Genomic DNA, 57671 nt, shown 5'->3' on the forward strand with positions numbered 1-57671 from the left:
TGCCCTTCGCTGCCTTGCCCGGCGCTGCCTTGCCCTTCGCTGCCTTGCCCGGCGCTGCCTTGCCCGGCGCTGCCTTGCCCTTCGCTGCCTTGCCCTGCGGCGCCTTGCCCTTCGCTGCCTTGCCCGGCGGCGCCTTGCCCCCTCGCTGCCTTGCCCGGCGGGCCTTACCCCTCGCTGCTTGCCGCGTCGGTGCCTTGCCGCGTCGGTGTCTTGCCCGGCGGTGCCTTGCCCGGCGGTGTCTTGCCCGGCGGTGCCTTGCCCGCCACGAGCACTCTGCCCGCAGCCTGCGACCGCCGCAGCTTGCTGCCCTTGCGCTTCGCTGCCCACCCACATCCGTGCCCGGAGGCTTCGGCCCACGTGTTCGCTCGGCCCACTTGCTTCCACTGGCCGCCCGCGCTGAGTGCTCCGCTTAGGCGCCCCGGGGTTGAGGCCGTTCGCGCGGCGTGCTTTGGGCGTGCCGGGGTGAGGGCCGTTCGCGCGGCGGGCTGCTGCTTGGGTGTGCCGGGGTGAGGGCCGTTCGCGCGGCGTGGCGCTGCTTGGGCGTGCTGGGGTGGGGCCGTTCGCGTGGCGGGCTGCTGCTTGGGTGTGCCGGGGTGAGGGCCGTTCGCGCGGCGTGGCGCTGCTTGGGCGTGCTGGGGTGGGGCCGTTCGCGCGGCGGGCTGCTGCTTGGGCGTGCTGGGGTGAGGGCCGCTCGCGCTGAGGGATGCCTGTGCTGGGAGCCGTGGCACGATCGTGGCGTGATTGCGGCTGTGTTGTTCGATCTCGATGACACGTTGGTCGATCAAGGGGCGGCGGAGCGGGCGGCTGTTGTTCAGTGGGCCGCTCGGCTCGGGGTTGACGGGGGCGACGTTCCCGGTCGTTGGGCTCGGGTGTCGGAGCGGCACTACGAGCGGTATCAGCGGCGGGAGATCGGGTTTTCCGCGCAGCGGCGGGAGCGGGTTCGGGAATTTCTCGGTGCGGCTCTCAGCGACGCGGAGGCGGATGGGCTTTTCGCCGGCTATCTGGAGCTGTACGAGGCCGGCTGGGCTCTGTTTCCCGATGCTGTTCCGGCTCTTCGGCGGGCTCGGGATGCGGGGCTGGTCGCTGCCGTCTTCACCAATGGGGAGGAGGGGCAGCAGCGGCGGAAGCTGGAGTTGCTGGGGCTGCTGCCCGAAGTTGATCTGATGGTGGCCTCGTCGACGCTTCCGGCGGGGAAGCCTGATCCGCGGGCGTTCCGGCGGGCGGTCGAGTTGGTGGGAGTTGAGGCGCCGGCGGCCCTGATGGTGGGGGATTCGCTGGGTAAGGATGTGCTCGGGGCGCGGGCGGCCGGTCTGGAGGCGGTTCTGCTTGACCGGGGTGGTGTTCACGCCGAGGTGGAGGTGCCGCGGGTTCGGTCGTTGGACGAACTGGACTTTGCGGCACTGAGGACGAAAGTGCCGCCGCCCGTGGTGGGCGGCGGCACCTTTGTCAGCGACCGCGGTTGGCCAGCAGGCGGCGTGGGCTGAAGCGGGACAGGAAGTCGCGGACGCGGCTTCCGGCGCCGACCAGTTTGGCTGAGGAGTCGGCCAGGCCCAGGCGCCAGCGCATCAGGACCGACGGTGGGAGCAGGGTCGCGGTCAGGCGGGTGCGCCTGGTCGCGGAGCGGGCCAGGCCACGGCGTACGTGGTTGAGGGCCGCGGTCAGCTCGCCGCCCTGCAGCGGCTTGCGGGCGTACCTTGCCCGTTCCTCGGCCGTGCCGAGCAGGGTGGCCGAGGTGGCCGACTCGTCGATCAGCACGGCGTCGGTGATGAGGCGCTGGGCGGTGACCCGGGGGGTCTCCGACGGGTCCAGGGGGACGCGATAGTCGACCATCGTGTCCAGCAGTTCGTCCCAGGCCGCGTGCGCGTCCTCTCTGGCCTTCGTGGTCTCGGACGTCACCACCACGTCGGGGCGGCCCGACTGGGCCTCAGTCAACGCTGTCACCCGGGGGACCGTCGCCGCGTAGCGGTGGCGGCGGACCAGGACGCGGCGCAGGGCCGGCACCAGCAGCAGGGCCAGGACCAGGGCGATCAGCGCGACGATCAGCAGCGTGGTGCCCAGGTTGCTGTTGTCGCTGGTGGTCGTCGTGCCGGACGCGCCCGAATCGCTGAAGTCGGGGCGGTCGGGGCGCTCGACGCCGCCGGCCGGGCCCGACGCCTCGGCGCCGGGCGCCACCGTCGTCGCCGTGGACGGCGCCGTGGACGGCGGGAGCTCGGTGTCGGGTGCCCAGTCGGAGCGGGCGGCGCCGCGGACGCCGGCCGACGGGGTCGCGTCGAACGGGATCCAGCCGAAGCCCTGCAGGTAGACCTCGGTCCAGGCGTGGGCGTTCTTGTTCGTGATGACGTACGTGTTGCCGTCCCGGCCGTCGCCGCGGGTGAAGCCGAACGCCACCCGGGCCGGAATGCCGGCCTGGCGGGCCATCCAGGCCAGTGCCGCCGCGTACTGCTGGCAGTATCCGACCTTGTTCTGCAGGAACGACGCGATCTCGGTGCTGTTGTTCGCCGGCTGCGTCGACAGGCTGTACACGAAGCCGTTCTTGGACGAGAAGTAGTCGTACAGCGCCCGGATCTTGTCATATTGGTTGGTTTTGCCGGCGGTGAGCCGGGTGACCAGCGCCGCCACCGTCGGGTCGTCCGGGTGGGCCGTGTTCAGCCGGACGATCGGGTCGTCCGGCGCGAGCGGCTCGGCCTGGCGCAGGTCGGCCGGCTGGTAGCGGGCCCGCACGTAGTTGAACTTGTACTCCAGCTCCTTGGTGGAGTTGCGGTTGGAGTACACGACCTGCTGGTTGTTGTCGTAGAACCAGCCGCGTGCGAGGCCGTCGACCGCCACCGTGTTCTGGTAGACCGGCAGCATGCCCTGGCTGAGCTTGTTGCTGATCTTCACGTCGGCCGTGAACTGCTGGTAGCTGCCGCCCGCCGTGCCCGTGCGCGGGTCGGGCATGCCGGCCGCGACCGCCTGGCCGCTGGGGGAGCGGCTGCCGAAGCCCAGGTTGGTGAGCTGGTCGGCGACGCCGAAGCGCAGATAGAACGGCGTGGTCTCGTTGGTGGTCAGCCGTACCAGCTCGACCGTCTCGCTCTGGGTGAGGTTGCCGCTGAGCGAGGCGAACAGGTTGATCCGCCCGCCGGTGCCACCGCCGCCCGTGCCCGTCCCGGTACCGGTGCCGCTCTGGGTGAGCTGGGAGAGCAGGCCGCCGGTGATCGTCGGCACGGCCAGCGGCAGCAGCACCGCCGCGGCCACGCCGATCACGCCGAGGCGGCGGCCGGCCGCGGCCAGCGGGGACGGCTCCCACACGTCGACGTCGCGGCCGTCGCCGGTGAAGCGGCGCCCGAACCGGCGTACCCGGTCGATGTTGTCGGAGACCAGCAGCCAGAGGAAGCCGACGGCGCCGACGATGAACGGGAGGACCGGGACGCTGTCGATGTAGACCGCGACCGGCACCGAGTAGATCGCCAGCATGGGCAGGCCGGCCAGGGCCGGGCGGCGCACCACCACGGTCAGCAGGTCGACCGCGATCGCCACCGATCCGATGCCGAGCACCGTGACGAAGAGCAGGCCGTCGCGGTCGGGTACCGGCACCGCGTACGACCGGGTGTCCTGACCGGCCTGGGTGAACAGGTCGGCGAAGTGGCCGAAGGTGGACGGCGTCGGCACCAGGAACTCGTGCCCGCTGGGGAACATCCAGGTCAGCATGAGCAGCAGTACGACGATCATGCTGAGCGCCTGGGCCCAGGTGGGGAACCGCAGCGACCGCGCGGCGAACGCCGCACCGGCGATGAAGCCCACCACGAGCAGGCACATCATCAGCCATTTCCAGCTGTCGAAGATCGACGAGATCGGCGCGGCGGCGAGCAGCGTCGCCCCGGCCGCGACGAGCCCCAGTCGGCGGGGGCCGGTCATCGGATGACTCCTCCCACTGTCTCGGCCATCGCGGCCCGCCAGGCGAAGCCGCTGGAGCCGCGCGCGGCGGCCGGCCAGAGCTGCGGCAGCGTCGACCCGTGCACGACCGGCACGGAACGCCAGCCGTTCTGCACCAGGGCCAGCGCCGCGGCCGCGTGCTCGCTGTCGGACTCCTGTCGCTCGCCCGGGCTCAGGTTGACCCAGGTCGAACTGTCGATGGCGAAGCCGATGCAGGTCGCGCCGTTGCCGCGCAGACCGGCCAGCAACTCGGCCTCGGGCACGGTGAGCGAGCCGAAGATGCCGATCACCAGCCCGCCGTCGGAGCGGCGGCGGACCTGCTCGACCAGGATCGAGATGTCACCGTTCTGCGCGGTCGTGACGTCGGCCAGGGTGTCCAGGATCACGCCCTCGCCGGCCGCCTCGGCCGCGTCGATGTCGATCCCCGAGCCGGTCACCAGGCGCAGCTTGTAGCCCTGCTGGCGCAGGTGCATGGCGATGCTGGCGGCGGCCGACACGGCCCACTCGAAGCTGGCCGTCGGGCCCTCGCCGCGGTGGGCGAAGACCCGGGTGTCGAGCACGACCGTGGCCCGGCTCTCCCAGGGCTGCTCCTCACGGCGGACCATCAATTCGCCGGTACGGGCCGTGGAGCGCCAGTGCACGCGGCGCAGGTCGTCGCCGCGGCGGTACTCGCGGGTGGCCGCGTCGTCCTCGCCGTGCACGGCGACCGAGCGGGCCCGGCTGTCGCCCGTGCCCGCGTACTCACCGGCCAGCCGGACCGTCGGAAGAGTGACCACCTGGGGGATCACGACGAGCTTGTCGACGCTGGGGAACGAGCGGGTCAGCTCGCACAGGCCGAACGGATCGGTGAGCCGGATGACCAGCGGGCCGATCGGGTAGCGGCCGCGCACGTCGGCCCGGACCGTGTACGCCACCGAGCTGGCCTGGTGGGCGCCGAGGCGTTCCAGGACCACGCGCGGGCGGCTGCCCAGCGCGTACGGCAACCGGTCCTCCAGCAGCAGCGTGCCGGTGGGCAGGCGGGACATGTTCTGCAGGCGCAGGATCACCCGGGCGCTGGAGCCGACCGGGGCGCGGCCCGGGTCGAGCGACCGGGTGCAGGCCAGCTTGTAGCGGCTGCGGCCCACGTACGCGGCGGCGAGCAACGGCAGGGCCGCGAGCAGCACGGCCACCCGCAGCAGGTCACGCTCGCCGAGAATGATCGCGGAGATGCCCGCCGCGGCTGCCGCGGCGAGGAACGATCGGCCGCGGGTGGTGAGCCCGCGGAGGGCCTCCCTCATGGTCAGCGCCCCCGCGGCTCGTACTGCTGCTGCGCGCCACCGGTGTTGCGGGTGTCGTACGGCGAGCGGCTGCGGTCGTGCGGCAACGGCAGCCGGTGCACGATCTCGGCCACGATGGCGTCGGTGGTACGCCGGTTGAGCTGCGCGTCCGCGGTCGGGATGAGCCGGTGCGCGAGAACCGGCACGGCCAGCGCCTGCAGGTCGTCGGGCAGCACGTAGTCGCGGCCCTCGAGCGCGGCGAACGCCTTGGCCGTGCGCAGCAGTTGCAGCGTCGACCGGGGAGAGGCGCCGAGGCGGATCTCGGGGGCCTCGCGGGTCGCAGTGACCAGGGCGATCGCGTACTGCTGGACGGCGTCGGCCGCGTGCACGTCGCGCACGGTGGCGATCAGCCGGCGGACCAGCGCGGCGTCGGCGACGGCCCGCAGGTCGCTCAGCGGGTCGTGCGCGCCGTGGCCGCCGAGCATGGCCAGCTCGGCCCGCGGGTCGGGGTAGCCCATCGCGATCCGGGCGGTGAACCGGTCACGCTGCGCCTCGGGAAGGGGGTAGGTGCCCTCCATCTCGATCGGGTTCTGCGTGGCGATCACCATGAACGGCGACTGCAGCTCGTACGTCGTGCCGTCGACCGTGACCTGCCGCTCCTCCATGCACTCGAGCAGGGCGGACTGGGTCTTGGGCGAGGCGCGGTTGATCTCGTCGCCGACCACCAGGTTGGCGAAGACGGCGCCCGGCTTGAACTCGAAGTCGCGCGTCTCCTGGTTGTAGACGCTGACGCCGGTCACGTCGCTGGGCAGCAGGTCGGGAGTGAACTGGATACGGCGAACCGAACAGTCGATGGAGCGGGCGAGCGCCTTGGCAAGCTTGGTCTTGCCGACGCCCGGCACGTCCTCGATCAACAGGTGGCCCTCGGCCAGCAGAACCGCCAGCGCGAGCCGCACCGTCGCGCTCTTGCCCTCGATGACCTGCTCGATGTTGGCCATGATGGCAGTCGTCGCGGCGCGGAAGTCCTCGCTCGGCAGCGGTCCACCGGGCTCGTCCCAGGTCGGGGTTGTCACGGGCCTCCTCCATGATGTCCTCGCCCAGTTCCGGCATCGGGCCGCAAAGGGCAGCGCGGGCGGCCGTGCCGCCCATCCCCACAGGTTAGCCCGATCACAGCAACACGCCGACCCGTCGTCCGGCCGGACCTGACCGGCCCGACGTCATCCGGGCGCAACGGAGAGGAGTCGCAGCGTAAAGCCGCTGCCGGTAACCCTGCTCACACCCAGGCTGAGGTGGCCGTCCGCGCAGCCCTGGGGCGACAGGAGCACGTCGTCCGGGGTGCTGTCACCGAGCTGGTCGGCGGCGTAGACATCCTGTACGTCCGATCCGGGCCGCCACCGGACGAGGCGACTCGGACGATCCACGTCATTCACCAGCCAGTAGGCGTAGGGACCACAGACGATCAGGTTCTGCGGGCGCATCGGGCCGAGGTCCCGTGTCGTCGTGCCGTCCGACGCCGTCAGGGGAACCTTCGTGTCGAAGCTCTCCACGCTCTGAGCACTCCACATCCGCCAGGTGCCGAGAACGGCGTTGTCGAAGGTGCCGCACGAGCCGGCCGGCCCGATAGACCGAACCGTGTCCCCGTCGAACCAGCGGCTCGTCCGGCACGGTTTGCCGTTCACCGAACGCGTTTCGGTCCAGGTGACACCCGTGCTCGCCGAGCCCGGCCAGAAGATGACCGAGGGCGAGGCCACGCACGCGACCGGGCGGCCGCGCAGAGTCGTCAGGTCGATCTCACCCACGCAGTTGCTGAAGCCGCCATGGTTCTGGGCGAGGTAGTAGTAGCGGCCTCGCTCATCCACGTGACTCTGCGCGGCGTACGGCGACGGCTGGGGCGCTCCGGCGACCTGACTGGCCGACTTCCGGCGGCCGGTGCTCAGGTCATAGATCCACACAGTGTCCGGCTGTTTGCTCGTATCAGCCGACATGCTGTCGATGCCATCGATGTCTTCTTCGAGAATTACCGCCCGTTGGTGATACAGCGCGGTAAATGTGACGGATAGCCGCTGACGAGCGGTTCGGTGCCGGAGAACCGTTTCTCCCGTACGGCGGTCGACGATCGCCACGGCACGTCCGCTCGTGTCGGCGGGCCGGACGAGATACCGGTCGTCGGCCACCGCCGGCGCGCCGAGTTCTCCGGCCGGCACGGTGCCCAGATCGGTGATCGTCGGAGGCTCGGAAACCGGCGTCGCGATCCAAGGTGTCATCCGCACCGCCGGCGGGCCATGCGAGGCGGTGCAGGAGGCCGTCGCGACCAACGTCAGCGCCAGGGCGGCGTGGACGAGGCCACGCACTCGGATATCTCGGATAGGTAAAGAATCAGACATCGCTCTAGTTATATGTGGCGATCGGCAAGAGCATCACCCATCGATGGGTCAGTATCTGGCCCGGTCGAGAGGGGCTGAATTGAGAGCGTTATCCGTGCCATCCGCAACCAAGCGGGTGGGAGCGGCCGCCGCCGGAGTCGCCCTGCTGGCAGCACTGCTGCCGGCACAGGCACAAGCCGCGCCGCTACCCGGCGCCGTCTCCGGGGCCACCGACAGCAAGCAGCAGCGGCGAGCCGACTACGACAGCCGCGCCAACCTGGCCGCCGCGGCGGCCGCCGCGCCCAGCGCCGCCCTGAGCCGCGCGCTCGTCGCGACGCCGTCCGCCACCGCGGTGAACACCCTGCGGAACTCCCTGGGTGTCCAGGGCATCGTCGACATCGACCGCGCGACCGGCACCCCGCGCCGGGTCGCCAAGCTCGACGGGTTCCTGACCGGCCCGAGCAAGCAGAAGCCGGCCAAGATCGCGCTGGACTACATCGCCGCGCACCCCGACGTGTTCGGGCTGACCGCGGCCGACCTGGCCACCCTCGAGCTGCGCCAGGACTACGTCGACATCGAGGGCACCCACCACCTGAGCTGGATCCAGGTCGCCGACGGGGTGCCGGTGTTCGGCAACGGGCTCAAGGCGCACGTGACCAAGGACGGCCGCCTCGTGCAGGTCGACGGCTCGCCGCTCAAGGCGCTGCCGCCGTCCGCCGGCGCGGCCAAGCTGACCCCGGCCGGCGCCCGCGCCGCCGCCGTCAAGGACGTGTTCGGCAAGTCGACCGCCAAGGCCACCAAGACGGCCGCCGGCGTCACCACGTTCAGCGACAACGGCAACGCCAAGCTGGTCTGGTTCCAGACCGCCAGCGGCGTCCGCCTGGCGTACCAGACGATCGTCGTCGACGAGGGCTACGTGCACGTCGTCGACGCGGCCAGCGGCGAGGTCCTCTACCGCCACAGCACGGTCGCCAACGACACCGCCGACGCCTGGAAGAACTACCCGGGCGCGCCCAAGGGCGGCAAGCAGGAGAAGGTCGACCTCACGGCCAAGGGCTGGCTGCCGAACAACGCCCGGCAGCTGTCCGGCAACGTCGCCCACGTCTGGTCCGACGTGAACGACAACGACCTGCCCGACGCCAGCGAGGAGGTCGGCCCGTCCGGCCTCAAGACCTGGAACTACCCGTTCGTCGACTTCAACGACGAGGTGGGCGGGCTCTGCTCCGACGCGTACCCCTGCTCGTGGGACCCGGAGACGCCGAACTCGTGGCAGGTCAACCGCAAGCAGAACGCGGTGCAGCTGTTCACCTTCCTCGGCACCTTCCACGACCACCTCAAGTCGGCGCCGATCGGCTTCACCCGGGCCGCCGGCAACTTCGAGGCGCAGGACGGCGACGCGGTGCAGGGCCAGGCCATGGACGGCGCGAACACCGCGAACGGCCTGCCCGACGGCGACCACACCGACAACGCCAACATGAACACCCCGCCGGACGGCATCCCGCCGGTCATGCAGATGTACCTGCTGACCCCGGGACCGGGCTCGGTCGCCGCCAACACCGGTGACGAGTCGGACGTGGTGTTCCACGAGTACACGCACGGCCTGTCCAACCGCCTCGTGGTCGACGCGGCCGGCAACTCGACGCTCAGCCAGGTGCAGGGCGGCTCGATGGGTGAGGCCTGGAGCGACTGGTACGCCTCGGACTACATCTTCAGCAAGGGCCTGGAGAAGGACGTCCCGAACAAGCCGGGCGACGTGCTGATCGGCAAGTACTGGACGGCCGGCGACACCATCCGCACCGAGGCGCTGGACTGCACGGTCGGCGCGTCCGCCACCGTCTGCCCGGGCACTCCCGGCGCGGGCCCCGGCGGCTACACCTACGGCGACTTCGGCAAGATCTACGCCGGTGGCCCCGAGGTGCACGCGGACGGCGAGATCTGGGCGCAGACCCTGTGGGACCTGCGGACCGCGATCGGCAGCAAGGCCTCGCAGTCGATCGTGACGCGGGCCATGGAGCTCAGCCCGTCGAACCCGTCCTTCCTGGACATGCGCAACTCGATCCTCGCCGCCGACCTGGTCGTCAACAAGGGCAAGAACGCCAAGACGATCTGGAAGACCTTCGCCAAGCGGGGCATGGGCTACTTCGCCGCCGCCATCGACGGCGACGACGCGCAGCCGGTCGAGGACTTCTCGATGCCGCCGTCGGCGAACACCCCGCGGGGCACGCTGACCGGCAAGGTGACCGACCAGGACACCAAGGCGGCGGTGAGCGGCCTGACCGTCGCCTTCGGCGGTCACGCCTCCGGCTTCGCCGGTGACTACCGGGCCACCACGGCCGCGGACGGCACCTACAAGATCTCCGGCATCATTCCGGGCACGTACGCCAAGGTGTACGCGCGCGGCGCCGGCTACGACATCGTGGTGAAGACGCTGTCGATCAACTCGGGCACCAAGACCGAGAACTGGTCGGTCCGCAAGGACTGGGCGGCCTCCTCGGGCGGCGGCTCGATCGTCAGCTTCACCGGGCCGGACTACACGCCGTACGGCTGTGGCCCCGGTCAGCTGATCGACCAGTCGCAGATCTCCGGCTGGGGATCGGACGTCGCGGCCGGCGGCCAGAACGCCGTCATCCGCCTCTCCGGCGCCGTCGACATCTCCGAGTTGGTGATCAACCCGTCGGCCACCTGTGGTGACGACGAGACCGCCTCGACCGGTGACTACCGCGTCGAGACCTCGAAGGACGGCACCACCTGGGCGGTCGCCGCGAGCGGCGCCTTCCCGGCCGGCACCGTCACGCCCACCACGGTCGCGCTGGCCGCGGGCACGGGTGACGACGTCGCGTTCATCCGGTACACGATGCTGACCACGCAGGGCCAGAACGCCGGCCTCTGCCCGGCCGGCCAGCCGCCCGCGTACAGCGGCTGCGTGTTCCAGGACTCGACCGAGCTGGCCGTCTACGGCCCGGCCGCGTAGTCAGAAGCGCTGAAACCCGGTTGCTGCCCGCTTTCCCGGCGGGCGGCAGCCGGGTTTCGTCGTGTTCACCGACTTCTTCCACGACAGCGGGACGCAGTTGGTACGTCTTGCCTACCTGCTCCTGGGCGAGCGGGGCGACGCCGAGGATGTGGCGCAGGACGTCTTGGAGCAGTTGTACCGCCGGTGGGCCGACGTGCGGCCGGACACCGCCATGTCGTACGCGCGGACCGCGGTGGTGAACCGGTCGCGCAGCCTCCTTCGCCGTCGTGCGGTGGCCCGCCGGTTCGCGCCGCGTCTGGCCCGGCCCGAGCAGGCCGATCTGGTGCCCGTCGAGGACGGGTGGCTCTGGAACCTGGTGCAGGACCTGCCCCGCCGGCAGCGTGAGGTGGTGGTGCTGCGGTACTGGTGCGATCTGGGCGAGGCGGAGATCGCGCGGGTGCTGAACATCAGCGCCGGAACGGTCAAGTCCAGCGCGCACCGCGCTCACGCCCGGCTCGAGGCCGCACTGAAGGGGGGAGCAGTGATGGACGAGCTCGATCGGCGCCTGACGAACGTGCTGACCAAGGCGGGCGAGCGGATCGACCCGGCGACCGTACGTCTGCGGAACCCGGCCACCGAGCCGGAACCGGGCCGCCGTAGTAGGCCCTGGCTGGTGGCGATGACGTCGGCCGCGGCGGTCGTGGTCGTGGTGGCGGGCCTGACCCTGGGGATCCGGTCGAACGGCGGTGGCGGGCAGCCGGTCGCGACGGCCGCGCCGTCCGTGACCACACAAGGCACGGCGGACGGCGCGCATCCGTTGTGGACTCTCGGCGTCTCGGAGACGTACTCCCAGACGTTCGACAAGCTGGTTCCGGGCGGCCGGATCACCGCGCCGGTGCCGCGCACGGTGGATCCCGAGCTGGCGCCGGAGCTGGCGAAGCAGCCGACGCTGGTGACCGGGGCCGGTCCGGTCCGGTTTCCCGGAGCGGCGGCGGTGCACCTCCTGGAACGCCGCGACAACGGCGTCTTTGTCGCGGTGACCGGCGCCAAGGGCGGCGACGGACTGTTCGACGTCGATTTCGTGCTGGTCGGCGCCGGCAATTCCCGCCGCACGATCCTGCACGCCGCTCAGGCGGGCAGCGTGGCGATCTCCCCGAACGGAACGATGCTCGCCTTCACCAGCGGCGGGGCAGGCGAGCCAACGGTCAAACTGGTGGACGTTTCGTCCGGCCGGGTCGTCCACCAGCTTGCGGGTCGCTTCACCCAGGCGGCGTGGGCCTCCGACACCGCCCTTCTGCTCAGTGGAAAAAGTGCCGTGGCCTGGCGGGCTCCCTGGACCGGCGGCGGCGAGCGAACCCCGGTTCCCATGGGACAGGCGATGAGCGTCCCCGGAGGGATGGTGGCTCTGGACGACACCTCCGGCTGCCTGTTCAAGCTGGACGGCAATGCGACCATCACCATGGCCGACTGCAACGGCTGGAAGCTCGGCGGGCAGGTCTCCCCGGACGGCCGGCTCGTACCGCTCGAGTGGGCCAACGGGAGCACGACGCAGCACGGCGTTCTCGACCTCGACCGGAACCAGGTCCGGTCGTGGCCCGTGCCCGGCCTCAACCCGTCCTGGCTGGGGCCCACCGAGGTGCTGCTGACCGAGGACACCGTGCAGGACGCCCCGCGTACGGCCCGCTGCGATGTGACCGCCGGCACCTGCGTGCTGGCGGAGGACGACAGCGTCCTGAACGGCGCCGACTGGATCGGCCGGTAGCCCGCAGATACCGGTCGCCGCTCCCGGGTGGCGACCGGTATTATGCAAGGCATGGCTCGGCACTTCCTGCTTCTTAGCCAGCCGTGCTGCCGCCGCTAGAGCGGCCACAGCACGGCGACCCCTCCTGCGTGAGGGGTTTTTTTGTGCCCTGCTTCATACACGACGAAGAAGACGGATGCCGACGATGAGCGAGCCCGAGACCCCGCCGTTCCGCTACACGGCCGCGCTGGCCAACGAGATCGAGCCGCGCTGGCAGGCCTACTGGGCCGAGAACGGGACCTTCTACGCGCCGAACCCGGCCGGCGAGCTGGCCGACCCGAGTCACCCCCGGCACGGCGCGCCGAAGCTGCACGTCCAGGACATGTTCCCGTACCCGTCGGGTGCGGGCCTGCACGTCGGTCACCCGCTCGGGTACATCGGCACCGACAGCTACACCCGGTACAAGCGGCAGGCCGGCTTCAACGTGCTGCACCCGATGGGCTTCGACGCGTTCGGCCTGCCCGCCGAGCAGTACGCGGTGCAGACCGGCACCCACCCGGCGGTGACGACCGCGGCCAACATCGAGCGGTACCGCGGCCAGCTGCGCCGCCTGGGCCTGGCCTACGACGACCGGCGCAGCTTCGCCACCACCGACCCCGAGTACTACCGGTGGACCCAGTGGATCTTCCTGCAGGTCTTCAACTCGTGGTTCGACCCCGAGCTGCGCAAGGCGCGCCCGATCGACACGCTGATCGCCGCGTTCGAGTCGGGGGAGAAGACCGCGCCGGGCACACCGTGGTCGGAGCTGTCGCCGATCGAGCGGCGCAAGCTGATCGACGACCACCGCCTGGCCTACGTCAGTGAGGCCCCGGTCAACTGGTGCCCGGGCCTGGGCACGGTGCTGGCCAACGAGGAGGTCACGCCGGACGGGCGCAGTGAGCGCGGCAACTTCCCGGTCTTCCAGCGCAGCCTGAAGCAGTGGATGATGCGGATCACCGCGTACGGCGACCGGCTGGTCGAGGACCTGGACACGCTGGACTGGCCCGAGCCGGTCAAGCTGATGCAGCGCAACTGGATCGGCCGGAGCCGCGGCGCCCACGTCGACTTCACGGTGAACGACGACACGATCACCGTCTTCACCACGCGCCCCGACACGCTGTTCGGCGCCACCTACATGGTCCTGGCCCCGGAGCACGAGCTGGTCGACAAGATCACGCCCGAAAGCTGGCCGAATTCGACAAATCCGAAATGGACCGGGCAGGCGGCGTCGCCGAGGGAAGCCGTCGCCGCATATCGGGCACAAGCCGCAGCGAAGACCGAAGAAGAGCGCACCGAGTCCAAGGACAAAACGGGCGTCTTTACGGGAGCATTCGCGACAAATCCGGTCAACAACCAGAAAATCCCGGTCTTCATCGCCGACTACGTCCTGGCCGGCTACGGAACCGGCGCGATCATGGCGGTCCCGGCCCAGGACGAGCGCGACTGGCAGTTCGCCGAGGTCTATGAGCTGCCCATCATCCGTACGGTGCAAGCTCCTGAAGGTTTCGAGGGCGCCTTCACCGGCGACGGCCCCGCGATCAACAGTGACTGGCTGGACGGCAAGGGCGTCGCCGAGGCCAAGGCCGAGATGATCGCCTGGCTGGAGCAGCACGGGCACGGCCGCGGCGCCACCACGTACCGCCTGCGCGACTGGCTGTTCAGCCGGCAGCGCTACTGGGGCGAGCCGTTCCCCATCGTCTACGACGAGACCGGCCTGCCGATCGCGCTGCCCGAGTCGATGCTGCCGGTCGTGCTGCCCGACGTCGACGACTTCTCCCCGCGCACCTTCGACCCGGACGACGCCGACAGTGAGCCCGAGACCCCGCTGTCGCGCAAGAAGGACTGGGTGAACGTCGAGCTGGACCTGGGCGACGGCCTGAAGACGTACACCCGCGAGACCAACACCATGCCGCAGTGGGCCGGCTCCTGCTGGTACGAGCTGCGCTACCTGGACCCGGACAACGAGAAGGCCCTGGTCGACCCCGAGAACGAGGCCTACTGGATGGGCCCGCGCCGCGACGGCGACTCGGGCGGCGTCGACCTGTACGTCGGCGGCGTCGAGCACGCCGTGCTGCACCTGCTGTACGCCCGCTTCTGGCACAAGGTGCTGTACGACCTGGGCCACGTCTCGTCGTTCGAGCCGTTCCGCAAGCTGTTCAACCAGGGCTACATCCAGGCGTACGCGTTCCAGGACGAGCGCGGCTTCTACGTGCCCGCCGAGGAGGTCGTCGAGCGCGACGGCAAGTACTTCTACGGCGAGCAGGAGGTGACGCGCAGCTACGGCAAGATGGGCAAGTCGCTGAAGAACGTCGTCACCCCCGACGAGATGTGCGACCAGTACGGCGCCGACACGTTCCGGGTCTACGAGATGGCGATGGGCCCGCTGGATGTCTCCCGTCCGTGGGAGACGAGGGCGGTGGTAGGTTCCCAGCGCTTCCTGCAGCGAGTGTGGCGCCTGGTCGTCGACGAGGAGACCGGCGCCGTCCGCAGCAGCGACACCCCGCTGGACGCCAAGACCCGCAAGCACCTGCACCGCACGATCGCCGGCGTCCGCGAGGACATGGACGAGCTGCGCTTCAACACCGCGATCGCCAAGCTGATCGAGCTGACGAACGCGCTGACCCCGCTGCCCGTCGCCTCCCGCGAGGCGGTGGAGCCGCTGGTGCTGATGCTGTCCCCGTTCGCCCCGCACCTGGCCGAGGAGCTGTGGGCCAAGCTGGGCCACGAGGGCACCCTGGCCTACACCGCGTTCCCGGTGGCCGACCCGGCCCAGCTGGTAGCCGAGTCGATCACCTACCCGGTCCAGGTGAACGGCAAGGTCAAGGCCCGCATCTCGGTCACCCCCGGCACGCCGGAGGCCGACATCCGAGCCGAAGCCCTGTCCGCCGTCACCGAGTTCCTGTCCGGCCGCGACCCCAAGAAGGTCATCGTCGTCAACGGCCGCCTGGTCAGCGTCGTCGTCTGACGGTCAAGCCAGACGGCGGAGAATCGTCTGACGGTCAACACCACACAGCGGAGAGTGGCCGACGGTCAACACCACACAGCGGAGAGTGGCCGACGGTCAACACCACACAGCGGAGATACGCGTTCCCGGGCTCCCCAACCGCAGAATCGCCCGGCCGGGGAGCTCGGACGCGACCTCCACGGCGCTCAAGGCCGCAGCGCGCCTCTCGCGCGTAGCCGTGGTCACCCGAAGGCCCACCGCCCACGCGGTGGGCTATCGCCGTGCTCAATCCCGTGGCCCCGGGGCGGGCGCCTGCCCGCAGTGGCCCTGGCCGTGCTGAATCGTGTGGCCCGGGGACGGAACGCCTGTCCGCGGCGGCTCTGGTTGTGCTGAATCCTGTGATCCGGGAGCGGAACGCTCGCCTGTGGGGGCCCGGACTGTGCTGAAACCTGTGACCCGGGAGCGGAACGCCCGCCCTGCGGTGGGCCTTGGCCGTGCTCAATCCCGTGGGCCCGGGGCGGGGCGCCTGGTTTTGCGTGACCACCGCTTTTGAGGCCGGGACGCGCTATGGCCTGGAGAAGCGCGAAGGCCGCGCCCGTCGAGCGGGAGCGGCCTTCATGCGGCTGTATAAGTCCGAGAATTCGTACTATATCCGTTTGTCGAGGTTGACGCCGTATATCCGTTTGTTGAGGTTGATGCCGTGAAGGGGTTCAGGCGGTCTGGGCGTTCGCCTTCTTCGCGGAGCGCTTCCACCACAGGACGATGCCGGTGGTGAGGAGGAAGCCGATGGCGGCGGGGGCGAAGGAGAGGACGCTCATCTCGCCCGGCTTGGTGACGGCGGCGCCGATCGTCGCGTAGGAGATCGCGGACGGGATGGCGGCCAGGGTGGTGCCGAGCAGGTAGCGCTTGCGGCAGACGCTGGTGGTGCCGTAGGCGTAGCCGACCAGGCCGAACGGGGCCAGGGGCAGGAAGCGGACCAGCAGCACCGCGGAGAGGCCGCGCTTGTTGAGCCAGCCGTCGAGGCGGTGGAGCTTGGCGCCGAGCTTGCCGCCGGCGCGGGCCTGGAGGGCGCCCCGGCCGACCCAGCGGCCCGCGTAGTAGGTGACCGCGGCGGCGATCACGGCGGCGGCCAGGGCGGTCGCCGCTCCGGTGGCGGCGCCCAGCAGGGCGCCGCAGGCCACCGTGATCGCGGTGCGGGGGACGAGGACCGAGAGGAGCAGGCCGCCGACCACGGCGATGATGGCCGCGGCGGCCGGGCCGAGCTTGGCGATGCCGTCGGCGATGTCCTGGATCGGGAGCACGGCCGCGGCGACCGCGATGGCGGCGATGACGACGCCGAGGATGCCGAACCGGATGAGCCGGCGCCGCCATCCCAGAGACTGAGGAGCAGCAGCAACCTGAGGGTCCGCGAGGGTGGCGCCCCGCGGGGCGATCAGGAGGTCAGTCATGCAGTCGTCCGTCCCAGTGTCTCGTCGTCGTTAACGTCGTCAGGCTCCGGCTGCGGCCAGTCGTTCGGCCCTGAGCTTGTCGGCCCAGGTGTCGTCGACCGGGGCAAGACTATCCGCGCCGGTCGCCCAGCGCAGTAGCAGATCGGCTATAGCTGGGTTGCGAGCCAGAGCCGGTCCGTGCGAGTAGGTGCCCAGAATCTTCCCTGCCCAGGCTCCCTCGGTTTGGCCGTCATTGCCAATGCCGGCGGTGACGCGGGCCAGCGGGAAGGCGTTCGGCCCCAGGTGGGTGCGGCCGCCGTGATTTTCGAAACCACTCAGTGGGGGCAGTCCCAACCGGGGGTCGACGTCGCCGCGGATCTCGCCGACGGCCCGCGTCTCGCCCCGGTCGGAGTGCAGGTCGAGCAGCCCGAGGCCCGGGCATTTCGCACCCTTCGCGAAGAACGAGTGACCGAACAGCTGGTAACCGGCGCAGATGGCCAGGACCGCGGCGCCCTGGTTGACGGCCCGGTGGACGCCGCCGTCGTTGATCAGCCGCTGGGCCGCCAGGGCCTGCGGGCCGTCCTCGCCGCCGCCGATCAGGTAGATGTCGGCCGAGGTGGGCATCGGCTGGTCGGAGCGGACCGAGTAGGTCTCCACCGGGATGCCGCGCATCGCGGCCCGGCGAGCCAGGATCAGCAGGTTGCCCCGGTCGCCGTACGTCGAGAGCAGGTCCGGATAGATCCAGACGATGCGCAGGGCCTCAGTTGACACGGTCTAGCTCCGCTCGGATGTCCTGGAACGCGGTGTAGTTGGCGATCACTTCGAGGCGGCCGGGGGGCACGATCCGTACCGCCTCCTCGAAGGTCTTAACGTGCTGGAACGGGATTCCGTTCACCTCGAGGCGTACCGCGAGGTCGTAGGCCCGCTCGCCGGTGATCAGCACCGGCCGGCCGTACAGCGGCGCGAAGTCGACGTCGTACAGCCAGGAGGTGTCGAAACCGTCGGGGTCGCGGGCGTTGATGGAGAGCAGTGTCGGCGCCTGCTCGGCCATGTCGAACGCCTCGAGCCAGCTGGCCGGGTTCTTCGCCAGCAGCAGCCGGATGTTGCGGCCGTCGCGTTCGACCTGCGCGTACCGGCCGGCGATCGAGGTGACGGTAGAGAGCCGGGGGAGGGCTTCGATCGGGCGCACCCCGAACTCGGCCGCCACGGCCAGCGCGGTCGCCGCGTTGCCCAGGTTGACGGTGCCCGGCAGCTGCAGCTTGACCAGGTGCCAGTCGCCGCGCGGGTCGATCACGCCGTCGTCCTCGACGCGCCACTGCGGTATCGGCCGGCGCAGCGGGCAGCCGGTGCACCACCAGTCGCCGTTCTCCCGCTCGATCGGGTCGCCGCTCTCCGGGCACACCCACGAGTCGTCCTGCCAGCGCTGGCCGGCGCTGAACCAGGTCACCTTCTGTGAACCGTAGGCGGCCCACACGACCATCGGGTCGTCGGCGTTGGCGACCACGTTCACGTCCGGGTGGCCGGCGAGGGCGGTGCGCCACAGCTGCGCCATCATCGCCACCTCCTTGGCCCGGTCGAGCTGGTCGCGGGAGAGGTTGAGCAGGGCCACTACCCTCGGCTTGGTCTCGTCGATGACCCGGGGGAGATAGTGCTCGTCGACCTCCAGTACCGCGAACGGCGTCTGGCCGGCCTTGGCCAGCGCCGACGTGTGCCCGGTGGGCATGTTGGCGCCGAAGGAGTTGGTGGCGACCGGCCCCAGGACGCCGAGCGCGGCCGCCGCCAGCCTGGTCGTCGTGGTCTTGCCGTTGGTACCGGAGACGAGCGCGATCGCGCGTCCGGTCGCCAAGTGGCTCAGCAGCTCAGGATCGATCTTCAGACCGATCCAGCCGCCGATGACCGAGCCGTCGCCGCGTCCCGCGGCCCTGGAGAGCGCCGCCGCGGTCTTCGACACGGAGGTCGCGACCTTGGCGCGCAGGGGCATCTTCCCGTCCGTCACGGCGACGAGGGTACCGGAACGCGATGTCACGTCGAGTTGTCGACGCTGCCGGCTGTTCGGGGGAGCGGGTTTCGCCCGGTAGGGACGATTACGACGGCGGAAGAGTGAATATCGGGTGGCCGTCACCCGGCCGGTGACGAGCAATTATGTGTTCTGATTCACCCGTAACCTTCGACGAACTGTATTTGGCTGATCACGAGCGGTGCTGGCAAAAGTTATGGGCTGGTCACAAATCGGACAGCCCTTCATGTGCCAACTACTCTCGGTTACTGAACCGATTCTGCCGCTCGGGCCGAATCTCGGGTACCAAGGTTGGGCCGACAGCAACCCGCTGGAAGCTTGCGCCGCCCGGTTCACGCCGAGCCCTGCCCCGGGCCAGGCAGCGCGACCACGAGCACCATGTACGACCACAAAGGCATACGGGGGCAGGGACGGGGGACCCAAATAGCGGTCTCCTCCGCGCCACCCGCTCCGGTGGCGGCCACGGAGAGACCTTGGGGTGAAGCCGCCTCCCAGCGGCCGGGCAAGCCTTCCCGCCCGAACCCGACAGCTAACCTCGCAGGCGTGCCGGAGGGATATCTCTACCGTGCACGAACACAGTTCGAGCCGTGGCCGCCGCATGTCCGCCGGTGCCGGCAAACTCGCGCTGTCTCTGGGTCTCTGCCTCTGCGCCGGCCAGCTGGTCTCCACGCCGGCCGCGCACGCCGCAACCCCCGCCCCCGTCGTGGCGCAGGTCGCCACCGCGAAGGCCGCGGCGAAGGTCAAGCCCATGGTCCGCACCAGCGTCAGCACGCGAACGCTCGCGTGGGGCGCCAAGGTCAAGGTGACCGCCCGCTACATCAACCCCACGAACGGCAAGGCCGTCACCTCCGGAACGGTCCGCCTTCAGGCGCTCCGCAACGGCAAGTGGCAGAACTGGGCCGCCGGCAAGGTGAACAAGAACGGCTCGGTCGCCCTGTGGGCCCAGCCCAAGGTCACCGGCACGCTCCGCATGGTCTACCTGGGCACCTCGACGTTCGCCCCGCAGGTCGGCGGCCGTCAGTCGATCAAGGTCGTCGCCAGCGGCGCCAAGATCCTCGCCGAGGCCCAGGCCCACACCGGCGCGCTGTACAAGTTCGGCGCCTCCGGTCCGAGCCGTTTCGACTGCTCGGGCTTCACGAAGTACGTGTACAAGAAGGCCGCCGGCAAGAACCTGGCCCACAAGGCCAACTCGCAGCAGGCGGTCGGCCGCTCGGTCTCGAAGGGCGCCAAGAAGGCGGGCGACCTGATCGTCTTCCGTAACGGCTCCTACGGCTACCACGCGGCCATCTACGCCGGCAACGGCTACATGTACGACTCGCCGCACACCGGCGCCCGCGTCTCGAAGCGCAAGATGTTCAGCACGAACTACGTGGTGCGCCGCCTCGTCTGACGGCACACGACAGTCCCTCAGCGGGGCGCGACCGGTTTCGGTCGCGCCCCTCTGTCGTTTCCCGGGCGCATTCCGGGCGGTTCTCCCGCGCTTCCTTCAGAGATACGGAACTGACGAAGAGCCCCCGCCGCAGGGACGGCCCAGGCCTGCCCTCACGCCCTCTGCCCCAGTTCCGGCCGGTGCGTTCCCTCACGCAGGCCGCTCCGCGGCCCTCCACCCAGGGCGGATCCGAAGTCGCTCCCCTCCGGCCCCTGACAATCCCGCCCACCTGAGCCGCCCTCCCGTACTCCCGCGATGAGGCACCGACCCCCTTCGCCGCCTTCACCAGCACCGCCTGGGCCTCGTGGCGACCTCCTCGCCCCGCCTCGGCCCCGCCACCCCGCGCCTGTCTCGCCCGTGTCGTCCAGCGCCTCCGTGCCGCCCATCGGTCCCGTGCCGCTTCGGGTTTCCGTGCCGCTTCGGGTTTCCGCGCCGCTCCGGACTTCCGCGCCGCTCCGCGGTCCCGTGCGGCCCCCCGCTTCCGGCCCGCGCCGCCCTCGGGCCGTCATTGCTTCCGCGCCGCCTCGCGTTCCCCTCCGCCTTGCGTTCTCCCTCCGCCTCGCCCTTCTCCGCGTGGCCCAGTCGCGGTTGGGTGGGCGGCTGCTTAGGAGCGGGCTCTGTATGGCCATGCGGGCGCGTGAATGAACGGGAGTCGGGGTTGACAGCGGGTCATCTTGTTGGTCCTCCACTTTCCTCCCCGGAGGGGGTTGACAACGTCGTCTCGTGCGAGGTTTGGGCGTGTTTGTCGTGGTTCTTGACGGGCGTCCGGCGAGGATGTCGGAAACCGGACGGGGTTGATCATGCGGTGGCCCTCCACTCTGCGTGCACGCCTTTGAGCTGGGCTTTCTTGTGCGAACAAGCTTCGCGAGCGCGCTCATTCGGCTTGCGGGTGGAGGGAAGTGGAGTAGAGTGGAGCGCAGTGGCAAGGCCAAAAGGGAGCTGATTCCGGAGGGCCTGCCGGCCCGAGTTGACAGGCGGACCGCGAACCGCCGGGGGCAGGGGGTTGGAGCCGATGTTTCTCGGCACTCACACCCCGCGCCTCGACGACAAGGGGCGGCTGATCCTCCCGGCGAAGTTCCGCGACGAGCTGGCGGGAGGTGTCGTGATCACTAAGGGGCAGGAGCGCTGTCTTTACGTGTTCCCGATGCCGGAGTTCCAGCGCATCGCGGGTCAGCTTCGCGAGGCCCCGGTCACGAACAAGGCGGCCCGGGCTTACAGCCGGGTGTTCTTCGCCAGCGCGCACGACGAGGTTCCCGACAAGCAGGGGCGGGTCACGATCCCGGCCCACTTGCGGGAGTACGCGGCACTCGACCGCGAGCTCGTGGTGATCGGGGCGAGCACCCGGGTGGAGATCTGGGACAAGCAGTCCTGGGACGACTACCTCGCGGCGAGCGAAGACGAGTTCGCCGACATCGAGGAGGGGGTGCTGCCCGTCGGACTGTGAGGCGTGGCTTTCGGCTGGGTCGGCGAGACAGAGGCCCGGGCGTCGCTGCCGCCGTACTGCGAGATCTCCAGCCGCTCCCGCACCTGGCGCCTCTTCCCCGGCGCCAGGCGCGTGTCCGGGCTTGGGCGCGCCCGATGGCAACGGGCACGAGCGGATGGGGATCTGGCGGTACGGAAGACGTTCGGGCACCTGCCGCGGCGCGGCGACATCGCTACGGCGTCGTCTGTGGGTTGGCATGGGGTCCGATGAGGATCCGGCGAGGCGTGGGCCAGGGGGGTCACGCGCGGGACCGGAGCCGGCGGGCGGCAAGGACAGAGCGCGGGCTTCGGCTTGGCGGACGACGTAGCGGTGGACAGCCGGGGTTGCGATGGGGGTTGACGTGGGGGAGCTTCGCGGTACGCATGTGCCGGTGCTGCTCGAGCGATGTCTCGAGCTGCTCGCCCCGGCCCTCCAGCTGCCCGGCGCGGTGCACGTCGACTTCACGCTCGGCCTGGGCGGTCACGCCGAGGCGGTGCTCGAGCGCTATCCCGACGTGGTCCTCATCGGACTCGACCGGGACACCGAGGCGCTGGCCCACTCGCGGCAGCGGCTGGCCCGGTTCGGCGGCGAGCGGGTGCACCTGGTGCACGCGGTCTACGACGAGCTGCCCCGGGTGCTCGAGGAGCTGGACATCCCGCGGATCCACAGCGGACTGTTCGACCTGGGCGTCTCCTCGCTGCAACTCGACGAGGCCGACCGGGGCTTCGCGTACGCGCAGGACGCGCCGCTCGACATGCGCATGGACCAGACCACGGGCATCACGGCCGAGCAGGTCGTGAACGAGTACGAGCCCGGTGAGCTGGTGCGGATCCTGCGGACGTACGGCGAGGAGAAGTTCGCCACACGCGTCGTCTCGTCGATCGTCCGCGAGCGGCAGAAGGGCCGGATCACCTCGACGGCACGGCTGTCTGAGCTGGTCAAAGAGTCCATTCCCGCCGCAGCCCGGCGAACGGGTGGAAATCCTTCGAAAAGAACGTTTCAAGCGCTGCGCATCGAGGTAAATGGCGAACTCGCCACGCTCGAGTCCGCGGTTCCGGCCGCTCTGGACGCGTTGGCCCCGAAAGGGCGCCTTGTGGTGATGAGCTACCAATCTTTGGAGGACCGGATCGTCAAGCGCGCCCTCACCGCGAGGACGCGCAGCACCGGGCCGATCGACCTGCCGGTCGAACTGCCCGGAACCGGGCCGACGCTGCGGCTGCTGACAAAGGGGTCAGAGCCGCCCACCGACGAGGAGGTCGCGGCGAACCCGCGGGCAGCTTCCGTGAAGCTGCGCGCTGTGGAGCGCCTCGACCAGCACGACCAGGCTCCCGGGGCCGCCCGCGAACGGCTCCGATTGTCTACAACGCACGGGGGACGAGGGCGGTTACGCCCGGGGGAACGTAAAGAGGGGGAGGGGAAAGCATGAGCGAGCGCACCCACGCGCCGCGGTCGGGGGGCCGGGCCGCGGATCACCAGCGCCAGGCCAACGGCCGGCGCGACCAGGGCACGAGCCGCGATGCGGACGCCCGGAGCAGTGCCGGCCGGGGGGCACGGCACTTCACCGACGAGGTCCGGGGCAGTGCCGAGGGCACCGACGCGCGCCGGCCGGCAACCGGCCGCGCCCGCCGCGAGAACGACGACGTCCGCGGTGGGGGCCGCGACGCCGCCACACCCCGCGGCCGCGCTCGCGACACCGAGAGCACCCGCACCCGCCGCGACAGCGAGCAGATCCGCACCCGCCGCGACAGCGAGGAGATCCGCACTCGCCGCGACAGCGAGGAGATCCGCGGCGAGGGGCTTCGCGCTCGCCGGGACACGGGTGAGCTTCGTGCTCGCCGGGACCTGGACGGGCCGGCCAAGCGCCGCGACACCGAGGGCGTTCGCGCCCGTCATGACGGCGAGGAGACCCGCGCTCGCCGCGACACGGGTGAGGTTCGGGCTCGCCGGGACGCCGAGGTTTCGGCTCAGCGTCGCGACACGGGTGAGGTTCGGGCTCGCCGGGACGCGGAGGGTTCGGGCCGGCGGCGGGACACCGAGGGCGTGCGTGCTCGCGGGGACGGTGGCGGCCGGGCCGGGCGTGAGGTGGAGAGCGAGCGGGTTCGGCGGATCACCGAGGACGTTCGGGCTCGGCGGGACACCGAACAGGACGCCACGGTCAAGCCGATCGCGGCCAAGCTGGAGAAGGGTGCGGCCAAGGCCTCGCGGGGCAAGGGCGGTGACCGGCGGCTGAACGGGCTGGCGGGGACCGACGCGCCGGTCGCGGGTACGGCGGCGCTGCAGCTCGAGGTGGCGCCCGACGGTAACGGGCGGGCCGAGGCCGCTGCGGGGCCGCGGCTGTCGGTGGCGCCGGCGCCGGTGCGGCGGGGGCCGCGGGCGCCGTTCGCGGCCGGGGTCGTGGGGCTGGTCATCATCGGCGTGCTCGGGATTCTGCTGATCAACACCAAGACGAACGAGAACTCGTTCAAGATCGCTGATCTGGAGAAGCAGAACACGGCGCTCGACAACCAGCGGCAGGACCTCGACAACCAGCTGATCCAGGTGTCCAGCGTGGGCAACCTGGACGCGGCGGCCCGGCGGCTCGGCCTGGTCAAGGCGGACAACATCGCCGTGCTGCGCCTGCCGGACGGCAAGCAGATCGGCGTGCCGATGCCGGCCGAGGGCAAGAAGTCGGTCACCGAGCAGCCGGCCAAGACCGACGCCACCACCAGCGGCACCGCCAACAACCAGCCCGCGAACGGCCAGACCGCGAACGGACAGACCGCGAACGGCCAGACCGCGAACGGCCAGACCGCGAACGGCCAGACCGCGAACGGACAGACCGTGAACGGCCAGGCCACCAGCGGCCAGACCGTCAACGGCCAGACCGTCAACGGCCAGACCGTCAACGGGCAGGTCGGCAGTGGGCCGAGTGTGAATGGACAGAGCGTGAATGGGCAGGCCGGCAGCGGCCAGGCCGCGAGCAACGGGCAGTAGGCCGTATGTCGCCGCGGGCTGACGACACTCCACCGCGCCGGGGCGCTCAGCCCCGGCGCGGCACGTCTCGTGACCTTCCCGAGGAGGGGGAGGAGCAGGGGACGAAGGGCCGCGGCTTCGGCGGCATCGGGGACGCGCGCGCCTACACGCCGCGCGGGCGCACCATGGCCGAGCGGGACCAGCGCACGCGGTCGCCGCGGGCCGGGCGCAACGCCGACCCGTTCCGGCCCGCGCTCCAGGTGCTCGACGGCGGCCGGCCCCGGCGCGGTGGCCGGCCCGAGCCGGAGGAGACGGCCGACGGCGCGGACAGTCCGGAAATTCCCGAGCAGCCCGCCGGCCGAGGCGGCAAGGGCGCCGGCAGCAACCGCGAGGGCGCCAAGGCCGGGAAGAGCACCACGGCCGGGAAGAGCGCCACGAGCGGCAAGGGCACCACGGCCGGCAAGGGCACCACGGCCGGCAAGGGCACCACGGACGGGCGTCAAGGCGCCGCCGAGGGCCGCAAAGGTGGCAAGGGCGCTGAGCGCCGTCCGGGCCTGTCCACGAGCGGTGAGGACGGAGCGGAGCGGCGCCGGGGGACCGTGCGCGGCCGGGACGGGCGGCTGGGTGGCAAGGCCGGGCCGCGTGGGCGGGCGGTGGCGTTCGACGAGGACGAGTTCGCCGAGGACGAGCTGGACAGCCGGCGTACCCGGGCCGGGGTCAAGCCCCGTCGGGCCGTGGCCGGATCCGATCGGGGTGCCCGCGCCGCGCGTGTGGCCCGGTTGGGGTCAGCTCTGCGGTCGGAGCGGTCGTCGTCGCGTACGAAAAAGGAAGAAGGACCACGACGCATCGTGAGTGGACCGCGGGTCAACCGCGCCGTCCGCGCGGTCGCGCCCGAGCCGCCCAAGCTGGCCAACAGCACGCGGCGGCTGCGGATCGGCGCCGTCGTGGCGCTCTCGCTCTTCGTGATGATCGGTGTGCGGCTGGTCATCCTGCAGGTGGCCTCGTCGCCGTCCGACGCCAAGCGGCTCATCGAGCTGCGCGAGGACCGGCTGGCCGAGGTGCGCCTGCCCGCCCCCCGGGGCAGCATCCTCGACCGGGACGGCACCGTGCTCGCGCACAGTGTCGAGGCCCGGTACATCGGTGTCGACCCGGTCCTCGTGAACAATCCGGAGAAGACCGCGGCCATCCTGTCGCCGCTGATCAGTGTGCCCGTCTCGGCGCTGCTGCCGAGCATGAAGAAGCACACGCGGCCCGGCGGTGGCCAGTCCCGGTTCGAATATCTGGCCCAGGGTGTCGACATCTCCATCGGTGACAAGATCGCCGCCCTGGAGCTGCCGGGCATCGTGGTCAAGGAGGACGAGCGGCGCGACGTGCCGAACGCCGACCTGGCGGCCAACCTGATCGGCTTCACCGGCGCCGACAACTCGGGCCTGGAGGGCCTGGAGGCGCGCTACGACTCGCTGCTGCGCGGCACCGACGGCGCGCGGGTCTTCGAGATCGGCAAGGGCGACCTCAACAAGCCGATCCCGAGCGGGTACGAGAAGTACACCGAGCCGCAGGCGGGCACGTCGCTGAAGCTGACCATCGACCATTATTTGCAGTACGAGGTGCAGCGCATCCTCTGTGAGCAGGCCACCAAGTCGAAGGCGTACATGGCCGGGGCCGTGGTGATGGACGTCAAGACGGGCGAGGTGCTGGCCCAGGCGAGCTGCCCGACGTACAACGCCGCCAAGCCGGGCGACTACTCGCCCACCGACCGGGAGGACGTGCCGAGCAGCATCGTGGCCGACCCCGGTTCGGTGCACAAGGCGTTCATCTTCGGCGCCGCCCTGCAGGAGGGGCTGATCACCCCCGACTCGGTCCTGTCGATCGGCCCGGGGCTGGAGCGCGGCGGATACTCGTTCACCGACACCCACCAGCAGAAAAAGGGCACCAAGATGACGATGGCGGGCCTGCTCGCCTACTCGTCGAACGTGGGCACGATCCTCATCGCCGACAAGCTCGGCAAGCAGAAGGTCTACGAGTACCAGCAGAAGTTCGGGCTGGGCAAGTCGACGAACGAGGGCATGCCGGGCGAGGCCGACGGCCGGCTGCTGACGCCGGACGAGTGGAGCGGCTCGGCGTCGGGCTCGGTGCCGATCGGCATGAGCGTCGACGCCACGCTGGTCCAGATGGCGGCCGGCTACAACGCCATCGCCAACGACGGCACGTACATCCAGCCGCACCTCATCAAGGAGATGATCTCCGGCAAGGACGGCAAGGTCACCCAGGCCGCCAAGCCGGAGACGCACAAGGTGCTCGACCCGCACGTCGCGTCCGAGCTGCGCACCATGATGGAGGCCGTGGTCGACAACGACGGCGCGACCGGCAAGAAGGCGGCCGTCGCCGGGTACCGGGTGTCCGGCAAGACGGGCACCGGCAAGCGGCTGATCGACGGTCAGTACACGAGCGCCAACTACGGGTCGTTCATCGGCATGGCGCCCGCCGAGAACCCGCGGTTCGTCATCGCCGTCTCGGCCGACGTGCCGGTCGGCACCGGCGGCGACGTGGCGGCGCCGGCGTTCTCGAAGATGATGCAGTTCGCGCTGCTGCACAACAAGGTGCCGCCGTCGACCGAGCCGGCCCCCAAGCTGAAGATCAAGCCATGAGGCCCTGGTACGGCGGTATGGCGTTTTTCGCCGAGCGGCGGGCACGGGGTAGGGTCTGACGCCGTGCCCGGCATTCCCCGTCCCCTTTCCGTGGCGCCGCACCGGTTGTCGAGCCTGGCCCCGCTGATCGCGGCCACGCTGACCGGCGACGACGCCGAGGTCACCGGGATCACCCATGACAGCCGTGACGTCCGACCCGGCGACCTCTACGCGGCCCTTCCCGGCGCGAACCGGCACGGCGCGGAGTTCGCCGCCGCCGTCGCGTCGGCCGGCGCCGCCGCCCTCCTGACCGACCCCGACGGCGCCGCCCGCGCCGCCGCCACCGGCCTTCCGGTGCTGGTCGTCGACGATCCGCGGGCCGTGCTCGGCGCGGCCGCCTCGGCGATCTACGGCGACCCCTCGGCCCAGATGACCGTGATCGGGATCACCGGCACCGCCGGCAAGACCTCCACGGCGTACCTGGTCGAGTCCGGCCTGCGGGCCGCCGGCCTGGTCACCGGCATGATCGGCACGGTCGAGACGCGCCTGGGCGACCTGGTCGTGCAAAGCGTGCGGACCACGCCCGAGGCGACCGACGTGCACGCGATCCTCGCCGCCGGCCGGGAGCGCGACGTCACCGCCGTGGTGATGGAGGTGTCCAGCCACGCGCTGGCCGTCGGCCGGGTCAACGGCGTGCGCTACACCGTCGGCGGCTACACCAACTTCGGCCTCGACCACCTCGACTTCCACCGCGACGCCGACGACTACTTCGCGGCCAAGGCGAAGCTGTTCGACGGCCGCTGCCGCTTCGAGGTGCTCAACTCTGACGACGCGGCCCTGGCGCCGTTGTTCAAACCGGAGACGATCAGCTACTCGGCCGACGGCGACACCGGGGCCTCGTGGTGGGCCACCGACATCCGGCCCTCGGCCTTCGGCCAGCGCTTCGTGGCCCACGGGCCCGGGGGCGTACGGGTGGAGGCCGGCGTGGCCCTGCCCGGCCGGCACAACGTGGCCAACGCGCTGCTGGCCCTGGCCGCCCTGGTGGCCGCCGGCATCGACCCGGCCGTGGCGGCCGGCGGGATCGCGGCGTGCGCGGGCGTACCGGGCCGCCTGGAGCGGGTGGACGCCCCGGGCGAGGTCCTGGGCGTGGTCGACTACGCGCACAAGCCGGACGCCATCGTGGCCGCCCTGGCCGCGCTGCGCGAGCTGGCCACCGGGCGCGGCGGCCGGGTGATCTGCCTGATCGGCGCCGGCGGCGACCGGGACCGCGGCAAGCGCCCGCTGATGGGCGCGGCGGCGGCCCGCGGCAGCGACCTGGTCATCGTCACCGACGACAACCCCCGGACCGAGGACCCGGCGGCCGTGCGCGCCGCCGTGCGGGCCGGGGCCGAACAGGCGGGAGCCCCCGCGAAGATCATCGAAGTCGCCGGGCGGCGCGACGCGATCGACGAGGCGGTGCGGCTGGCCGCGCCGGGCGACGTGATCGCGCTGCTGGGCAAGGGACACGAGCGTGGCCAGGAGGTGAACGGCGAGATGCTGCCGTTCGACGACCGGATCGAGCTGGCCGCGGCGCTGACCGCCGCGGCGGGGAGCGGCTCGTGATCCGGATGACGCTGGCGGAGATCGCCGAGCGCACCGGGGGACGCGTGGTCAACGCGGCGCCCGAGCTCGAGGTCACCGGGGGAGTGGAGTACGACTCCCGCAAGGTCGGCCCGGGCGGCCTCTTCGTCGCCTTCGAGGGCGAGAAGGTCGACGGGCACAAGTTCGCGGCCGCGACGGTCGAGGCCGGGGCGGCCGCCGTGCTGAGTACGCGGGACACCGGCCAGCCGGGTGTGGTGGTGGCCGAGCCGCTGAGCGCGCTCGCGGCGCTGGCGTCGGCGGTCGTGGACAGGCTCGACAAGCTGACCATCGTCGGGCTCACCGGGTCGTCCGGCAAGACGACGACCAAGGACTACATCGGGCAGTTGCTGTCGCGGCTGGGGCCGACGATCGCGCCGGCCGGGTCGCTCAACAACGAGCTCGGCTTCCCGTACACGGTGCTGCAGGCGACCACGGATACCCGCTTCCTGGTGCTCGAGATGGGCGCGCGCGGTATCGGGCATATCCGCTATCTCACGAATATCGCCCGGCCGCGGGTGGGTGCCGTCCTCAACATCGGCGCGGCCCACCTCGGCGAGTTCGGCTCGGTCGAGGGCACTGCGAAGGCCAAGGGCGAGCTGGTCGAGGCGCTGCCCGCCGACGGGGTGGCGGTTCTGAACGCCGACGATCCGCTGGTGGCCGGCATGGCGCCGCGGACCGTGGCGAAAGTCGTGCTCGTCGGCGAGTCGCCGGCCGCCGCGGTGCGCGCGACGGAGGTCGTCGTGGACGGGGCCGGGCGCGCTTCGTACAAAATCGGCTTCGAGGGAAAAACCGGAAATGTCCGGCTGGGCGTCGCCGGTCGGCACCAGGTGGCGAACACGCTGGCGGCGGCGGCCGTCGCGCTCTCGCTCGGCATGGGGCTCGAGGACGTGGCCGAGGCGCTGGGTGAGGTCGGCATCGTCTCCGGGCGCCGGATGGACGTGTTCACCCGCGCCGACGGTGTCACGGTGATCGACGACTCGTACAACGCCAATCCCTCCTCGACCACGGCCGCGCTCCAGGCGCTGGCCTCGATGGGCGAGGGCAAGCGCACCACCGCCGTGCTCGGCTACATGGCCGAGCTGGGACCGCACGAGCGCTCCGGGCACGAAGAGGTCGGCCGGGTCGCGGCCGAACTCGGCGTCGACCGGCTGATCGCCGTCGCCCCGGAGGCGGGCCCGATCGTGGACGGCGCGCGCGCGGTCGCCGGCTGGACGGGCGAGGCCACACTCGCCCCGGACCAGGCCGCGGCCATCGAGGTCCTGAAGGGAGACCTCCGGGACGGCGACGTCGTGCTGGTCAAGGGATCCCGGTACCGCACGTGGGACGTGGTGGACTCGCTCCGTGGAGAGGAGGAGTCCCGGTGAGGGCAGTCATCGTCGCGGCCGCGGTCGCCTTCATCATCTCGTTGTTCGGCACCCCGATCGCCATCCGCGTCTTCACGGCGATGAAGGCGGGCCAGCCGATCCGCGGCGGCCTCGGGCTGGCCAGCAACGCCGGCAAGAAGGGCACGCCCACGATGGGTGGCGTGGCCTTCATCATCGCCACCGTCATCGCCTACGCGGCCGGGCACGTCGCCCTGACCACCCTCCCGGATCGGCAGATCGCCCAGGAGAGCCCGACCATGACCGCCCTGGTCCTGCTCGGGCTGTTCGTCTTCTGCGGCGTGGTCGGCTTCCTGGACGACCTGCTGAAGGTGCGCCGGCGCAACTCCGACGGCCTCAGCGCCAAGGGCAAGCTGCTCGGCCAGCTGATCGTCGGCACCGCGTTCGCGGTCGTGGCGCTCTACGTGCCGAGCACCAACGGCGAGACGGTGGCCAGCGAGCACATCTCGTTCATCCGCGACATCAGCTGGCTCGACGTCGGCAAGGTCGGCTCGGTGCTGGTCTTCGTCTTCGTCATCATGGCGATGTCGAACGGCGTGAACCTCACCGACGGCCTGGACGGCCTGGCCACCGGCGCGTCGATCCTGGTGCTGGGCGCGTACGCCCTGATCGGCTTCTGGCAGTACCGGCACTGGTGCGGCGACTCGGACTACGCCCGGGTCAACGACTACTGCTACAACGTGCGGGACCCGCTGGAGATCGCGATGATCGCCGCCGCGGCGGCCGCCGCCTGCGTGGGCTTCCTGTGGTGGAACACGTCCCCGGCCCGGATCTTCATGGGCGACGCCGGCGCGCTCGGCCTGGGCGGCCTGATCGGCGGCCTGGCCGTGGCCACCCGGACCACGCTGCTCTCGGTCATCATCGGCGGCCTGTTCGTGATCATCACGATGTCCCTGATCATCCAGATCGTCTCGTTCAAGACCACCGGCAAACGGGTGTTCCGGATGTCGCCGCTGCACCACCACTTCGAGTTGGCGGGCTGGAGCGAGGTCAACATCGTGGTGCGGTTCTGGATCATCTCCGGGATCTGTGTCGCGATCGGCCTGGGCCTGTTCTACTCGGACTTCCTGGCCGTCATGGGATAGATCTCTCGCGCGACACGCCAGGCACGTGACACAGCCTCGCGTGTCGCCGCGACGATGATGAGGCAATGGCGGACGACCGTACTCCTCAGGCGCCTCGCCCGTCGTTGAGCCGGCAGCTGCTGCCCGCCGTGCACGGGCTGCTGGCGCGTCCCCTCTCCTCGTACTACCTGCTGCTGTCGAGCTCCGGTCTGCTGCTGCTGATCGGCCTGACCATGGTCTTCTCGGCCACCAGCGTCGAGGCGTACGTGCGGGAAGGCAGCGCCTTCGGCGCGATCGGCAGCCAGGCGATCTTCGCGCTGCTCGGCCTGGTCGCGTTCTGGGTGTGCCAGCGGCTGCCCGCCGGCACCCTGCGCGACCTCGGCAAGTACATCCTGGCCGTGGCCATCGCGCTGCTCGCCCTGCTCGACCTGATCAACGCGCTGAAATCGGTGCACATCCTCGGCCCGAAGCAGGGACTCGGCCCGGTCCGCGCCGATCTGCTCTGGCTCTACTTCGGCCCGATCGGCCTCCAGCCGGCCGAGTTCGCCAAGCTCGGCATGGTGCTCTGGGGGGCCGACGTGGTCGCCCGCAAGGGCCCGGCGCTCGGGCACTGGCGCGAGCTGTCCCGGCCGCTGTTCCCGGTCATCGGCCTGCTGTTCGTGCTGGTCGGCTACAACGACCTGGGCACCATGCTGGTGCTGCTGGCCCTGATCGTCGGCCTGCTGTGGGCGGCCGGCGTACGACTGCGGATCTTCGCCGCGCTCGGCGTGCTCGGCCTGGCCGGCATCAGCCTGCTCATCGCGGCCGCGTCCGGCGGCGCCGGCTCGGGTGAGAAGGGCGCCGAGAACTACCGCCTGGCCCGGCTCACCAACTTCCTCCAGCCGCTCGACCAGTGCGATCTGGACGGGCCGTGCTACCAGCTCATCCAGGCCCGCTCGGCGATCTTCGAGGGCGGCTGGTTCGGCGTCGGGCTGGGCAAGGGCGCGCTCAAGTGGAACTGGCTGCCCGAGGCCGAGAACGACTTCATCTTCGCCGTGGTGGCCGAGGAACTCGGGGTGGTCGGCTGCGCGATCGTCCTGGCCCTGTTCGCGGTGCTGGCCTACACCGGCTTCCGTATCGCCCGGCGCTCGGTCGACCCGTTCCGCCGTCTGGCCGCCACCGCGATCACCACCTGGCTGGTGGCCCAGGCCGTGATCAACATCGGCGGCGTCACCGGGATGCTGCCCATCACCGGCCTCCCGCTGCCGTTCATCTCCGCAGGTGGTAGTGCCCTCGTCGTGACCATGGCGGCGGTCGGCATCGTCGCCTCCTTCGCCCGCGCCGAGCCGGACGCGTCACGTGCCCTGAACGCCCGTCCGCCCGCTCGGTGGGTACGGCTACTCTGGGCCCCGCTGCCGCCGGTCCCCCCGCAACGGCGGCCGGGGCCTGCGAAGCCCACCGCTGACACGGGGGCTGGAAGGAGACGGTAAATGGCTTCGCTGCGGTCGGTAGTGCTCGCCGGAGGAGGCACCGGCGGTCACATCTACCCGCTGCTCGCCTTCGCCGACGCCTTACGGCGGCATTTCCCCGACGTGCGGATCACCACGCTGGGCAGCCCCAAGGGCATGGAGAACGACCTGATCCCGCCGGCCGGATACGACCTGCGGGTCATCCCGGCGTTCCAGCTGCCGCGGTCGATCAACATGAACCTGCTGCGCACCCCCGACCGCATGTACAAGTCCTCCCAGGCGGCCGGCAAGATCCTCGAAGAGGTGCAGGCCGACGTCGTGGTGGGCTTCGGCGGGTACGTGTCGGTGCCGGCCTACCTCGCGGCCTGGCGCCGTGGCGTGCCGATCGTCATCCACGAGGTGAACGTCCCGCCGGGCGTGGCCAACCGGATGGGCATGAAGTTCACCAAGAACATCGCGGTCGGCTTCCCGCAGCAGCCGCAGCTGGCCGAGTCGCTGCGCGAGGCCCGGGTGGTCGGTGTCCCGTTGCGTACGGCGATCTCGCACCTCGACCGCGCGGCGTTGCGCCCGCAGGCGCTCTACCAGTTCGGGCTGCGCCCCGACCTGCCCGTGCTGTTCGTCTCGGGCGGCTCGTCCGGCGCCCGGACGATCAATCTGGCCGTCGCCGCGGCGGCCAAGCGGCTCGCCCACTCCGGCATCCAGGTGCTGCACGTGCAGGGCGGCCGCAACGACCCGTTCGACGTGCCGGCCGACCTGCCCGTGCCCTACCGGGTGCTGCCGTACCTCTCGGACATGCAGCTGGGGTACGCGGCGGCCGACCTCATGCTCTGCCGCGGCGGCGCGATCACGGTGGCCGAGACCACCGCGCTCGGCGTGCCCGCGGTGTACGTGCCGTACCCGCACAGCAACCAGGAGCAGAAGCGCAACGCGCTGCCGGTCGTCGAGGCCGGCGGCGGCGTCCTGGTGGACAACTCGGAGCTCACCGCTGAGTGGATCGAGCAGAACATCGTCCCGCTGGCGCGGGACAGGCAGCGCCTCGGCGCGATGAGCATGGCCGCTTCCCGGTACGGTCGCCGCGACGGTGACGAAGCGCTGCTCGAATTCGTTCTGGAAGCGGTGGCCAAGGCCCGATGACCGACGCGACTAAGGGAGCAGGACTGTGAACACGGCGGAGCTGAGGCCGGCCGGCGAGGTGACCGCCGAGGACCTCGGCAGCGTGCACCTCATCGGGATCGGCGGGGTCGGCATGGCGGGCCTGGCCCGTTTGCTGCTCACCCGGGGCGTCCCGGTCTCCGGCAGCGAGCTGCGCGAGTGGCCGGCGCTGGCCGGCCTGCGCGCGCTGGGCGGCACGGTGCACATGGCACACGTCGCGTCGAACCTGGACGGGGTCGACACGGTGGTCTACTCCACGGCCATCCCGGCCGACCACCTCGAGCTGGTCGAGGCGCGCCGCCGCGGGCTGCGCGTGCTGCACCGCTCCGAGGCGCTGGCGGCCGCGATGACCAACCGGCAGACCATCGCCGTGGCCGGCACGCACGGCAAGACCACCACCACCTCGATCATGACGGTGATCCTCCAGCACGCCGGTCAGGACCCGTCGTTCGTGATCGGCGGCGAGATCTCCGAGGCCGGCTCGAACGGCCACCACGGCACCGGGCCGCACTTCGTGGCCGAGGCCGACGAGAGCGACAAGTCGTTCCTGATCTACCGCCCGCACGTCGCGATCATCACCAACATCGAGGGCGACCACCTCAACAACTGGGGCGACCTCGACGGCCTCAAGGCCGGATTCCTGCAGTTCGCCGAGCTCACCGACCCCGAGGGCTTCGTGGTTACGTGCGCCGACGACGAGGGCACCCAGGAGCTGATCGCGGCGCTCAAGGCCAAGGGCAAGACCGTTTACACGTACGGCGAGAGCGCGTCGGCCGACCTCAGGATCTCCGATGTCGTGTCGACCGTCAGCGGGGTCCGCTACCAGGCCGAGCTGGACGGCAAGCCGCTCGGCGAGATCCGGCTGGCGCTGCCCGGCAAGCACATGGGCCTCAACAGCGCGGCCGCCGTGCTGACCGCGCTGCGGCTGGGCCTGCCGCTGGACAAGACCGTGGAGGCGCTCGCGTCCTTCCCCGGCGTGCGCCGGCGCTTCGAGCGCAAGGGGATCGCGGCCGGTGTGCGGGTGTACGACGAGTACGCGTACCACCCGACCTCGGTCAAGGCCGCGCTGCGCACGCTGCGCGAGGTGGCCGGCGACGGCCGCCTGCTGGTGGTCTTCCAGCCGTACCGGGTGTACCGCACCCGGGACCTGGAGGCCGAGCTGGCCGAGGGCCTGAGCCTGGCCGACCAGGCGATCGTCATGGAGGTCTTCGGCCCGGGCGAGGTGCGCGGCCCCGGCGAGGGCGGCGTGTCGCTGACCGCGGCCGTCGACCTGCCGGACGGCGCCAAGGTGTTCGTGCCCGACTGGGAGGACGTGCCGGCCGAGGTCGTGCGGCGCAGCCGCCCGGGCGACGTGGTGGTGACCATGGGCGCGCCGCCGATCTCGCTGATGGGCGACGAGCTGCTGTCCGCGCTGGCCGAGGCCGACCTCCAGCCGGCGCCGTCCCAGCCCAGCGGCAACGCCCTGGAAGAGCGGTAGAGCAGCGGTGAGCGGGGGCGGGCGCAGCTGGCGGCTCGTACGGGCGGACACCGACGCGGTGCCCGCCTCGGCGCGCCGTTTCATGGCCCGCGCCCGCAAACGTAAGCTGCGGGCCGTGCTGCCGTGGGCGATCGCGGCCGGCGTGCTCGCCCTGGCCGGCATCGTGTCCTGGGTCGTCTACGGCACGTCCCTGCTCGGCGTCCGCGACGTGAAGGTCGTCGGCACCCAGTTCCTCACCCCGCTCCAGATCGAGCAGGCGGCCTCGGTCCCGCAGCGCGAGCCGCTGGCCCGGGTCGACCTCGACGCCGTCCGGGCCAAGGTGCGCACGCTGCCGGCGGTCGACCGGGTCGTGGTGCGGCGCAGCTGGCCGTCCACGCTGGTGGTGGAGGTCGTGGAGCGTACGCCGGTGGCCGCGGTGCCCGCCTCGGGCCAGTTCTCGCTGATCGACCGCGAGGGCGTGCCCTACCGCACCGTCCAGCAGCAGCCGGCCGGGCTGCCGCTGGTGCGTACGACGTCGCCGGGGCCGAACGACGTGAACACGAAGTCGGCCCTGACCGTGCTCTCGGCGCTCAGCGAGGATCTGCGCGAGCAACTGGTCGCGGTGTCGGTGCCCATGCCGGCGCAGATCAAGCTGGAGCTGAAGAAGGAGCGCACGGTGGTCTGGGGGGACGACACCCAGAGCGACACCAAGAGCCAGGTGGCGACCGCGCTGCTGAAGCGCAAGGGCCGCGAGATCGACGTCAGCGCTCCGTCAGTCGTGACGATCCGCTAATATCTTCCATAAGCGGACAAACAACGCTTTTTGGTCGAGGTTACGGGTCCGTCGGATGTTCGCCACGTAAGCGGACGCCGACACGCCGCGCCGGGTCTTTGGTTGACATCGCAATGCCGCATACGTTGCCACCAGAGGCTTCAGTGGTTGACATAACCCTAAGCCTCTAGTAGAGGGTGAGGGTTTCCTCGCCCTCCCTTGTACGGCAGCGGGTGCCGACGCGCGGTCTGGCCGGACCGCGCCGGGGCCTAACGGCATCCACTAACCCTGGAAGGGAAGGCTGAGAGCCCATGACACCTCCCCACAACTACCTGGCGGTCATCAAGGTCGTCGGTATCGGTGGCGGCGGCGTGAACGCCGTGAACCGCATGATCGAGGTCGGGCTCAAGGGCGTCGAGTTCATCGCGATCAACACCGATGCGCAGGCGCTGCTGATGAGCGACGCCGACGTCAAGCTCGACGTCGGCCGCGAGCTCACCCGCGGTCTCGGCGCCGGCGCGCAGCCCGAGGTGGGCAAGAACGCCGCCGAGGACCACCGTGACGAGATCGAAGAGGTGCTCAAGGGCGCCGACATGGTCTTCGTGACGTGCGGCGAGGGCGGCGGCACCGGCACCGGCGGCGCGCCCGTCGTCGCCAACATCGCCCGTAAGCTCGGTGCGCTCACCATCGGCGTGGTCACCCGGCCGTTCTCGTTCGAGGGCAAGCGCCGCCAGGTGCAGGCCGAGGCCGGCATCGACGAGCTGCGCAACCAGTGCGACACGCTCATCGTGATCCCGAACGACCGGCTGCTCGCGCTCGGCGACCGCGGCATCAGCATGATGGACGCGTTCCGCCAGGCCGACCAGGTGCTGCTCTCCGGTGTGCAGGGCATCACCGACCTGATCACCACCCCCGGTCTGATCAACCTGGACTTCGCGGACGTCAAGAGCGTCATGAGCAACGCCGGCAGCGCCCTCATGGGCATCGGCAGCGCCCGGGGCGACAACCGCGCGGTCGAGGCGGCCGAGCGGGCCATCTCCAGCCCGCTGCTGGAGCAGAGCATGGACGGCGCCCGCGGCGTGCTGCTCTCCATCGCCGGCGGCTCCGACCTGGGCCTGTTCGAGATCAACGACGCGGCGCAGCTGGTCACCGACGCGGCCCACCCGGACGCGAACATCATCTTCGGCGCGGTCATCGACGACGCGCTCGGCGACGAGGTGCGGGTCACGGTCATCGCGGCCGGCTTCGACGGGGGCACGCCCTCGTACAAGCCGTCCGAGCCGGCGCGCAAGGTGATCCAGCAGCCGGCCGCGCCGGCGGTCACGGCGCCGCAGCCGGCCGCGCCGGCGGTCACCACGCCGCCGCCGGCCACGACCACCCCGACCCCGCGCCGGGTGCTGTTCGACGACGTCGACGTGCCGGACTTCCTGAAGAACGGCTCCTGACGGCGGTGACGGATCGTAGGGCCGAGCTGTCCGCGGCCCTTCAGGAGGTGCGTGGGCGGATCGCCCGCGCGTGCGTGGCGGCCGGGCGACCGGCGGACGCCGCGCACCTGGTCGCGGTGACCAAGACGTACCCGGCGAGCGACGTGGTGTTGCTCGCCGGGCTCGGCGTCACCGACGTGGGCGAGAACCGCGACCAGGAGGCCGCTCCCAAAGCGGCCGCCGCCGCGGAAGCCGGCGCGACGCCGCGCTGGCACTTCATCGGACAGCTCCAGCGCAACAAGGCGCGTTCGGTGGCGTCCTATGCCGACGTGGTCCAGTCGGTCGACTCCATACGGCTGGCCTCGGCGCTCGATCGTGCGGCTTCTTCTCTGCGCGATGATCCACTCGAGGCGCTGGTCCAGGTGAGCATCGACGGTGATCCGGCGCGCGGGGGCGCGGCCGGCGACGACATCTGGCGGGTTTCCGACTCCATCGCGTCGTCCACATCGCTGCGTCTCGGCGGCGTCATGGCGGTGGCCCCGACGGACTGGGATCCCGACCGCGCGTTCGAGCAGCTCAAGTCGATCTCGGACCGTCTGATCGCGTCACACCCCGATTCGAAGATGATCTCCGCGGGTATGAGCGGGGACCTCGAGGCGGCCGTCCGGCACGGTGCGACACACGTCCGGATCGGCACTTCTTTGCTCGGAATGCGAAACCCGCTGCGGTAGCCTTGCGGCGGGCAGCAAACTACATAGGTGTTGTTTAACGCGGCGCCACTCGCGAAGGTGGCCGGCGCGTCCGACGACGCGGCGTTGCCGCAGCGTGTGGTCCTGTTCGGACCGGCTGGGGCGCGAATGGGGGACAGCGAAAGCGCAGGGGGTGCGTTTCGCGAAGCGGACGAAGGTGGGGGCACATGGCGGGTCGGGTCGGCGCCGAGCGGGGTCACGCTCGGATGCGGGATGGGGTGAGGGCATGAGCGCCATTCGTAAGGCGGGCGTCTGGCTGGGCCTCGTCGAGGAGGACGAAGACCGCGACTACGGGTACCGCGAGGACTCGTACCACCAGCGGGACCGCCGCTACTCCGGCAGCCGCTACGAGAACGACATCGACGAGGACGACGAGGAGTTCGAGGAGGAGCGCACGGTGCCCCGGGCTCGCACCGAGCGCCCGGCCCGCCGTCTCGCGCACACCGACGTCGAGGACGAGCCGGTCGAGCGCTCCGAGCGCGCGAGCGTCCGCTCCATCACCCGATCGGGTTCAAGTACGGCCGACTCGGCCCTGAGCTACTCGACGCGGGAAAATCTCGCGCTCGCCCCGCAGACCGTGCACCAGCCGCAGCCGGCGCCCCGGCCGGTCGAGGACGAGCAGCGTTACCAGATCACGACCCTGCACCCGACTACGTACCGTGAGGCCCGCACCATCGGAGAGCACTTCCGGGACGGTGTTCCGGTCATCATCAATCTCACTGAGATGGATGAGGGTGACGCCCGCCGGCTGGTCGACTTCGCGGCCGGTCTGGCCTTCGGTCTTCGCGGTACGATCGAGCGCGTGACGAACCGGGTGTTCCTGCTCTCACCGGCGAATGTCCAGGTCACCGCGGAGGACAAGGCCAAGATCGCTGAAGGCGGTTTCTTCAGCCAGGGCTAAAAAGCCTCGGCGCCCGGCTTAACCCGAATGGGGGAGGACTCGAGCACCGTGCTCTCGGTCGTGTTCCAAATATTGTATTTGCTGGTATATATCTTCTTTCTCGTCCTGCTTGCCAGGTTCGTGCTGGGTGCGGTACTTCAGTACGGGCGCCGGTGGCAACCCAGTCGTGGGGCGTCGGCGGCACTGGAAACGGTGTGGAGCGTCACTGATCCGCCCCTCAAGGCGTTGAGGCGTGTGATCCCACCGCTGCGCATTGGTAACGTGAGCTTGGACCTGGCTTCCATAGTGCTGCTGGTTATCCTGTTCGTGCTCATGCAGTTCGTGTTGCGAAACCTGATACTGCAGTTCAGCTAGACAGCAGCCCCACCGCGGCCGCAACTGACCCGAGGAGTTTCGATGCCGCTGACCCCGGCCGACGTGCACAACGTCGCCTTCAAGAAGCCCCCGATCGGCAAGCGGGGGTACGACGAGGAGGAGGTCGACGCCTTCCTGGATGAGGTCGAGCGCGAACTCGCCCGTCTGATCGAGGAGAACAACGAGCTGCGCGCCCAGGTGGAGCGCGGCGGTCGGGGTGGCGCGCCAGCCGGTCCTTCCGCCGACCCGCGCCTCGCCGCGGAGCTCAACGACGTCAAGGCTCAGCTCGACCGGGTGCAGCGCGACAAGGCCCAGGCCGAGCAGGCCGCCCGGCAGATGCAGGCCGAGCTCGAGCAGGTCCGGGCCGCGGGCCCGGTCGGCGGTGGCGCCGCCAGCGGTGGCGCCGACGGCGAGCAGCAGGCGCTGCGGGTGCTCATGATGGCCCAGCGCACCGCCGACGACCACGTCGCCGACGCGCGCCGCGAGGCCGACAAGCTCCTCTCCGACGCCCGTTCCAAGGCGGAAGAGGTCACCCGCGAGGCCCGCGCCAAGGCCGACGCCCTCGAGCGTGACGCTCGCCAGCGTCACCAGGAGGCCATGGGCGGTCTCGACGCCAAGCGGACGGCGCTGCAGAAGCACATCGAGGAGCTGAAGCAGTTCGAGCGCGAGTACCGCACTCGGCTCAAGGCGTACCTCGAGAGCCAGCTGCGCGACCTCGACGGCCGGGGCCAGGGCCTCGAAGCCGAGATGTCGCGGGCCGACTCCGGGCGCGCCGTCGGTGGCAGCGGCGGTCTCGCCGCGGCCGGCCTCGCCGGTTCGTACGGCGGCAGCCGCGCCAACTCCATCGAGTCCGGGCGCTGAGCTCCCGCTCTCCCATCTCCCGCCGGTTTCTCACGACGAGGATGAGCCATGATTGTCGCTAGTCTTCTGCTCATCCTCGTCGCGGTGGCCCTGCTCGTCATGGGCCTCACCGGCGGGTCGAGCAACCTGCTCATCAGCTCCATCGTGGCCAGCCTGCTGGCCGCGGTCTTCCTCGTGGTCGGTGCGCGCCAGGCGGCTTCCGCCCGGCGCGCGGCCGCGCGCACCACCCCGGCCGACGAGCACGCCGACGACTACCGCGACGACCTGATCGAGGACTACCCCGACGAGGCCTTCGTGGCGGAGCCCGAGTTCGCCGCGCGGACAGCCGGGGAACCGGCCCGGCGCCGTCGCCCCTCCGACGATCTTCCTCCGCCGGACGCCCCCTTCGCAGCCGAATCCGGCGCACGCGACACGGTCCAGTTCGACGCCGTCGACTCCCGCCCCACCGCGCACCCCGCGGACGAGGTCCCGCCGGGCGATTTGTCCGCCGATGAGGCTCATGCGGCGGGTTGGCGCGACGCCAAGGAGGCCATGGCGGCCGACCTGAACCGCGACCCCGCCCTCCGCCACCACCCCGGCGCCGCGGCGGCCGGCCGGGATTCCGCTTCCACCCGCGAGCCCGCTTTCGATCGCGAGCCGGCCGATCCCTCCGCTGGTCGCGACTCCGCCGGTCCTGTCGCTGGCAGTGCCTCTGCCGATGCCGCCGTCGGCCGTGGCGCCGCCGGTCCGGTCGCCGGCCGCGACTTCGGCGATCCTTCCGCCGGCCGCGACTCCGCCTTCGGCCATGAGCCCGCGTTCGACAGCGACCCTGCCCTCGGCGGTGACTCCGCCGTCGGCTACGGGCCCGGGGAGGCGGCCCTCGGTCGTGAGCAGCCGGATACGGCGGCCGGGCGTGAGACCGGCGACCAGGACATTCGCGAGGCGGATCCGGACTACGACCGTGCCTCCTCCGCGATCAACGCGGCCCGCAGCGAGACCCCGGGCGAGGACGCCTGGCGCCGCGACCCCGGCGCGGCGACCGCTGACGACGACGAGTTCGCCGAGCCCGACGTCGACGACCCGGACGACGAGCCGCTGCCCCAGGCCGTACGCCCGGCCGACGCCGTCCGCGTGGCCCGCCTCGACGCCGAGGTGCTGGTGGTCGACGGCCGCCCGCGCTATCACCTGCCCGACTGCCCCCACCTGGTAGGCCGCCTCACCGAGCCCATCCCGGTCGGCGAGGCCGTCGAACTGGGCTTCAGCCCATGCGGCCTGTGCCGCCCGGTCGACCGCCTGGTGGCGAGCGCCGCCCACCGCTGACGCCTTCCCGCAGGCGCCGCCCCACCGGCACCCGCTCGCGCCACGCCCACGCCGCGCTGCGGTTTGGTGGTGGCCGGCGCCGCTCATGGGGTGATGCCCGCCTCGGTGATCGCCCGCACTCCTCTGCTCGCCGCGGCTGCGCCGTGCTGCTCCGCTCGTGCTGCCTCGCTCGGGTGGGACTGCGCCGCGCTGGTGAGACCGCCTGCGCGCGCCCTGATCCGCTCACCGGCCGGTGATCCCCTGCGCCCAGGCCGCGCCTCGGCCGCTGTGCTTGTCGTGGGTGAGGGTGGCGCGGGGACCCTTGAGGGCCGGGAGGGGTGAAAAGGGGCTCTCGTTTGTGGGCGCGGTGATCGGGACAATGGGGCATGGTCAAGCGCAGCGTGCCTCCGGAAGAGCCGGCCGTCGTCACCGTGGCGGTGCGGGTCAAGCCTGGCGCTGGGCGTACCAAGGTGGGTGGGGCCTATGACGGGCCGCATGGGGTTGCCTTGGTTGTTGCCGTGGGGGCTCCGGCGGTGGACGGTAAGGCGACCGAGGCCGCTCGGCGGGCTCTGGCGGGGGCGCTCGGGCTGCGGCCGGGGGCCGTCGCGCTCAAGGTCGGGGCCACCAGCCGGGACAAGGTTTTCGCTGTCATGGCGGGTGGTGTTGAGGTTGCCGCCCTTGTCGCCGCGCTGCGCGGCGGTCCGCCGGCATGAGCGGGAGCCTTGATACCTCTCTGCTCATCGGGGCGGCGGTTCTGCTGGTCGCGGTCGGGGCGGTTCGGCTCTCCACCCGGCTCGGGCTGCCCAGTCTTCTCGTGTATCTGGCCATCGGCATGGTCATCGGGGAGGCGGGGCTCGGCATTCGCTTCGATGATGCGGAGCTCACGCGGACGCTCGGGTTCTGCGCGCTCATCGTGATCATTGCCGAGGGTGGGCTCACCGCTCGGTGGAGCACCCTGCGGCCCGTGCTGGGGCTCTCCGCCTCGCTGGCCACCGTGGGGGTGGCGGTCAGCATCGCTGTGGTCGGTCTCGCCGTTCATCTGATCCTCGGTCTGCCCTGGCAGTTGGCCCTGCTCTACGGGGCCGTGCTGTCGTCGACCGACGCCGCCGCCGTCTTCGCCACGCTGCGGCGGCTGCGGTTGCCGCCCCGGCTGGTGGCGACGCTCGAGGCCGAGTCCGGCATGAACGACGCGCCGGTGGTTCTCCTGGTCGTTCTGCTGAGCGCCAGCGAGGTGGGTCAACACCCTTGGTGGTACGAGCTTCTGATCGTCGCCTACGAGCTGGCGGCGGGCGCGGCGATCGGGTTCGCGGTCGGCGCCGGTGGGCGCTGGCTGCTCCGGCACGCGGCGTTGCCGTCGGCCGGGCTCTATCCGATCGCCGCCGTGGGGCTCACGGTTCTCGCGTACGCGGCCGGGGCCGTGGCCCACTCGTCCGGGTTCCTCGCCGTCTACGTGGCGGGCGTGGTGCTCGGCAACGGGCGGATTCCGCACCGGCGGGCGATCCTCGGGTTCGCCGACGGGCTGGCCTGGGTGGCCCAGATCGGGCTGTTCGTGCTGCTCGGCCTGCTCTCCTCGCCATCACACCTGACCAGCGCGCTGGTGCCGGCCCTGGTGGTGGGGGTGGCGCTGGTCCTGCTGGCCCGGCCGCTGTCGGTGATCGTCTCGGCGGTGCTGGCCCGGCCGGTGCGGGGGCCGCGCCGGCCGGGCAACCGGGTCGGCTGGCGCGGCACCGCCTTCCTGTCCTGGGCGGGGCTGCGCGGGGCGGTGCCGATCGTGCTGGCCACCATTCCGCTCTCGGCCGGCACGGAGGGCGCCGAGGGGCTGTTCGACGCCGTCTTCGTGCTGGTCATCATCTTCACCCTGGTGCAGGCGACCACCCTGGGACCGGCGGCCCGGCTGCTCAAGGTCACCGCGCCGGCCGAGGCGGCCGAGCTGCACGTGGAGGCGGCGCCGCTGGAGCGGCTGAACGCCGACCTGCTGCACATGGACGTCTCGCCGGGGTCGAAGCTGGCCGGCGTCCACATCGACGAGCTGCGACTGCCCAAGGGCGCCTCGGTGAGCCTGGTGGTCCGCGACGGCGACGGCTTCGTGCCGGGACCGGACACCCGCTTGCGTACGGGGGACGCGCTGCTCATCGTGGCCACGGCGGCCGTCCGCGACCTGGCCGAGCGGCGGATGCGGGCGGTGAGCCGGCGCGGGCGGCTGGCCCGGTGGTTCGGCGAGGACGGGCGGGAGGAGCCGCACTGACCTCGCGTGGCAGGACAGCCCGGCGGCGGACCGGGGAGGGTGACCACCGACCGGCCGCCTCCGGCGAGCCGGTGGTGTGCCTCTGCGGTCGGGGGCGGGCGGACGCGTACATCTGGAGTTAGGTTGTCGCTTTCGAATACGTTCCGTATCCTTGCGGTCCTCCGAGAGTGCGCGGCTGTTCCGTTCAGCCGCGCTGTTTTCGCAGGTGGGGGAAGATCAACCGACAAAACGGGACAGGGAGGTCGGTGGAGGCGCCGACCTCACGGACGCTGATCGCCGCGCGGGGCGCGGCCGAGGGAGCGACGATGGCCAAGGCAAGCGACACCAAGGCAGCCGCCGCCAAGCGGACGCGCAGCGCGGCCGAGACCGAGAAGATCCGGGTCGCTCTGGTCGAGCGGCGCGACGAGCTTCAGGCCGAGTACTCGCAGTCGCTCAGCGAGATCACCGAGTTGGCCCGCGACCGCATGGAGGACTCCGCCGGCGACGACCAGGCCGACGCCGGCACGAAGACCTTCGAGCGTGAGCAGGAGATCACTCTGGCCAACAATCTGCTGGAGCGGATCAATCAGGTGGAACGCGCCATCGACCGCCTCGGCGAGGGGAACTACGGTTGGTGCGAGCGGTGCGGCAACCCCATCCCGGTCGAGCGACTGGCGGCGTTCCCCTCCGCGACTCTCTGTGTGTCTTGCAAGCAGCTGGAGGAACGACGCTGAACGCCGACGAGGCAACGGACGCGACCACCGTGGACGAGCCGGAGCCGGGTGCGCGCCCCGGGTTCAGCCGTGCCGCCGTGCTCGTGCTCGCCGCTACCGCCGTGGTGGCCGTGGCCCTCGACCAGTGGGTCAAGTGGCTCTCCACCGAGAACCTGACCGAGGGCGAGCCCGTACGCATCCTCGGCGGCCTGGTCTACCTTTCGCTGCTGCGCAACAGCGGCGCCGCCTTCAGCTTCGGTGAGGGCTACACCTGGGTGTTCCCGCTGATCACCATCGTGGTGATCGGCTGGATCGCCTGGATGGCCACCAAGCTGCGCTCGCTGCCGTGGGGGATCGCGCTCGGGCTCGTGCTCGGCGGCGCCCTGGGTAATCTGGGAGACCGGCTGTTCCGCGCGCCGTCCTTCCTCCACGGCCACGTGGTCGACATGATCAGCGTCTTCGGGCCGTACGCGGAGTACTTCGCCGTGTTCAACATCGCCGACGCGTGCCTGAGCGTCGGCGTCGTGCTGGCCGTGCTCCTCGAGCTCACCGGCCGGCAGCGGGACGGGCGACGACTCGTACGGAAGAAGGCCGAGAAGCAGTGAGCTCGCAACGATCCCTGCCCGTCCCCGACGGGCTCGACGGCATGCGCCTGGACCAGGCCGTGTCCCGTCTCTTCGGGCTGTCCCGCACGGCCGCCGCGACCCTGGTCGAGGCGGGCGACGCGCTGGTCGACGGCTACCCGCGCCCCAAGTCCGACAAGGTCAGCGCGGGCGCCTGGCTCGAGGTCACCCTCCCGTCGCCGGCGGCCGAGCAGGCGCCGGTGGCGCCCCAGCCGGTGCACGGGCTGACCATCGTCTACAGCGACGACGACATCGTGGTGGTGGACAAGCCGGTCGGCGTGGCCGCGCACCCCAGCCCCGGCTGGACCGGGCCGACAGTGGTCAGCGGCCTGGCCGCCATGGGGCAGAACGTGGCCACCAGCGGCGCCGCCGAGCGCCAGGGCATCGTCCACCGGCTCGACGTCGGCACCACCGGGCTCATGGTCGTGGCCAAGAGTGAGCTGGCCTACAGCGTCCTCAAGCGCGCCTTCAAGGAGCGCGAGGTGGACAAGCGCTACCACGCGGTCGTCCAGGGCCACCTGGACCCGCTGCGCGGCACCATCGACGCGCCGATCGACCGGCACCCGACCGCCGACTACAAGTTCGCGGTCATGTCCGACGGCAAGCCCAGCGTCACCCACTACGACACGCTCGAGGCGTTCCGCTCGGCCAGCCTGGTCGACGTGAAGCTCGAGACCGGGCGCACCCATCAGATCCGGGTGCACTTCTCGGCCCTGCGGCACCCGTGCGTGGGCGACACCCAGTACGGCGCCGACCCGACCCTGGCCGCCCGGCTCAAGCTCAACCGGCAGTGGCTGCACGCCCGCGAGCTGGCCTTCCTGCACCCGCGGACCCACGACGAGGTGCGCTTCGTCAGCGACTATCCCGACGACCTGAAGTACGCCCTCGACGTCCTTCAGGACGCGGCCTGAGCCCATGAGCCCCGCCCAGCGGGTGCGCTTGCTCTCCGCGTCCGACGCCCGGTTCGCGCTCGCCTGCGCGGCGGTGACGGCGGCGGTCGTGGCGCTCGGCGCGCTCTGGGCGGACCGGCGTGAGGTGGCGCCGGCCGGGGACTCCCACGAGGTCGTGCGGGTCGGTGTCGTCGAGGGACAGACAGTTCCGGGCTACCTCGACTCGTCACGTACCGAGCTGCGAGCGCTCGCCGAGCCGTCGGCGCCCACCGTCGGCGACACGTGGGCGCTGGTGAGCCTGTCCGGCTACACGGCGGCCGGCCGCCTGCCCGACCTGCTGCGGGGCGCGGCGGTGGCGCAGGTGTACGCCCGGGTTCCGATGCCGGGGCAGCACACCCAGGTCGTGCGGATCCCGGTCTACCGGCTGCCGGCCGACGTGCTCACCGGCATGCTCGACGCGGCCCTCGACCGGGACACCGAGAAGGCCGCGTACGACCAGCTGGCGTCGAAGCTCCCGGCGACCGAGGCTCGGGCCCGGGTGGCGTACGCGGCGGCCGCCCGCACGGCCGAGGTGGAGGCGGCGGCGTACCGGTCGGGATGCTCGTGCGTCTTCGCGGCCGTGGTCCGGGGCACCCCGGCCGCCTTGCAGGAGGTGGCGGCCCGGGTGGGGGTCCGCGCGGTGGACGTGGCGCCCGAGGTGCGCAGCCTCGACCGCACCGAGTTCCGGCCCCCGCTGCCCGAGCAGACCGGCGTCGTGCCGGCTGTGCCAACCGCGGCCACGGGCATTGCCTCACCGCCGTCCGCGCCGATAGTGTCGGCGCCCGGGGTCGATGTGACATCAGACTCATCGCGGGTCTCCGGGCACCTGACCGACCCTTCCGTCTCGGCATCGGAGGATCTTCCTGCCGTACCCTCTGCGTCAGACACGACCGCTGCTCACGATGCGACCAGCGCCTCGGCGGCAGCACCCTGAGCCCCGCCCGGACGTTAGGTCTCTAGTCGGTGGCACGGGCAGTGGCCCTATCGCGCTCGGCTCCGTAGCCTGTCAAAGGCGAACGGCCCGGGCGTGGGCATCACCGAAAGTTATGGGCAGGGAGGACTGAGCCGTGGAGGGGACCGAGACCGGCTGGGGCCGGCCTGCGGAACCAGCCCCGCGATGGCGGGCGCTGCTCGACCGCGCCCGGCACGGTTCCCGCGGCGCCGACGACCAGGCCGAGGAGCAGGAGCCCGAGGCGGCTCCGCCGGCCCCTCAGCAGTACGGGTCGCCGCTGCCCACCCGACGGCCGACCAACCCGCTCGACTCCCGGGGCGCGTCCTACGGGTCGCGGTACGACCAGCATCCGGCCGAGGCGCCGGCGGCGGCCGAGCCGCCGCCGCGAGCAGTGCCGCAACGGCCGATCAATCCGCTCGACCCGCGCTGGCAGGCGCGGTCACAGCCGGCTCCGCCGCCCGCCCCTTCCGCGCCGTCCGCTTCCTCGCCTTCCTCGCCATCCTCGTCTCCCTCGGGTCCCGAGCCCACCAGCTTCTTCGGGCCCTCGTCGCGGTCGGCCCCGGCGCAACCCCGTGACTATCCGCAGGCGCGGGCGTCGGCCGCGGCCCCGGTCGCGCAGCCGCCGGCCGCGTCCGGTTATCCCACGCCGTCGGCCGCCCCTGGTTACTCAGCGTCATCGGGTGCCGCGACGGGTTATGCCGGGTCGTCGGGTTATGCGGCGTCGTCGGGTGCCGCGTCGGGTTATGCCGGGTCGTCGGGTGCCGCGTCGGGTTATGCGGCGTCGTCGGGGCCCGCTCCGAGTTACGCCGCGCCGCCGGCCGCCGCCTCGGCTTTCGCCGCGCCGCCGGCCGCCGCTTCGGCTTTCGCCGCGCCGCCGATGACCTCGGCGCCGGCCGCTCCTCCGGTGCCGCCGCCGGCTGCTCTGCCGGCGCCCGCGCCGCGGGCGGCGCCGTCGCCGGCCTCGCCGACCTCGCCGGCCGGGGCGCGTATCGAGTGGCGGCAGACGCGGGCCGACGACGAGTTCGCCCGGGCCGTCTCGGTCATGCGGCGCAAGCTCGGCAAGCCGCGGGTGCTGGCGTTCGCCAACCCCAAGGGCGGCGTCCACAAGACCACCGCGACGGTGCTCGCGGCCGCCACCATCGGCAGCGTCCGCGGCCGGGGCGTGCTGGCCTGGGACGACAACGAGCTGCGGGGCACGCTCGGCCTGCGGGCCGGGAGCGCGCGGCACGCCCGTACCATCAAGCATCTTCTGGCCGATCTCCTGCAGATCGAGAATCTGCACGGTGACGCCCTGCTCCAGGAGCTCGACGGCTACCTGCGGCACGCCTCCGACGGGTCGTACGACGTGCTCGCCGGCGAGGAGAACCCGCGCTTCGCGCAGCGGCTCGACCAGGCCACCGTGCGCCGCGTGATGGACCTGCTGCGCCGCACCCACGACGTGATCTGTGTCGACACCGGCAACAACGTCGAGAGCGTCAACTGGCAGACCGTGATGCGCCAGGCCGACCAGCTCGTGATCACCACCGTGCCCCGCGAGGACGCGGCGTTCACCGCCGACTGGATGCTCGACGTGCTCGACGAAAGCGGCATGGGCGACCTGGTGTCGAACGCGGTGACGTTGATCTCCTGCCCCTCGCCGGGCCCGCTGCCGTTGCTCAACGACTTCGCCAAGCACTTCGCCACGCGCACCCGCGCGGTGGCCGTGGTGCCGTACGACCCGGCCCTGGAAGTGGGTTCCTCGATCGAGTACGCGGACCTCCAGCAGGAGACGCGCGCGGCGTGGCTCAAGGCCGCGTCTGTGATGATCGAGCCATTCGCCGAGTGACACGCGTTTCCCCCTCGTTCTTGTCGTAGCCGCCCGCTAGAGTCGGTCGGTCACTACAACTTCAGGGGGTCCCGGGTGTCTGACTCGTTCGTGCATCTCCACGTGCACACCGAGTATTCGATGCTCGACGGAGCTGCCCGCATCAAGGAAGTGCTGGCCGAGGCGGCCCGCCAGGGCATGCCGGGCGCGGCCATCACCGACCACGGCAACATGCACGGGGCGTACGACTTCTACACCCAGGCCAAGGCCGTCGGCGTGACCCCGGTGATCGGCGTCGAGGCGTACGTCGCCCCCGAGTCCCGCCTGATGAAGAACCGGGTCAAGTGGGGCCGCCCCGAGCAGAAGGGCGACGACGTCTCGGGTAACGGCGCGTACACCCACATGACCATGTGGGCGCGCAACGCGGTCGGGCTGAAGAACCTGTTCCGGCTCAACTCGCGCGGCTCGATGGAGGGCCAGCTCGGCAAGTACCCGCGGATGGACTTCGACATCATCGCGGAGCACGCCGAGGGCATCATGGGCACCACCGGCTGCCCGTCCGGGGCCGTGCAGACCCGGCTGCGGCTCGGCCAGTTCGACGAGGCGCTGAAATCCGCCGCGATGTACCAGGAAGCCCTGGGCAAGGAGAACTACTTCCTTGAGATCATGGACCACGGCCTCTCCATCGAGAGCCGGGTCCGCGACGGGCTCCTCGAGATCGGCAAGAAGCTCGGCATCCCGCCGCTGGTCACCAACGACTCCCACTACACGCACGAGGCGCAGGCCTCGGCCCACGACGTGCTGCTCTGCGTGCAGACCGGCAGCAACATCGCCGACCCCAACCGTTTCCGCTTCGACGGCGCCGGCTACTTCGTCAAGTCGGCCGACCAGATGCGCGCCGTCGACTCGTCCGAGGCGTGGCTCGAGGGCTGCCGTAACACCCTGCTCGTGGCCGAGCGGGTCGACACCGAGGGCATGTTCACCTTCAAGAACCTGATGCCCCGGTTCCCGATCCCCGACGGGTACACCGAGGAGGAGTACTTCCGCCACGTCGCGTACGAGGGCCTGCGCTCCCGCTTCCCCGGCGGCATCCCCGAGACCCACGTCAAGCAGGCGGAATACGAGCTCGGCGTGATCATCGAGATGGGCTTCCCGGCCTACTTCCTCGTGGTCGCCGACTTCATCCAGTGGTCCAAGCGCAACGGCATCGCGGTCGGGCCGGGCCGTGGCTCGGCCGCCGGCTCGCTGATCGCGTACGCCATGGGCATCACCGACCTCGACCCGCTGCCGCACGGCCTGATCTTCGAGCGGTTCCTCAACCCCGAGCGCATCTCGATGCCCGACGTCGACATCGACTTCGACGAGCGCCGGCGCGGCGAGGTCATCAAGTACGTGACCGAGCGCTGGGGCGAGGACAAGGTCGCGCAGATCGCCACCTTCGGCACGATCAAGGCCAAGGCCGCGATCAAGGACTCGGCCCGCGTGCTGGGCTACCCGTTCGCGGTCGGCGACCGGATCACCAAGGCGCTGCCGCCCGACGTCATGGGCAAGGGCATCCCGCTGTCGGGCATCTTCGACAAGGAGCACAAGCGGTACGGCGAGGCGGGCGAGGTCCGTACGCTGTACGAGACCGACCCCGACGTCAAAAAGGTGATCGACACCGCGCGCGGCATCGAGGGCCTGATCCGGCAGACCGGCGTGCACGCGGCCGGCGTCATCATGAGCGCCGAGCCGATCATCGACCACATCCCGCTCATGCGGCGCCCGGCCGACGGCGTGATCATCACGCAGTTCGACTACCCGACGTGCGAGACGCTCGGGCTGCTCAAGATGGACTTCCTGGGCCTGCGCAACCTGACGATCATCGACGACGCCAACAAGAACATCGAGCTCAACCACGGCAAGAAGCTCGATCTGCTGGCGCTGCCGCTGGACGACCCGAAGGCGTACGAGCTGCTGGCCCGCGGTGACACGCTGGGCGTGTTCCAGCTCGACGGTGGCCCGATGCGCTCGCTGCTGCGCCTCATGAAACCCGACAACTTCGAGGACATCTCGGCCGTCCTGGCCCTGTACCGGCCCGGCCCGATGGGCGTCGACTCGCACACCAACTACGCGCTGCGCAAGAACAAGCTCCAGGAGATCACCCCGATCCACCCGGAGCTGGAGGAGCCGCTGCGCGAGATCCTCGAGCCCACGTACGGCCTGATCGTCTATCAGGAGCAGGTGCAGCGCGCCGCGCAGATCCTCGCCGGCTACTCGCTCGGCCAGGCCGACCTGCTCCGCCGGGCCATGGGTAAGAAGAAGAAGGAGATCCTCGACAAGGAGTTCGTGCCGTTCCAGCAGGGCTGCATGGAGCACGGCTACTCCAAGGAGGCCATCCAGGCGGTGTGGGACGTGCTGGTCCCGTTCGCCGGCTACGCGTTCAACAAGGCCCACTCGGCGGCGTACGGGCTGGTCTCGTACTGGACGGCGTACCTCAAGGCGCACTACCCGGCCGAGTACATGGCCGGGCTGCTCACCAGCGTCGGCGACGACAAGGACAAGATGGCGATGTACCTGGCCGAGTGCCGGCGCATGGGCATCCAGGTTCTGCCGCCCGACGTCAACGAGTCGGCCGGCCCGTTCACCCCGGTCGGCAAGGACATCCGCTTCGGCCTGGCCGCGGTCCGCAACGTCGGGCACAACGTGGTCGAGGCGATCCGCCGCTGCCGCGACGAAAAGGGCAAATACCAGGACTTCTACGACTTCCTGTCCAAGGTCGACGCGGTCGCCTGCAACAAGAAGACCATTGAATCCTTGATCAAGGCCGGCGCGTACGACTCGATGGGCCACAGCCGCAAGGGCCTGCTCGCCGTGCACGCCGAGGCGATCGACGCGTACGCCGACGTGAAGCGCAACGAGGCGGCCGGGCAATTCGATCTTTTCGGCGCGTTCGCCGACACCGCGGAGGGCGGCAGCGCGGCCACGGTCGCGATGCCCCCGATCACCGACGACGAGTGGGACAAGCGCGACAAGCTGGCCTTCGAGCGGGAAATGCTCGGCCTGTACGTCTCCGACCACCCCCTCGCGGGCCTCGAGCAGCTGCTGCACAACGCGGCCGACACGACGATCGCGGCGCTCAACGAGGAAGGCTCGGTCCCCGACGGCCAGGTGGTGACCCTCGCCGGCATCCTCACGGGCGTGCAGCGGCGCATCACCAAGCAGGGCCGGGCGTGGGCCTCGGCCACCCTGGAAGACCTGGCCGGTGGGGTCGAGGCGCTGTTCTTCCCGAACACCTACGAGGTGATCGGCCAGTTCATCGCGGAAGACGCCATCGTGGTGGTGAAGGGCCGCGTCGACCGGCGCGACGACACCCCGCGCATCATGGCGATGGACATGTCGCTGCCGGACGTCACCCACAACCCCGACAGCAAGCCGATCACCCTGACCATGCCGATCACCAGGTGCACGCCGCCGCTGGTCTCCGAGTTGAAGGACATCCTGACCAGTCACCCCGGCGACTCCGAGGTGCACGTCCACCTCCAGAACGGCAGCCGCACCACGGTCCTGCGCCTGGGCGCGGTCCGGGTCGCGCCGACGCCGGCACTGCGAGCCGACCTGAAGATGATCCTCGGCCCGTCCGCGGTGGCCTAGGGCGAGCGGGACGGCGCGGCGGGGAACCTGGCAGGATCGTAGGGTGAACGCGAGCCAGGAACCGGCGCCCCACAATCAGCCCGGCCCACCCCCGCCCGACCCGACGGCCACCCCGGCCACCGGCGCTCCGGCGGGCTTCGAGGCCCCGGCCTGGCTCGATTCCCCCCGCGCCCCGAGCACCGCCGAGCCGCGGCCCACTCCCGCCTCCGGCCCGGACAGCGGCGCGCAGTCCCGGCCTGCTCCCGGTTCGGCCACCGGCGGCGGCGCGAAGCCGTGGTCCGCTCCCGGTTCCGGCCCGGACGGCGGCGCGCTGCCGTCGTCCGCTTCTGGTTCCGGTTCGGACGGCGGCGGGCAGCCGAAGTCCGCTTCTGGTTCCGGCCCGGCCAGCGGCGCGCAGCCGTCGTCCGCTTCTGGTTCCGGTCCGGACGGCGGCGGGCAGCCGTCGTCCGCTTCTGGTTCCGGTTCGGACGGCGGCGGGCAGCCGAAGTCCGCTTCTGGTTCCGGTCCGGCCAGCGGCGCGCGGCCGTGGGGCAGCGCCGCTCCGGAGGGCGGCGCTGGTGTGCAGCCGTGGTCCGCCTCCACCCCCAACTCCGGCGCGGAGGGCGGCGGGCAGCCCATCCCCTCTCCCGGTCCAAGCTCCGGGCTCGACGGCGGCCAGTCGTGGTCCGGCGGCGGCGCTGGCTCGGGCGACGGCGGGCAGCCGTGGGACGGCGCTGGCTCGGGCGACGGCGGGCAGCCGTGGGACGGCGCTGGCTCGGGCGACGGCGGGCAGCCGTGGGGTGGTGCTGGCTCGGGTGATGGTGGGCAACCCTGGAGTGGCGCCGGCTCGGGCAGCGGTGTGCCGCCCTGGTCTGGGGAACGGGGTGGTGGGTACGGGCTTGCGCATTTGTCGGGGCCTGAAGCGGGGGAGCCCGGGGCCGTGCGGGAGGGCTCGCGGCGGCCCTGGCGGCGTACCCTTGTGGTGTCTTTATCGGTTTTTGCTGTGATTTTCGTGCTGGGTGGGCCGCTTGGGCTGCTGTGGCAGTGGATCGCGCCTTCGGTGCCGATGATCGGCGTTGGGTCGGGCCGGATCGCGGTGAACGATCCGTCGCCGGAGGAGTACATCGCGGCTGACGGCTGGTTCACGCTGTTGGGGCTGGGGTTCGGGCTGATCGTGGCTATCGGCGCCTGGCTCTTGCTGCGCCGCGACCGGGGACCGTTCCTGCTGGTCGGCATCGTGGCCGGCGCTTTTGGCGCGGGCTATCTGGTCGCGCCCTGGCTGGGCGAGAAGATCGGTCGCGGCGACTACGAGCATTGGCGTGACACGGCCCAGCAGGGTTCCACGCACTTCGCCCCGCCCGAGGTGCACTCGCTCGGCCCGATGCTGGTCCCGGCCTTCGCGGCGGCGATCGCCCTGACCCTCATGGCCGGCTGGTCGAACGACCCCGACCTGGACGCGCCCGGCGCCCGCCCCGGCTACGGCCCCAACGCCGGCGATCCGCCCTACGCGGAGAGCGACTGGTCGAGTCAGACACCGTCCGACTCGACCGCCACGGGCAGTTCAGCGGAGCCACCCCGCACCTAGCACCCAAGCCGAAGGAACCGGGTTGGGGGGCGCGGTTCCGCGCTTTGTGCAGGCGGCACGGCTCTCGGCGCGCGCCATGGCGGATGGTTCGGCGGGCGGCGGCTCTCGCTGGGCGCCATGGCGGGTGGTTCGGCGGGCGGCGGCTTCCGGTGGGCGCCATGGCGGGTGGTTCGGCGGGCGGCGGCTTCCGGTGGGCGCCATGGCGGGGTGGCTCGGCCGGGGAGTCCCGTTCGGTGCGCGCTTTCGGGCGGTGGGGCTTCAGGTGGGCTCTGGCGCCTGCCGATCGCCCGGCTTCAGGGTGGGCCGGTTCTCATCGACCGGCCTTCTGGTGGATGAGGCTCGTTCGGATTCGGGGCGAACGGATGGCCGTCGAGGTTCACTACCCGGCCGGACCGGGCGTGTCGTGTGCCTCGTTCGGTGGCGCTCAGGGCGCCGCGGCTTTCAGGTGGGCCCGTTTTGTCCGGTCCGCCGACGCGGCGGTGACGGGGTGCGGCGGTGACGGGGTGCGGCGGTGACGGGGTGCGGCGGTGACGGGGTGCGGCACTGATGGCGGGCGGGGCTCGTTCGGGGTGCGGCGTGGGCGTGCCGCCTGCCGGGTGGGTTTCGGTGGCCCGGGGTGGGGTCAGTTCGGGCTGGCGGGGCGGGCCAGGTCGGAGAGGGGGACCGGCACTGCTCGGACGCGGGCCAGGAGGCCGGACTCGCGGTTGAGGAGCTTCAGTTCGGTACGGAGGCGGGCCGCGGTGTCGGGGGCGGCCAGCAGAGCCTGGCGTTCCTCGGTGGTCAGCTGGGCCGTGGCCGCGATCAGGTGGGACAGGACCGTCGGGTCGGCCGGTACCGCGTCCAAGCCCTCGGAGTCGGGGCGGAGCAGTTCCAGGTAGGCGCGGAAGGCGGCCAGAGCCCGAGGGGCCAGCAGCTCGGCCGTCTCGTCGGGGGACTCGTCGGGGAGCCACTCCACGTCGGCGGTCAGGTAGGGCTCGTCGCCCTGGAGGACGTCCTTGATCTGGAAGCGGCGGCGGCCGACGGTCATGATGTCGTAGCGGCCGTCGGAGAGTTCGGTCACCTGGCGCAGCTCGGCGGTGCAGCCGACCTGGTAGAGGTCTTCCGTGGTGATCGGCGGGGGTGGCGCGGACGGGCCGTCGGTGGTGTCGGGGGCCGGGGCCTCGGCGCCGCGGCGCAAGGTCACCACGCCGAATTCGTGTGGTTCGTCGGCGGGGGCGGCCACCAGCTCGCGCACCAGCGCGCGGTAGCGCTCCTCGAAGATGTGCAGGGGGAGCACCAGGCCCGGGAACAGCACCGTGCCCAGCGGGAACACCGGCAGCCGCTTGCTCACGAAAACAGCCTATCGGTAGGCCGACCATGGTCAACCCGTCCCCAAGGCCACAAAAGTCACCGCGCGGGGGAGGGTGGGGTATCCCACGTCCTGGGCCCGGCTGCGGCGCTTAGGGGGAAACGGGGTGGGCAGCCTAAACTTGACGTCGTGCTGAATCGGACCGACCTGCGTGGCTCCCGGCGGGACCCGCGTGGACTGCTGCCCCGTGCCCAGCTCGACGTCTCCCAGGCTGTCGAGCGGATCCGCCCGGTTGTCGAGGCGGTCCATCGGCATGGCTTCAGCGCGATCCGGGAGGCCACCGAGAAGTTCGACGGCGTGACGCTCGAGCGGCTGCGGGTGGCCAAGGAGGACATCGCGGCGGCCGAGCAGAGCCTCGAGCCGGCGGTGCGGGCGGCGCTGCTCGAGTCGATCAAGCGGGCGCGGAAGGTGCACGCGGATCAGCGGCGTACCGACGTCACGACCAAGGTCGTCGACGGTGGCACCGTGACCGAGCGCTGGATCCCCGTACAGCGGGTCGGTCTTTATGTTCCCGGCGGTCTGGCCGTCTACCCGTCCACCGTGGTCATGAACGTCGTGCCGGCGCAGGAGGCCGGGGTCGACGCCCTCGTGGTGGCCAGCCCGCCGCAGAAGGAGAACGGTGGGCTGCCCGACGCGCGGGTGCTGGCCGCTTGTGCGCTTCTCGGGGTCGATGAGGTGTACGCCGTGGGCGGCGCCCAGGCCATCGCCATGCTGGGGTACGGGTCGGACGGGGTCGACGCGAGCGACCGGTGTGAGCCGGTCGACGTGATCACCGGGCCGGGCAACATCTGGGTGACCGCGGCCAAGCGGCTGCTCCAGGGCACCGTGGGCATCGACGCCGAGGCGGGGCCGACCGAGATCGCCATCCTGGCCGACGAGACGGCCGACCCGCGGCATGTCGCGGCCGACCTGATCAGCCAGGCCGAGCACGACCCGCTGGCCGCCAGCGTGCTCGTCACCGACTCCGAGGCGCTGGTCGACGCGGTCGAGGCCGAGCTGCTCACGATGGTCCCCGCCACCAAGCACGCGGCCCGGGTGCGGACCGCCCTGACCGGCGAGCAGTCCGGCGTCGTGCTCGTGGACGACCTCGAGCAGGGTTTGCGCGTCGTCGACGCGTACGCGGCCGAGCACCTGGAGATCCAGACGCGCGACGCGCGGCAGTGGGCCATGCGGGTCCGCAACGCCGGCGCGATCTTCGTGGGGGCCTGGTCGCCGGTGTCGCTCGGCGACTACGCGGCCGGCTCCAACCACGTCCTGCCGACCGCCGGTTGCGCCCGGCACTCGTCGGGGCTCTCGGTCCAGTCGTTCCTCAAGGGCGTGCACGTGATCGAGTACGACGAGGCCGCCCTGCGCGACGTCGCCGGCCACGTGGTCGCGCTGGCCGACGCGGAAGACCTGCCCGCGCACGGCGAGGCTGTGAAGGCCCGATTCGCATGACCGATCTCCCCATCCGAGATGATCTGCGCGGTAAGTCGCCCTACGGGGCGCCGCAGCTCGACGTCGCCGTGCGGCTCAACACGAACGAGAACTCCTACCCCGTTCCCGACGATGTGGTCGAGGCGATCGGCAAGGCCGTGCAGGCCGAGCTGCGCGACCTGAACCGCTACCCCGACCGCGACGCCGTCGCGTTGCGGGCCGAGCTGGCCGGTTACCTCGGGCACGGTCTGACCACGGCCAACGTGTGGGCCGCGAACGGGTCGAACGAGGTGCAGCAGCAACTGCTGCAGACGTTCGCCGGGCCGGGGCGCAGCGCGCTGGGCTTCGGCCCGTCGTACTCGATGCATCCGCTTCTGGCCCAGGGCACCGGCACCCGCTGGATCGGCGCGCTGCGTGACCCCGACTTCGGCCTGCGGCCCGAGGCGGCCGTCGCCGAGATCGAAAAGCACGACCCGGACGTGGTCTTCGTCTGCTCGCCGAACAACCCGACCGGTACGGCGCTCGACCCGGCCGTGATCGACGCCGTGCTCGGGGCCGCGCGCGGCATGGTGATCGTGGACGAGGCGTACACGGAGTTCGCCCGGCCCGGCACGCCGAGCGCGCTGACCCTGCTGCCCGGGCACCCTCGGCTGGTGGTGAGCCGGACCATGAGCAAGGCGTTCGGCTTCGCCGGGGGCCGGCTGGGCTATCTGGCCGCCGACCCCGCCGTGGTCGACGCCGTGCAGCTGGTCCGGCTGCCGTACCACCTGTCCGCCCTCACCCAGGCCGCCGCCCGCGCGGCCGTCGTGCACCGCGACTCGCTGCTGGCCACCGTCGAGGCGATCAAACAGCAGCGTGACCGCATCGTCACGACGCTGCGTGAGC

The 57671-nt window shown here is 71.3% G+C and carries 41 protein-coding genes and 1 riboswitch (1 of these 42 running past the window's edge); of the genes, 33 read left to right on the top strand and 8 right to left on the bottom strand.

The annotated features are described in order from the left end of the window. Positions 1-737 precede the first annotated feature (737 nt). Positions 738-1484 (top strand): HAD family hydrolase, encoded by a 747-nt coding sequence (locus tag ACGFJ7_RS24635; protein ID WP_392644032.1) that lies wholly within the window; start codon positions 738-740, stop codon positions 1482-1484. Here the strand turns inward: ACGFJ7_RS24635 and ACGFJ7_RS24640 are convergent. From ACGFJ7_RS24640 to ACGFJ7_RS24655, 4 genes are all read right to left on the bottom strand, one after another. Then, positions 1447-3894, bottom strand: a complete 2448-nt coding sequence (locus tag ACGFJ7_RS24640; protein ID WP_392644034.1) for a DUF3488 and DUF4129 domain-containing transglutaminase family protein — start codon at positions 3892-3894, stop codon at positions 1447-1449. The two genes, ACGFJ7_RS24635 and ACGFJ7_RS24640, sit on opposite strands and share 38 nt — an antisense overlap. Beyond that, a complete protein-coding gene (locus tag ACGFJ7_RS24645) occupies positions 3891-5189 on the bottom strand; it encodes a DUF58 domain-containing protein (RefSeq protein ID WP_392644036.1) in 1299 nt (432 codons plus the stop codon). The genes ACGFJ7_RS24640 and ACGFJ7_RS24645 overlap by 4 nt, the downstream gene beginning before the upstream one ends. A 2-nt stretch (positions 5190-5191) precedes the next feature. Beyond that, on the bottom strand, positions 5192-6241 hold the full coding sequence (locus ACGFJ7_RS24650; protein ID WP_360252949.1) for a MoxR family ATPase: 1050 nt from the start codon (positions 6239-6241) through the stop codon (positions 5192-5194). A gap of 144 nt (positions 6242-6385) precedes the next feature. Further along, positions 6386-7519, bottom strand: coding sequence for a hypothetical protein (locus tag ACGFJ7_RS24655; RefSeq protein ID WP_392644038.1), 1134 nt, complete (start codon positions 7517-7519; stop codon positions 6386-6388). A 127-nt stretch (positions 7520-7646) separates the two neighbouring features. On the opposite strand from ACGFJ7_RS24655, the gene ACGFJ7_RS24660 reads away from it, so the two are divergent. The 3 genes from ACGFJ7_RS24660 to leuS all read left to right on the top strand — a co-directional run bounded on the left by ACGFJ7_RS24660 (position 7647) and on the right by leuS (position 15226). Next, a complete protein-coding gene (locus ACGFJ7_RS24660; protein WP_360252955.1) occupies positions 7647-10502 on the top strand; it encodes a M36 family metallopeptidase in 2856 nt (951 codons plus the stop codon). A gap of 61 nt (positions 10503-10563) precedes the next feature. Next, entirely contained in the window at positions 10564-12243 is a 1680-nt protein-coding gene (locus ACGFJ7_RS24665; protein WP_392644040.1) for a sigma-70 family RNA polymerase sigma factor, read from the top strand. Positions 12244-12418: 175 nt separating this feature from the next. Further along, the gene (gene leuS, locus ACGFJ7_RS24670) at positions 12419-15226 is read left to right on the top strand and encodes a leucine--tRNA ligase (RefSeq protein ID WP_360252964.1); all 2808 of its coding nucleotides are present in this window, start codon (positions 12419-12421) and stop codon (positions 15224-15226) included. Positions 15227-15915: 689 nt separating this feature from the next. Here the strand turns inward: leuS and ACGFJ7_RS24675 are convergent. From ACGFJ7_RS24675 to ACGFJ7_RS24685, 3 genes are read right to left on the bottom strand one after another with little or no spacing between them, the layout of a single operon-like run. Next, positions 15916-16653, bottom strand: coding sequence for a VTT domain-containing protein (locus ACGFJ7_RS24675; protein WP_360252967.1), 738 nt, complete (start codon positions 16651-16653; stop codon positions 15916-15918). Positions 16654-16692: 39 nt separating this feature from the next. Continuing rightward, a complete protein-coding gene (locus tag ACGFJ7_RS24680) occupies positions 16693-17403 on the bottom strand; it encodes a glutamine amidotransferase (protein ID WP_360252970.1) in 711 nt (236 codons plus the stop codon). After that, the gene (locus ACGFJ7_RS24685) at positions 17393-18613 is read right to left on the bottom strand and encodes a MurT ligase domain-containing protein (RefSeq protein WP_360253168.1); all 1221 of its coding nucleotides are present in this window, start codon (positions 18611-18613) and stop codon (positions 17393-17395) included. The genes ACGFJ7_RS24680 and ACGFJ7_RS24685 overlap by 11 nt, the downstream gene beginning before the upstream one ends. Before the next feature lie 409 nt (positions 18614-19022). Next, positions 19023-19208: riboswitch (cyclic di-AMP (ydaO/yuaA leader) on the top strand. Positions 19209-19247: 39 nt separating this feature from the next. Here ACGFJ7_RS24685 and ACGFJ7_RS24690 point away from each other — a divergent pair. The 27 genes from ACGFJ7_RS24690 to ACGFJ7_RS24820 all read left to right on the top strand — a co-directional run bounded on the left by ACGFJ7_RS24690 (position 19248) and on the right by ACGFJ7_RS24820 (position 54022). After that, complete coding sequence (locus tag ACGFJ7_RS24690; RefSeq protein WP_360252973.1) at positions 19248-20039, top strand: NlpC/P60 family protein; 792 nt, start codon at positions 19248-19250, stop codon at positions 20037-20039. 1051 nt (positions 20040-21090) lie between these two features. Then, positions 21091-21522 carry a division/cell wall cluster transcriptional repressor MraZ gene (mraZ, locus tag ACGFJ7_RS24695; RefSeq protein WP_097322560.1) on the top strand — a complete coding sequence of 144 codons (432 nt, stop codon included), beginning with the start codon at positions 21091-21093 and terminating at the stop codon, positions 21520-21522. Between the two features lie 367 nt (positions 21523-21889). After that, positions 21890-22966 carry a 16S rRNA (cytosine(1402)-N(4))-methyltransferase RsmH gene (gene rsmH / locus ACGFJ7_RS24700; protein WP_392644044.1) on the top strand — a complete coding sequence of 359 codons (1077 nt, stop codon included), beginning with the start codon at positions 21890-21892 and terminating at the stop codon, positions 22964-22966. Continuing rightward, positions 22963-24513: a hypothetical protein gene (locus ACGFJ7_RS24705; protein WP_392644046.1), complete on the top strand. Its 1551-nt coding sequence runs from the start codon at positions 22963-22965 to the stop codon at positions 24511-24513. The genes rsmH and ACGFJ7_RS24705 overlap by 4 nt, the downstream gene beginning before the upstream one ends. A 5-nt stretch (positions 24514-24518) precedes the next feature. Then, positions 24519-27140, top strand: a complete 2622-nt coding sequence (locus ACGFJ7_RS24710) for a penicillin-binding transpeptidase domain-containing protein (RefSeq protein WP_360252982.1) — start codon at positions 24519-24521, stop codon at positions 27138-27140. A gap of 63 nt (positions 27141-27203) precedes the next feature. Further along, positions 27204-28721: a UDP-N-acetylmuramoyl-L-alanyl-D-glutamate--2,6-diaminopimelate ligase gene (locus ACGFJ7_RS24715; protein WP_392644048.1), complete on the top strand. Its 1518-nt coding sequence runs from the start codon at positions 27204-27206 to the stop codon at positions 28719-28721. Continuing rightward, positions 28718-30103 carry a UDP-N-acetylmuramoyl-tripeptide--D-alanyl-D-alanine ligase gene (murF, locus tag ACGFJ7_RS24720; protein WP_392644050.1) on the top strand — a complete coding sequence of 462 codons (1386 nt, stop codon included), beginning with the start codon at positions 28718-28720 and terminating at the stop codon, positions 30101-30103. The genes ACGFJ7_RS24715 and murF overlap by 4 nt, the downstream gene beginning before the upstream one ends. Beyond that, complete coding sequence (gene mraY, locus ACGFJ7_RS24725; RefSeq protein ID WP_360252988.1) at positions 30100-31206, top strand: phospho-N-acetylmuramoyl-pentapeptide-transferase; 1107 nt, start codon at positions 30100-30102, stop codon at positions 31204-31206. The genes murF and mraY overlap by 4 nt, the downstream gene beginning before the upstream one ends. A 65-nt stretch (positions 31207-31271) precedes the next feature. Then, positions 31272-32654 carry an FtsW/RodA/SpoVE family cell cycle protein gene (locus ACGFJ7_RS24730; protein ID WP_392644052.1) on the top strand — a complete coding sequence of 461 codons (1383 nt, stop codon included), beginning with the start codon at positions 31272-31274 and terminating at the stop codon, positions 32652-32654. Then, complete coding sequence (murG, locus tag ACGFJ7_RS24735; RefSeq protein WP_360252994.1) at positions 32655-33767, top strand: undecaprenyldiphospho-muramoylpentapeptide beta-N-acetylglucosaminyltransferase; 1113 nt, start codon at positions 32655-32657, stop codon at positions 33765-33767. 25 nt (positions 33768-33792) lie between these two features. Next, the gene (gene murC, locus ACGFJ7_RS24740; protein ID WP_360252997.1) at positions 33793-35262 is read left to right on the top strand and encodes a UDP-N-acetylmuramate--L-alanine ligase; all 1470 of its coding nucleotides are present in this window, start codon (positions 33793-33795) and stop codon (positions 35260-35262) included. A 7-nt stretch (positions 35263-35269) separates the two neighbouring features. Beyond that, on the top strand, positions 35270-36034 hold the full coding sequence (locus ACGFJ7_RS24745; protein WP_360253000.1) for an FtsQ-type POTRA domain-containing protein: 765 nt from the start codon (positions 35270-35272) through the stop codon (positions 36032-36034). Positions 36035-36324: 290 nt separating this feature from the next. Further along, positions 36325-37458: a cell division protein FtsZ gene (gene ftsZ / locus ACGFJ7_RS24750; RefSeq protein WP_360253003.1), complete on the top strand. Its 1134-nt coding sequence runs from the start codon at positions 36325-36327 to the stop codon at positions 37456-37458. Further along, positions 37455-38168 (top strand): YggS family pyridoxal phosphate-dependent enzyme, encoded by a 714-nt coding sequence (locus ACGFJ7_RS24755; protein WP_392644264.1) that lies wholly within the window; start codon positions 37455-37457, stop codon positions 38166-38168. Before ftsZ ends, ACGFJ7_RS24755 begins: the two co-directional genes overlap by 4 nt. Positions 38169-38412: 244 nt before the next feature. Further along, positions 38413-39087 (top strand): cell division protein SepF, encoded by a 675-nt coding sequence (locus ACGFJ7_RS24760; protein WP_360253006.1) that lies wholly within the window; start codon positions 38413-38415, stop codon positions 39085-39087. A gap of 48 nt (positions 39088-39135) precedes the next feature. Next, positions 39136-39441 carry a YggT family protein gene (locus ACGFJ7_RS24765; RefSeq protein ID WP_360253009.1) on the top strand — a complete coding sequence of 102 codons (306 nt, stop codon included), beginning with the start codon at positions 39136-39138 and terminating at the stop codon, positions 39439-39441. A gap of 42 nt (positions 39442-39483) precedes the next feature. After that, positions 39484-40302 (top strand): DivIVA domain-containing protein, encoded by an 819-nt coding sequence (locus tag ACGFJ7_RS24770; protein WP_360253012.1) that lies wholly within the window; start codon positions 39484-39486, stop codon positions 40300-40302. Between the two features lie 48 nt (positions 40303-40350). Beyond that, a complete protein-coding gene (locus tag ACGFJ7_RS24775; RefSeq protein ID WP_392644280.1) occupies positions 40351-41601 on the top strand; it encodes a hypothetical protein in 1251 nt (416 codons plus the stop codon). A 365-nt stretch (positions 41602-41966) separates the two neighbouring features. After that, positions 41967-42293: a DUF167 domain-containing protein gene (locus ACGFJ7_RS24780; protein WP_392644056.1), complete on the top strand. Its 327-nt coding sequence runs from the start codon at positions 41967-41969 to the stop codon at positions 42291-42293. Then, positions 42290-43825, top strand: coding sequence for a potassium/proton antiporter (locus ACGFJ7_RS24785; protein ID WP_360253018.1), 1536 nt, complete (start codon positions 42290-42292; stop codon positions 43823-43825). Before ACGFJ7_RS24780 ends, ACGFJ7_RS24785 begins: the two co-directional genes overlap by 4 nt. 305 nt (positions 43826-44130) lie before the next feature. Continuing rightward, the gene (locus tag ACGFJ7_RS24790) at positions 44131-44538 is read left to right on the top strand and encodes a TraR/DksA C4-type zinc finger protein (RefSeq protein WP_360253174.1); all 408 of its coding nucleotides are present in this window, start codon (positions 44131-44133) and stop codon (positions 44536-44538) included. Positions 44539-44567: 29 nt separating this feature from the next. Then, the gene (gene lspA, locus ACGFJ7_RS24795) at positions 44568-45122 is read left to right on the top strand and encodes a signal peptidase II (protein ID WP_392644266.1); all 555 of its coding nucleotides are present in this window, start codon (positions 44568-44570) and stop codon (positions 45120-45122) included. A gap of 41 nt (positions 45123-45163) precedes the next feature. Next, the gene (locus ACGFJ7_RS24800) at positions 45164-46051 is read left to right on the top strand and encodes an RluA family pseudouridine synthase (RefSeq protein WP_360253176.1); all 888 of its coding nucleotides are present in this window, start codon (positions 45164-45166) and stop codon (positions 46049-46051) included. A 4-nt stretch (positions 46052-46055) separates the two neighbouring features. Next, a complete protein-coding gene (locus ACGFJ7_RS24805; RefSeq protein ID WP_392644058.1) occupies positions 46056-47003 on the top strand; it encodes a hypothetical protein in 948 nt (315 codons plus the stop codon). Between the two features lie 133 nt (positions 47004-47136). Further along, a complete protein-coding gene (locus tag ACGFJ7_RS24810; RefSeq protein ID WP_392644059.1) occupies positions 47137-48846 on the top strand; it encodes an AAA family ATPase in 1710 nt (569 codons plus the stop codon). Between the two features lie 75 nt (positions 48847-48921). Beyond that, on the top strand, positions 48922-52458 hold the full coding sequence (gene dnaE / locus ACGFJ7_RS24815; RefSeq protein WP_360253030.1) for a DNA polymerase III subunit alpha: 3537 nt from the start codon (positions 48922-48924) through the stop codon (positions 52456-52458). Positions 52459-53440: 982 nt separating this feature from the next. Further along, positions 53441-54022 (top strand): hypothetical protein, encoded by a 582-nt coding sequence (locus tag ACGFJ7_RS24820; protein WP_360253036.1) that lies wholly within the window; start codon positions 53441-53443, stop codon positions 54020-54022. Positions 54023-54644: 622 nt separating this feature from the next. Here ACGFJ7_RS24820 and ACGFJ7_RS24825 read toward each other — a convergent pair. Beyond that, the gene (locus ACGFJ7_RS24825; RefSeq protein WP_360253039.1) at positions 54645-55352 is read right to left on the bottom strand and encodes an LON peptidase substrate-binding domain-containing protein; all 708 of its coding nucleotides are present in this window, start codon (positions 55350-55352) and stop codon (positions 54645-54647) included. Positions 55353-55499: 147 nt separating this feature from the next. Between ACGFJ7_RS24825 and hisD the strand changes: the two genes are divergently transcribed. Then, positions 55500-56807: a histidinol dehydrogenase gene (hisD, locus tag ACGFJ7_RS24830; protein WP_360253042.1), complete on the top strand. Its 1308-nt coding sequence runs from the start codon at positions 55500-55502 to the stop codon at positions 56805-56807. After that, positions 56804-57671, top strand: partial view of a histidinol-phosphate transaminase gene (locus ACGFJ7_RS24835; protein ID WP_360253045.1) — the 5' portion only. Its footprint extends 188 nt past the window's final position; only the first 868 of its 1056 coding nucleotides appear in the window; its start codon is at positions 56804-56806; its stop codon lies off the right edge, out of view. Before hisD ends, ACGFJ7_RS24835 begins: the two co-directional genes overlap by 4 nt.

It is taken from the genome of Actinoplanes sp. NPDC048988, from assembly GCF_043197815.1.
Taxonomy (GTDB): domain Bacteria; phylum Actinomycetota; class Actinomycetes; order Mycobacteriales; family Micromonosporaceae; genus Actinoplanes.

Excerpts from the sequence above, each read along its gene's own strand:
- ACGFJ7_RS24640 (WP_392644034.1), bottom strand. The coding sequence starts at position 3,894 with ATGACCGGCCCCCGCCGACTGGGGCTCGTCGCGGCCGGGGCGACGCTG.
- ACGFJ7_RS24645 (WP_392644036.1), bottom strand. The coding sequence starts at position 5,189 with ATGAGGGAGGCCCTCCGCGGGCTCACCACCCGCGGCCGATCGTTCCTC.
- leuS (WP_360252964.1), top strand. The coding sequence starts at position 12,419 with ATGCCGACGATGAGCGAGCCCGAGACCCCGCCGTTCCGCTACACGGCC.
- ACGFJ7_RS24675 (WP_360252967.1), bottom strand. The coding sequence starts at position 16,653 with ATGACTGACCTCCTGATCGCCCCGCGGGGCGCCACCCTCGCGGACCCT.
- ACGFJ7_RS24685 (WP_360253168.1), bottom strand. The coding sequence starts at position 18,613 with ATGCCCCTGCGCGCCAAGGTCGCGACCTCCGTGTCGAAGACCGCGGCG.
- ACGFJ7_RS24690 (WP_360252973.1), top strand. The coding sequence starts at position 19,248 with ATGTCCGCCGGTGCCGGCAAACTCGCGCTGTCTCTGGGTCTCTGCCTC.
- mraZ (WP_097322560.1), top strand. The coding sequence starts at position 21,091 with ATGTTTCTCGGCACTCACACCCCGCGCCTCGACGACAAGGGGCGGCTG.
- rsmH (WP_392644044.1), top strand. The coding sequence starts at position 21,890 with ATGGGGGTTGACGTGGGGGAGCTTCGCGGTACGCATGTGCCGGTGCTG.
- ACGFJ7_RS24705 (WP_392644046.1), top strand. The coding sequence starts at position 22,963 with ATGAGCGAGCGCACCCACGCGCCGCGGTCGGGGGGCCGGGCCGCGGAT.
- ACGFJ7_RS24710 (WP_360252982.1), top strand. The coding sequence starts at position 24,519 with ATGTCGCCGCGGGCTGACGACACTCCACCGCGCCGGGGCGCTCAGCCC.
- ACGFJ7_RS24730 (WP_392644052.1), top strand. The coding sequence starts at position 31,272 with ATGGCGGACGACCGTACTCCTCAGGCGCCTCGCCCGTCGTTGAGCCGG.
- murG (WP_360252994.1), top strand. The coding sequence starts at position 32,655 with ATGGCTTCGCTGCGGTCGGTAGTGCTCGCCGGAGGAGGCACCGGCGGT.
- ftsZ (WP_360253003.1), top strand. The coding sequence starts at position 36,325 with ATGACACCTCCCCACAACTACCTGGCGGTCATCAAGGTCGTCGGTATC.
- ACGFJ7_RS24760 (WP_360253006.1), top strand. The coding sequence starts at position 38,413 with ATGAGCGCCATTCGTAAGGCGGGCGTCTGGCTGGGCCTCGTCGAGGAG.
- ACGFJ7_RS24770 (WP_360253012.1), top strand. The coding sequence starts at position 39,484 with ATGCCGCTGACCCCGGCCGACGTGCACAACGTCGCCTTCAAGAAGCCC.
- ACGFJ7_RS24775 (WP_392644280.1), top strand. The coding sequence starts at position 40,351 with ATGATTGTCGCTAGTCTTCTGCTCATCCTCGTCGCGGTGGCCCTGCTC.
- ACGFJ7_RS24780 (WP_392644056.1), top strand. The coding sequence starts at position 41,967 with ATGGTCAAGCGCAGCGTGCCTCCGGAAGAGCCGGCCGTCGTCACCGTG.
- ACGFJ7_RS24785 (WP_360253018.1), top strand. The coding sequence starts at position 42,290 with ATGAGCGGGAGCCTTGATACCTCTCTGCTCATCGGGGCGGCGGTTCTG.
- ACGFJ7_RS24790 (WP_360253174.1), top strand. The coding sequence starts at position 44,131 with ATGGCCAAGGCAAGCGACACCAAGGCAGCCGCCGCCAAGCGGACGCGC.
- ACGFJ7_RS24800 (WP_360253176.1), top strand. The coding sequence starts at position 45,164 with ATGCGCCTGGACCAGGCCGTGTCCCGTCTCTTCGGGCTGTCCCGCACG.
- ACGFJ7_RS24805 (WP_392644058.1), top strand. The coding sequence starts at position 46,056 with ATGAGCCCCGCCCAGCGGGTGCGCTTGCTCTCCGCGTCCGACGCCCGG.